40 protein-coding genes and 6 tRNA genes (1 of these 46 running past the window's edge) are annotated in these 57,671 nt (G+C 70.4%); 20 read left to right on the plus strand and 26 right to left on the minus strand.

What is annotated here, in order from left to right:
• Nucleotides 1-172, minus strand: the beginning of a protein-coding gene (gene dpgA / locus L3i22_RS46000; RefSeq protein WP_221323719.1) for a 3,5-dihydroxyphenylacetyl-CoA synthase DpgA. It extends 926 nt beyond the left edge of the window; the window shows 172 of its 1,098 coding nt (coding positions 1-172); it begins with the start codon at nt 170-172; its stop codon lies beyond the left edge, outside the window.
• A 250-nt stretch (nt 173-422) separates the two neighbouring features.
• Nucleotides 423-1,571: a glycine amidinotransferase gene (locus tag L3i22_RS46005; RefSeq protein ID WP_221323720.1), complete on the minus strand. Its 1,149-nt coding sequence runs from the start codon at nt 1,569-1,571 to the stop codon at nt 423-425.
• 515 nt (nt 1,572-2,086) lie between these two features.
• On the opposite strand from L3i22_RS46005, the gene L3i22_RS46010 reads away from it, so the two are divergent.
• From L3i22_RS46010 to dpgD, 11 genes are all read left to right on the plus strand, one after another.
• Complete coding sequence (locus tag L3i22_RS46010; protein WP_221323721.1) at nt 2,087-3,121, plus strand: methyltransferase; 1,035 nt, start codon at nt 2,087-2,089, stop codon at nt 3,119-3,121.
• 144 nt (nt 3,122-3,265) lie between these two features.
• The gene (locus tag L3i22_RS46015; protein ID WP_221323722.1) at nt 3,266-3,481 is read left to right on the plus strand and encodes an MbtH family protein; all 216 of its coding nucleotides are present in this window, start codon (nt 3,266-3,268) and stop codon (nt 3,479-3,481) included.
• Nucleotides 3,482-3,694: 213 nt separating this feature from the next.
• The gene (locus L3i22_RS46020) at nt 3,695-20,227 is read left to right on the plus strand and encodes a non-ribosomal peptide synthetase (RefSeq protein WP_221323723.1); all 16,533 of its coding nucleotides are present in this window, start codon (nt 3,695-3,697) and stop codon (nt 20,225-20,227) included.
• Nucleotides 20,228-20,400: 173 nt separating this feature from the next.
• Nucleotides 20,401-21,576: an MFS transporter gene (locus tag L3i22_RS46025; RefSeq protein ID WP_255657657.1), complete on the plus strand. Its 1,176-nt coding sequence runs from the start codon at nt 20,401-20,403 to the stop codon at nt 21,574-21,576.
• Between the two features lie 734 nt (nt 21,577-22,310).
• Nucleotides 22,311-23,567: a hypothetical protein gene (locus tag L3i22_RS46030; RefSeq protein ID WP_221323724.1), complete on the plus strand. Its 1,257-nt coding sequence runs from the start codon at nt 22,311-22,313 to the stop codon at nt 23,565-23,567.
• The gene (gene sbnA / locus L3i22_RS46035; RefSeq protein ID WP_221323725.1) at nt 23,564-24,553 is read left to right on the plus strand and encodes a 2,3-diaminopropionate biosynthesis protein SbnA; all 990 of its coding nucleotides are present in this window, start codon (nt 23,564-23,566) and stop codon (nt 24,551-24,553) included. The genes L3i22_RS46030 and sbnA overlap by 4 nt, the downstream gene beginning before the upstream one ends.
• 42 nt (nt 24,554-24,595) lie before the next feature.
• The gene (gene sbnB / locus L3i22_RS46040; RefSeq protein ID WP_221323726.1) at nt 24,596-25,594 is read left to right on the plus strand and encodes a 2,3-diaminopropionate biosynthesis protein SbnB; all 999 of its coding nucleotides are present in this window, start codon (nt 24,596-24,598) and stop codon (nt 25,592-25,594) included.
• A gap of 5 nt (nt 25,595-25,599) precedes the next feature.
• On the plus strand, nt 25,600-26,793 hold the full coding sequence (locus L3i22_RS46045; protein WP_221323727.1) for a pyridoxal-phosphate dependent enzyme: 1,194 nt from the start codon (nt 25,600-25,602) through the stop codon (nt 26,791-26,793).
• Complete coding sequence (locus tag L3i22_RS46050) at nt 26,786-27,769, plus strand: fatty acid desaturase family protein (protein ID WP_221323728.1); 984 nt, start codon at nt 26,786-26,788, stop codon at nt 27,767-27,769. The genes L3i22_RS46045 and L3i22_RS46050 overlap by 8 nt, the downstream gene beginning before the upstream one ends.
• On the plus strand, nt 27,769-28,509 hold the full coding sequence (locus L3i22_RS46055; RefSeq protein WP_221323729.1) for a B3/4 domain-containing protein: 741 nt from the start codon (nt 27,769-27,771) through the stop codon (nt 28,507-28,509). Before L3i22_RS46050 ends, L3i22_RS46055 begins: the two co-directional genes overlap by 1 nt.
• An 89-nt stretch (nt 28,510-28,598) precedes the next feature.
• Nucleotides 28,599-29,411, plus strand: coding sequence for an enoyl-CoA-hydratase DpgD (dpgD, locus tag L3i22_RS46060; protein WP_221323730.1), 813 nt, complete (start codon nt 28,599-28,601; stop codon nt 29,409-29,411).
• Nucleotides 29,412-29,562: 151 nt separating this feature from the next.
• Here dpgD and L3i22_RS46065 read toward each other — a convergent pair whose 3' ends face one another.
• The 11 genes from L3i22_RS46065 to L3i22_RS46115 all read right to left on the minus strand — a co-directional run bounded on the left by L3i22_RS46065 (nt 29,563) and on the right by L3i22_RS46115 (nt 37,380).
• Nucleotides 29,563-30,405 carry a formyltransferase family protein gene (locus L3i22_RS46065; protein ID WP_221323731.1) on the minus strand — a complete coding sequence of 281 codons (843 nt, stop codon included), beginning with the start codon at nt 30,403-30,405 and terminating at the stop codon, nt 29,563-29,565.
• Between the two features lie 215 nt (nt 30,406-30,620).
• Nucleotides 30,621-30,695 (minus strand) — tRNA-Val (locus tag L3i22_RS46070).
• A 45-nt stretch (nt 30,696-30,740) separates the two neighbouring features.
• Nucleotides 30,741-30,811 (minus strand) — tRNA-Cys (locus L3i22_RS46075).
• 40 nt (nt 30,812-30,851) lie between these two features.
• Nucleotides 30,852-30,923: transfer RNA gene (locus L3i22_RS46080), tRNA-Gly, on the minus strand.
• Nucleotides 30,924-31,051: 128 nt separating this feature from the next.
• Nucleotides 31,052-31,261, minus strand: a complete 210-nt coding sequence (locus tag L3i22_RS46085; protein WP_255657658.1) for a hypothetical protein — start codon at nt 31,259-31,261, stop codon at nt 31,052-31,054.
• An 87-nt stretch (nt 31,262-31,348) separates the two neighbouring features.
• Complete coding sequence (locus L3i22_RS46090; protein WP_221323732.1) at nt 31,349-32,533, minus strand: cytochrome P450; 1,185 nt, start codon at nt 32,531-32,533, stop codon at nt 31,349-31,351.
• Entirely contained in the window at nt 32,530-33,609 is a 1,080-nt protein-coding gene (locus L3i22_RS46095; RefSeq protein WP_221323733.1) for a VWA domain-containing protein, read from the minus strand. Before L3i22_RS46095 ends, L3i22_RS46090 begins: the two co-directional genes overlap by 4 nt.
• Nucleotides 33,609-34,484, minus strand: coding sequence for a VWA domain-containing protein (locus L3i22_RS46100; protein WP_255657659.1), 876 nt, complete (start codon nt 34,482-34,484; stop codon nt 33,609-33,611). The genes L3i22_RS46095 and L3i22_RS46100 overlap by 1 nt, the downstream gene beginning before the upstream one ends.
• An 89-nt stretch (nt 34,485-34,573) precedes the next feature.
• Nucleotides 34,574-35,500 (minus strand): DUF58 domain-containing protein, encoded by a 927-nt coding sequence (locus L3i22_RS46105; protein ID WP_221323735.1) that lies wholly within the window; start codon nt 35,498-35,500, stop codon nt 34,574-34,576.
• 3 nt (nt 35,501-35,503) lie between these two features.
• Nucleotides 35,504-36,496 (minus strand): MoxR family ATPase, encoded by a 993-nt coding sequence (locus L3i22_RS46110; RefSeq protein ID WP_221323736.1) that lies wholly within the window; start codon nt 36,494-36,496, stop codon nt 35,504-35,506.
• A 26-nt stretch (nt 36,497-36,522) separates the two neighbouring features.
• Nucleotides 36,523-37,380 carry a S1C family serine protease gene (locus tag L3i22_RS46115; protein ID WP_221323737.1) on the minus strand — a complete coding sequence of 286 codons (858 nt, stop codon included), beginning with the start codon at nt 37,378-37,380 and terminating at the stop codon, nt 36,523-36,525.
• Nucleotides 37,381-37,602: 222 nt separating this feature from the next.
• Here L3i22_RS46115 and L3i22_RS46120 point away from each other — a divergent pair, with 222 nt between their 5' ends.
• Together L3i22_RS46120 and L3i22_RS46125 are read left to right on the plus strand one after the other, a co-directional pair.
• Nucleotides 37,603-37,977, plus strand: coding sequence for a hypothetical protein (locus L3i22_RS46120; RefSeq protein ID WP_221323738.1), 375 nt, complete (start codon nt 37,603-37,605; stop codon nt 37,975-37,977).
• Nucleotides 37,978-38,205: 228 nt separating this feature from the next.
• The gene (locus L3i22_RS46125) at nt 38,206-38,949 is read left to right on the plus strand and encodes a hypothetical protein (RefSeq protein WP_221323739.1); all 744 of its coding nucleotides are present in this window, start codon (nt 38,206-38,208) and stop codon (nt 38,947-38,949) included.
• 86 nt (nt 38,950-39,035) lie between these two features.
• Here the strand turns inward: L3i22_RS46125 and L3i22_RS46130 are convergent, their stop codons facing one another.
• The 8 genes from L3i22_RS46130 to L3i22_RS46165 form a co-directional block, all read right to left on the minus strand.
• The gene (locus tag L3i22_RS46130; RefSeq protein WP_221323740.1) at nt 39,036-40,286 is read right to left on the minus strand and encodes a styrene monooxygenase/indole monooxygenase family protein; all 1,251 of its coding nucleotides are present in this window, start codon (nt 40,284-40,286) and stop codon (nt 39,036-39,038) included.
• A 19-nt stretch (nt 40,287-40,305) separates the two neighbouring features.
• Nucleotides 40,306-40,875 carry an ATP/GTP-binding protein gene (locus L3i22_RS46135; RefSeq protein WP_221330475.1) on the minus strand — a complete coding sequence of 190 codons (570 nt, stop codon included), beginning with the start codon at nt 40,873-40,875 and terminating at the stop codon, nt 40,306-40,308.
• A gap of 19 nt (nt 40,876-40,894) precedes the next feature.
• Nucleotides 40,895-41,245, minus strand: a complete 351-nt coding sequence (locus L3i22_RS46140) for a DUF742 domain-containing protein (RefSeq protein WP_221323741.1) — start codon at nt 41,243-41,245, stop codon at nt 40,895-40,897.
• Nucleotides 41,246-41,258: 13 nt separating this feature from the next.
• Entirely contained in the window at nt 41,259-41,696 is a 438-nt protein-coding gene (locus L3i22_RS46145) for a roadblock/LC7 domain-containing protein (RefSeq protein ID WP_221323742.1), read from the minus strand.
• The gene (locus L3i22_RS46150) at nt 41,689-42,753 is read right to left on the minus strand and encodes a sensor histidine kinase KdpD (protein ID WP_221323743.1); all 1,065 of its coding nucleotides are present in this window, start codon (nt 42,751-42,753) and stop codon (nt 41,689-41,691) included. Before L3i22_RS46150 ends, L3i22_RS46145 begins: the two co-directional genes overlap by 8 nt.
• 453 nt (nt 42,754-43,206) lie before the next feature.
• Nucleotides 43,207-43,278 (minus strand) — tRNA-Val (locus tag L3i22_RS46155).
• 27 nt (nt 43,279-43,305) lie between these two features.
• Nucleotides 43,306-43,376: transfer RNA gene (locus tag L3i22_RS46160), tRNA-Cys, on the minus strand.
• Between the two features lie 38 nt (nt 43,377-43,414).
• Nucleotides 43,415-43,486: transfer RNA gene (locus L3i22_RS46165), tRNA-Gly, on the minus strand.
• Between the two features lie 165 nt (nt 43,487-43,651).
• On the opposite strand from L3i22_RS46165, the gene eis reads away from it, so the two are divergent.
• Entirely contained in the window at nt 43,652-44,830 is a 1,179-nt protein-coding gene (gene eis, locus L3i22_RS46170; protein WP_221323744.1) for an enhanced intracellular survival protein Eis, read from the plus strand.
• Between the two features lie 137 nt (nt 44,831-44,967).
• On the opposite strand, the gene L3i22_RS46175 is transcribed toward eis, so the two are convergent.
• The 3 genes from L3i22_RS46175 to L3i22_RS46185 all read right to left on the minus strand — a co-directional run bounded on the left by L3i22_RS46175 (nt 44,968) and on the right by L3i22_RS46185 (nt 48,367).
• On the minus strand, nt 44,968-45,696 hold the full coding sequence (locus tag L3i22_RS46175) for an FAD:protein FMN transferase (protein WP_221330476.1): 729 nt from the start codon (nt 45,694-45,696) through the stop codon (nt 44,968-44,970).
• A gap of 250 nt (nt 45,697-45,946) precedes the next feature.
• Nucleotides 45,947-46,465, minus strand: a complete 519-nt coding sequence (locus L3i22_RS46180) for an FMN-binding protein (RefSeq protein WP_221323745.1) — start codon at nt 46,463-46,465, stop codon at nt 45,947-45,949.
• Between the two features lie 33 nt (nt 46,466-46,498).
• Nucleotides 46,499-48,367: a ferric reductase-like transmembrane domain-containing protein gene (locus L3i22_RS46185; RefSeq protein ID WP_255657660.1), complete on the minus strand. Its 1,869-nt coding sequence runs from the start codon at nt 48,365-48,367 to the stop codon at nt 46,499-46,501.
• Between the two features lie 167 nt (nt 48,368-48,534).
• On the opposite strand from L3i22_RS46185, the gene cbiE reads away from it, so the two are divergent.
• The 3 genes from cbiE to L3i22_RS46200 are packed head-to-tail and all read left to right on the plus strand — an operon-like array spanning nt 48,535 to nt 51,274.
• Complete coding sequence (gene cbiE / locus L3i22_RS46190; RefSeq protein ID WP_221323746.1) at nt 48,535-49,815, plus strand: precorrin-6y C5,15-methyltransferase (decarboxylating) subunit CbiE; 1,281 nt, start codon at nt 48,535-48,537, stop codon at nt 49,813-49,815.
• Nucleotides 49,812-50,555: a precorrin-4 C(11)-methyltransferase gene (gene cobM / locus L3i22_RS46195; RefSeq protein ID WP_221323747.1), complete on the plus strand. Its 744-nt coding sequence runs from the start codon at nt 49,812-49,814 to the stop codon at nt 50,553-50,555. Before cbiE ends, cobM begins: the two co-directional genes overlap by 4 nt.
• Entirely contained in the window at nt 50,552-51,274 is a 723-nt protein-coding gene (locus L3i22_RS46200) for a cobalt-precorrin-6A reductase (RefSeq protein WP_221323748.1), read from the plus strand. The genes cobM and L3i22_RS46200 overlap by 4 nt, the downstream gene beginning before the upstream one ends.
• On the opposite strand, the gene L3i22_RS46205 is transcribed toward L3i22_RS46200, so the two are convergent.
• A complete protein-coding gene (locus L3i22_RS46205; RefSeq protein WP_221323749.1) occupies nt 51,252-52,697 on the minus strand; it encodes a GGDEF domain-containing protein in 1,446 nt (481 codons plus the stop codon). The two genes, L3i22_RS46200 and L3i22_RS46205, sit on opposite strands and share 23 nt — an antisense overlap.
• An 89-nt stretch (nt 52,698-52,786) precedes the next feature.
• On the opposite strand from L3i22_RS46205, the gene L3i22_RS46210 reads away from it, so the two are divergent.
• Both L3i22_RS46210 and L3i22_RS46215 read left to right on the plus strand, forming a co-directional pair.
• Complete coding sequence (locus L3i22_RS46210; RefSeq protein ID WP_221323750.1) at nt 52,787-53,383, plus strand: hypothetical protein; 597 nt, start codon at nt 52,787-52,789, stop codon at nt 53,381-53,383.
• Complete coding sequence (locus L3i22_RS46215) at nt 53,380-53,949, plus strand: hypothetical protein (protein ID WP_221323751.1); 570 nt, start codon at nt 53,380-53,382, stop codon at nt 53,947-53,949. Before L3i22_RS46210 ends, L3i22_RS46215 begins: the two co-directional genes overlap by 4 nt.
• Nucleotides 53,950-53,976: 27 nt before the next feature.
• Here the strand turns inward: L3i22_RS46215 and L3i22_RS46220 are convergent, their stop codons facing one another.
• The gene (locus tag L3i22_RS46220) at nt 53,977-55,683 is read right to left on the minus strand and encodes an alpha/beta hydrolase (protein ID WP_221323752.1); all 1,707 of its coding nucleotides are present in this window, start codon (nt 55,681-55,683) and stop codon (nt 53,977-53,979) included.
• 154 nt (nt 55,684-55,837) lie between these two features.
• On the opposite strand from L3i22_RS46220, the gene L3i22_RS46225 reads away from it, so the two are divergent.
• Nucleotides 55,838-57,013, plus strand: coding sequence for a hypothetical protein (locus tag L3i22_RS46225; RefSeq protein ID WP_221323753.1), 1,176 nt, complete (start codon nt 55,838-55,840; stop codon nt 57,011-57,013).
• Nucleotides 57,014-57,671: the final 658 nt, after the last annotated feature.

Here is a 57,671-nt window from a genome sequence, read left to right on the forward strand (position 1 = left end):
TCGCGCTCTGCAGGAAGACCGACCGGATTCGGGGATCGTCGATCCGGAACTCGTCGAGCACCTCCTGCTGAGCGTACGACGTGGTCGGCACCGCGGTGCCGACCCCGGTGATCCGGGTGGAAGTGAGGAAACCAGGTGTCCCGCGTGTCTGGTCCCGTTCGTCGACCTGCATGCTGGTCCTCCGAAGTGGACAAAGTGCTGACAGTTTTTCGATGAAAGTTGGTTTGCAGCGTGATACGAACTTTCGGCGGTACTGCCGAAAGTTGGTTGCACCAAAGCCGGGTCACGCTGGCCCGGCCGACGTCCTCAACGCGATGGACCTGCGGATGTATGAGGAGTCGGCGCTCCGTCGCCGGGACAGGCGACGAAGGAGGCCGAGACGCGGGAACCGCGCCGGTGGTCCTGCTGACCGACCGTCGCCCTCAGCTCAGGTAGTCCTCGAGGCCACCCTCACGAACGGTGTCGAGGGTGAAGCAGTGGAATCCGCCGCCGAACAACCGCCGGTGGCGATGGCGAACCGGGACGACGGTGAACTTGTGGTCTTCGAGTTCGCGGATCAGCTCGGGGCAGGCTTCGTTCACGAGAACCGTGTCCGGGTCGACCGAGAGCACGTTGAGATCGATGAACTTGCTGGTGAGGACCAGGTCGTCGTCGTCGTACCGGGGGAAGTTGTTGCTCCGCGGTACCGGCGGGACGATGATGTCCCACCGCCGCAGCGCTTCCGGGAGCTTGTCCAGGACGGCCGGCGACCGCACCAGCAGCGTGCCGGGTCGCAGCGCCAGGACCATGCTGTCGATGTGGCTGTCGCTGAGCCGGTGCACCCGGTGGATGCGGAAGCGTCCCTCGAGGTGACGTTCCAGCCAGTCGCAGGCGAGCGCGTGGTTCGCGGTCGACACGTTGGCGATGATGTCCCGGCCGAGGCGCAGGCACTGCGCGGCGTCGAACATCATCTCGTGGCCCACGTCGTACGGCGACGGCCGCGGGTCGTGGATCACCTCGGTCGGTCCGCCGGCCGAGGTGTCCCGGACGTAGGACAGATCGAACGATGCGTCGGTCATCAGCGGCCGGGGCATGACCGACCACCGTGCGCCGTGGCGGAAATATTCCTGGAAGATCGGCTTGAGCAGCTGCGTCTCGAAATAGCGCGAGCGGATCATCGGCGGTGTCTCGATGATCTCGTCGCCGACGATCAGCGTGTTGTCCCGGACGTTCAGCGCGGGGACCGTCGAGGCCGCCCAGGCCGGCGTTCGCACCGTCCCGGTGGAGTCGGGCAGGTCCATCGGCCGCAGCACGGTGACCGACAGTCCGGCCAGCGCGGCGGCGATGCCATCGAGATCCTCGGCCAGCTCGTCGACGTACTGCTGCTTGATGGGCGTGGCCCGCGGTGCGGTGGCGTCACGCTGCGACAGTCGCGGGTAGTACCACTCGGTGCGGAACGCGTTGTCGTTGACGATGTTGTCGTGAAAGAACAGGTCGAACGACAACTCACGTTCATGCGAAATATAATTCCGCGCAGAGCCGACGATCACCTCGCGTAGAGGTGACCATTCGTCATAGCTATTCAGATGCATACTTCCCCCGTGTTCTGGAATAGCGCACGAGTGCCACTCGTGATTTTGGGACCGCGCCGGCAGGCGGCCCATGCTATTCGCAGCTGATCGACACTCTTCGGTGCGATGATCGACATAAAAGCACACGGGCCCAAGTCCTCGCAATGCCGGTCCGCGACTCAGAGAAGCCTGTGTGTCCCCTATGGCCTCATCGGATCAGAGGCGGCGTTCGGAGCCGACGCGTTCCAGCGAAACTCACCGCCCAGAGCCATAGCGGCAGGTCAACCCGGTTCCGTTTGCCACTGCTTTCCTAAGTGGACTTCATGGGCCCCGCGTGGGCGCCTACCTGCGCGTGCGACCTGCGACTTTCCTACAAGATTGCAAGACTTTCCTGCTGATGCTGGTAGAGACATCGACGATCAAGCATGTGACATATTTCATAGATCTGCGGCCTTGTTGCCCTTGCATTCATACGGTTGCATGCTCGTGATGCCATGCTGGCCAAAGCGGGCATTGACACGGGGAGATGGCATCTAATGGCACCATTGCGCGATGATTCAATTCTTGAGCGGTTTCATCTGCTCGTCAACGCACCAGCGCTTTTCAATGCGATGACAACTGCGGTGGAACTCAACATCTACGGCTTTCTGGCCGAACATCCGGACTCCGGATTCACCGAGATCCAGGAATACACCGGTGTGCCCGCACACCAGCTCCGGGTCCTGTTACAGGCGGTCTGTGCGACCGGGTTGCTCGAGCGCCACGACGGTTTGTATCGCAATTCGGAGGTCGCCGCCGAGTTGTTGGCGACCGACGCCGACGACAGCTGGGGTCACATTCTCGTCGGGTGGAAAGAGGTCTATTATCCCGCTTTCGCCCAGATGACGACGGCGCTGCGGGCCGGGCGGAACACGGCGCTCGAGGTGTACCCCGGCGACGAGCCGACCCTCTATCAGCGGCTCGCCCGCAATCCCGACCTGGAGCGGGTCTTCCACCGCGCGATGAGCGCGTTCACGCTGCGATCGGTCGACGCGCTGGTGGAGCGCCCCGAGTTCGCCGGCGTACGCCACCTCCTGGACATCGGCGGCGGCGACGGAACCACCTCGCTCCGGCTGGCCACCCGCCACCCGGAGTTGCGCTGCACCGTGGTTGACATGCCCAGCGTTTCTCGCCTGGGGGATGCCTCGGCATCGGCCATTCCGGACCGCGTCGCCCTCCACCCGGCCGACATCTTCGCCGACGATTTCCCGTCCGGTGCTGACGCCGTCCTGTTCAGCCACGTGCTGGAGATCTTCGACGAGGACCGGATCGTCGGGCAGCTGAAGAAGGCTTACGACGTGTTGCCGGACGGCGGCACGGTCTTCGTGTACGGCTACAACGTCTCCGACGACGAGACCACCGGCCTGTTCGGCGCCCGGCTGGGGCTGTACTTCAACGTGCTCGCCAGTGGCCAAGGCATGGCGTACCCGGCTCGTGACTACGAGAACTGGCTGCGCGGCGTCGGCTTCAAGGCCGTCAGCACAGTTGCCGGGTTGCCGTACGAGCACGGCCTCACTATCGGCGTCAAGTAACACCGCCCAAGTCTCGGCCGACCGCGGAGCCGCGCCGGCTCCGCGGTCCCCTCGCCTTCCACCTCACCTGCCGGTCTGGCCGATGAGGTATCGCCTGCTGGGTTCGGCCCGGGTGCCCCCAGTCCACGGAGTAAGGATCCTTCGATGGCCAATCCATTCGACAACTCCGACGGTCGCTTCTTCGTGCTCGTGAATGACGAGGGCCAGCACTCGCTGTGGCCCACGTTCACCGCTGTCCCGGACGGCTGGACCGTCGCGTTCGGCGAGTCCGACCGCTCCTCCTGCATGACGTACATCAACGAGAACTGGGTCGACATGCGGCCGCGGAGCCTGGTTGTCCAGATGGAAGCGGCGCGTTAGCCGCCGAGCTTCGCAAGTCTGACCGACGTGGCCGGCGGCGACGGCACGGCTGGGTTCCGGCCCGCCGGGCCGCCGGCCCGCAGTCGCCACACTTCAGTCCGCGATTCCCCCGACAGACCAAATTACGGCCCGGTCGAGTACTCCTGGGCCGTCGCCGCGGCGTGCGGTCGTCCGCCCGGTCGACAACATCTCCCTTTCTAGGAGTAGCGAGAAATGATCGTGGGTTCGGTGCAGGAGGCCTTTCAAACGCAGGTCCGGCGAACACCCGACCTGGTGGCGGTACGGGCCGACGGTCGTGGTCTCACCTATCAGGAACTGGACGAGCAGTCCGGCCGACTGGCCCGGCGCCTGGTCATCGCGGGGGCGGCTCCGGACCGTCCGGTCCTGGTCCGGACCGGCCGCGGGGTCGACCTCGCGGTGGCGCTGCTGGCCGTGCTCAAAGCCGGCTCGTTCTATGTGACGCTGCCGCCGGCACTCACCGCCGCGCAGGCGGACGTCATCGCTGCGGACAGCAAGGCTGTCGTGCTCTTGACCGATTCGACGGTCGACCCGCGGTCCCGGCCCGCTGTGCCGGTGACCCTGCTGCTCGATGAGCCGGACGAAGCCATCGACTTCGCCCTGGACACCGCGCGGACCGAGCCGGCCGGCGCCGACCGGATCGCCTACGTGCTCTACCGGGTGGATCGGGCTGACCCGGTCGGCGTCGCCTGTACGCACGGTTCGGTCACCGGTGGTCTCGGTGGGCACACGGCCGGGGTCGAACAACGCTTCGCGCTCCTCGCCCCGTACGCCGTCGGCGGCCTGTTCTGGCATCCGTTGCTGACCGGCGGCACCCTCGTCCTCGTCGGCGACGCCGATTTCAGCGCCGATCGGCTGGCGGCGTTGCTCGGATCGGAGCGGGTCACCGGCGTCGCCCTCCCGACCGACATGTTCCGTGCGCTGGCAATCGACGCACCGGGTTGCCTGGCCGGAGTCCGCGATGTCGTCACCGGGTTCGATCCCGAGGTCGCCGATATCGCGCGGCGGGTACTGCCCGAGTGCCCCGGCCTCACGGTCCGGGCCGCTTACGGCCCGGCTGAACTGGGCCGTTCGGTGGCCGAGGCGGCATGGACCGCGGCCGACCAGGTGCCCGAACACCGGCCGGCGGCTGACCTGGCCCCGGAGGTACGGGCATACCTGCTGGACAAGAAGCTGTCCGCCGTCGGTGACGGGGAGGTCGGCGAGCTCTACCTCGCCGGCGCCGGACTCGCCCGTGGATACCTCACCGGCCCGGCTGTCACCGCGGCGAATTTCGTCGCCGAACCCGGCGGTGCGGCCGGATCACGTATGTTTCGCACCGGCGACCTGGCCCGGCGTCATCCGGACGGTCGTCTCGAGGTGGTCGGGCGCGCCGACGCCGCCGGTGAACTCGCCCGTGACCTGGTTCGCTGGAACGACACCGCGATCGAACCGCCGTCCGGCGCCCGATCGGTGGCCGCGATGTTCGAGACCCAGGCGGTGGCCACCCCGGACGCGGTCGCTGTCTGGGCCGACGGTGTCTCGGTCAGCTACGCGGAGCTCAACCGGCAAGCCAACCGCCTCGCTCACCTGTTGATCGACCGGGGCGTCGGCCCCGAGCACCTGGTCGCTCTCTCGGTGCCGCGCGACGCCCATCTGGTGACCGCGGTGATGGCCGTGCTCAAAGCGGGCGCCGGTTACCTTCCGCTGGACCCCACCTATCCCGGCGATCGCCTGTCCTACATGGTGCAGCACGCCCGGCCCGCCCTCGCCATCGGCGGGGACGACGGCGGCGCAGTCGCGGCCGCCTGCCGTGCGGCCGGCGTGATCCGGCTGGATCTGGACGCTCCCGAGACCGCCGCCGAGCTGGCGGCGCGCCCGGACACCGATCCCCGGGACCGGGACCGGGTCGCCCCGCTCGACCCCCGCAACGTCGCCTACACCATTTTCACCTCGGGCTCGACCGGCCAGCCCAAGGGCGTCGCGATCACCCACGCCAACATGACCAACCTGATGCTGTGGGCGGTCCGGGAGTTCGGCCGCCGGCAGCTCGGCCACGTCCTGTTCACCACCTCGCTCAGCTTCGACGTGTCGGTCTTCGAGCTGTTCAGCCCGCTCGTCTGGGGCGGAACCGTGGAGATCCAGGAGAATCTGCTGGCCCTCGCCCAACGCCCGGACGAAGCGCCGCGGCCGACGCTGATCAGCGGCGTGCCCTCGGTGCTCGCCCAACTGGTCACCGAGGGACAGTTGCGGATCTCGACCGACACGGTGGTGCTCTGCGGCGAGGCCCTCCCGGCGCACGCCGCCCGGGTGATCAAGGCCGCGGTCTCGGCGAAGCGGCTGGTGAACATGTACGGGCCGACCGAGACGACCGTCTACGCCACCGGATGGACCGACCACGAGCCGGTGTTCGGGCCGCCGCCGATCGGTGCTCCGATGATCAACACGATGGCGTACGTCCTGGACGAGTGCCTGCGTCCGGTTCCGGTGGGTACCGTCGGTGACCTCTACATCGGCGGCGCCGGTGTGGCGCGGGGCTACCTGAATCGTGCGGACTTGACCGCCGAGCGATTCTTGGCGGATCCGTTCGGCGGTGGTGGTCAGCGGATGTATCGCACCGGAGACCGGGCGCGGTGGACATCGACGGGCCTGCTGGACTTCGTGGGTCGTGACGACGCGCAGGTGAAGATCCGTGGTTTCCGGATCGAGTTGTCGGAGATCGAGTCGGTGCTGGCCGGTTTCCCGGGTGTGCGTCAGGTGGTGGTGCTGGCGCGGGAGGACCGGCCGGGAGACAAGCGGCTGGTCAGCTATCTGGTCGCCGACGAGGATCTCGATGAGCCCGGTCTGGCGGCACACCTGCGCGCTCTCCTGCCGGAGTACATGGTGCCGGCGGCAATGGTCCGGCTGGACCGGTTGCCGCTGACCGTCAACGGGAAGCTGAACCGGAAGGCACTACCGGCTCCGGACTACTCGGCCGGCCGGGCACCCGGTTCCGGCCGCGCGCCGCGGACCGACGTCGAGGCCCGACTGTGCGACCTTTTCGCCGACGTTCTGGGCGTGCCCGAGGTTGACCCGGAGGACAACTTCTTCAACCTGGGTGGGCACTCCCTGCTTGCCACCCGGTTGGTCTATCGGATCCGCAACGCCTTCGGCGTCGAATTGCCGATGGCGACGGTCTTCCAGGCGCCGTCCGTGGAATCGCTGGCGTCGCACCTGGACCAGGGTCCGGCGGTGCGGTCGGCCGCATTGGAGGCGGTGGCTCGTTCGGGTCCGGTACCGATGTCGTACGCCCAGCAGCGGTTGTGGTTCGCGGCGCAGTTGGAGGGTCCGACTCCGGCCTACAACCTGCCGGTCGGCTTCCGGTTGGCCGGCCCACTGAACGTGGCGGCACTGGAGGCGGCGCTGTTCGACGTCGTCGGCCGGCACGAAAGCCTGCGGACGGTGCTGCAGGAGGTCGGCGGCCAACCTGTTCAGGTGGTGCTGCCGGCGGAGCCTTTGCCGCTGCACCGGGTTTCCGCGGCGGACGGCGACGTGGATCGGCTGCTGCGGGAGCTGAGCGGATATCGCTTCGACCTCGCGGCCGAACCACCGCTACGGGTGACCCTGATTGATGCCGGTCCGGACGACCATGCGCTGCTCGCGTTGTTCCATCACTCGGCGAGTGATGGTGAGTCGATGGGCCCGTTCCGCCGGGATCTGGCGCTGGCCTACCGTGCTCGCCTCGACGGCACGGCGCCCGCCTGGGTGCCGTTGCCGGTGCAGTATGCGGATTATGCGTTGTGGCAGCGGGAGCTGTTGGGCGATGAGGCTGATCCGGGCTCGTTGATCGGTACTCAGCTGAGTTTTTGGCGTTCGGCGTTGGCTGGTCTGCCGGTGGAGCTGGACTATCCGACCGATCGGGTGCGGCCCGCGGTGGCGTCGGGCCGGGGTCAGGGATTCTCGGTTGATCTGGATGCCGATCTTCATGCGGCGATGGCTGAGCTGTGCCGTGGTACAGCGACGACGTTGTTGATGCTGGCGCATGCGTCACTGGCAACGGTATTGACCCGGGTGGGTGCGGGTACGGACATTCCGATCGGTACGCCGACGGCGGGGCGCAGCGATGAGAAGCTCGACGATCTGGTCGGATTTTTCGTCAATACGTTGGTGTTGCGGACGGATACCAGTGGCGATCCGACGTTCCGGGAGCTGTTGGCTCGGGTGCGGGAGACGAGTCTGGCCGCGTACGCGAATCAGGAGGTTCCGTTCGATCGGGTGGTCGAGGCGCTCAATCCGCCCCGGTCGGCCGCCCGCAACCCGCTGTTCCAGGTCATGCTGCAGGTCGATGTCCACACGGACGACCTGCCGCTCGACCTCGGCGGTATCCGAGGCGAGGAGATCCTTGCCGAGCGTCGAAACGAGAAGTTCGACTTCTCGATGATCCTGCACGCGTCGGTCACCGCCGGGGGCGGGGCCACGCCGATCCGGGCCGACGTCGGTTTCGCCACCGACCTGTTCGACGAGTCGACGATCCGGCACCTGTTCGATCGGATGGTGCGGGTCCTTCGGGTCGCCACCGCGAATCCCGACACGCGGCTCAGCGCCATCGACATCCTCGGCGAGGCCGAGCGCACCGATCTGATCCGGCTGGGCACCGGTCGTGCCCTCGACCCGGCGAGGTTCACCGAGCCGTCTCTGCAGAAGGCGTTCCGGCAGCAGGTGACACGGACACCGGACGCGGTCGCGGTGCGCTGCGCGGGCCGCAGCCTGACCTACGCCGAGCTCGATCGGCAGGCCAACCGGCTGGCCCGGCGGCTGCTGGCGGCCGGCGCCGGCCCGGAGCAGCCGGTGGCCACGCTGCTCGACCGCACGGTCGACCTGGTGGTGGCACTGACCGCGATTCTCAAGGCGGGCTCGTACTACGTACCGCTGCATCATGCTTCCCCACTCGACCGGATGCAGTGGGTAGTAGGGGAGAGCGGCGCCCGGGTGCTGCTGACGGACCTGGCCATGCGGGAGCGGGGACTGCCGACCGCGGACGTGACGGTGCTGGTCGACGACGACACCGCCGACGTGCCGGGCTTTCCATCGACCGATCCGGACGTGCCGGGGCTGCGGGAACAGTTGGCCTACGTGATGTACACGTCCGGCTCGACCGGCCGCCCCAAGGGTGTGGCGATCACCCACCAGGATGTCTTCGAACTGGTCAGCGATTCGCTTTTCACCCCCGGCGACCACGACCGGGTGTTGCTGCTGACCCCGTACGAGTTCGACCCGTCGACCTACTCGTTCTGGTACCCGCTGCTGCACGGCGGCACCGCGATCATCGCGCCCGAGGCCGACCTCACGGTCGAGCGGCTGGGCCGGCTCATGCAGCAGGAGCGGATCACCGGCGTGGACATCACGGCCGGGCTGTTCCGGGTGATGGCCGAGGAACAGCCGGAGTGCTTCGCCGGTGTCCACGTGGTCATCACCGGTGGCGACATCGTCTCCCCCGTCGCCGTCCGCCGCGCTCTTGAGCACTGCCCCGGGCTGCTGGTACGCAGCAACTATGGCCCGACCGAGACCACCCTGTTCGCGAGTTCCGCGCCGTGGCGCCGGGCCGCCGATGTCCCGGCGCCGGTCCCGATCGGCCGGCCGTTGGACGGGATGTCGGCGTACGTCCTCGATGACGCGTTGGATCTGGTGCCGGTGGGTGTGGTCGGTGATCTGTATCTGGCTGGTTCGGGTCTGGCGCGGGGATATCTGAACCGTGCGGATCTGACCGGGGAGCGGTTCGTGGCGGATCCGTTCGGTGTCGTGGGTACGCGGATGTATCGCACGGGTGACCGGGTGCGGTGGACGTCGGCCGGGTTGCTGGATTTTGTGGGTCGTGCTGACGCGCAGGTGAAGATTCGTGGTTTCCGGATCGAGTTGTCGGAGATCGAGTCGGTGCTGGCGGGCTGCGCCGGGGTGCGTCAGGTGGCGGTGGTGGCGCGCGAGGATCGGCCGGGTGACAAACGCCTGGTGGGTTACGTGGTGGTGGACCCGGGTGTCGAGCTGGCGGAGCTGGAGTCGCATGCCCGGGAGGTCCTGCCCGACTACATGATCCCCAGCGCCATGATCCGCCTGGAGAAGCTCCCCCTCACCCCCAACAACAAGGTCGACCTGCGGGCCTTGCCCGCGCCCGAGGTCACAGCGGGCGAAGGACGCGAGCCGGCCACTCCGGTCGAGGAGATCCTCTGCGGGCTGTACGCGGAGGTGTTGGGCGTGCCGCGGGTGGGTGTGGAGGACAGCTTCTTCGACCTCGGTGGGCACTCGCTGCTGGTAACCCGCCTGGTCGCACGGATCCGCTCCGCCTTCGGCGTCGACCTGTCCGTCCGAACAGTTTTCGAGGCCCCGTCCGTCGCCCTGCTCGCGTCACGGCTGGAAACCGGCCCAGCAGTACGCTCGGTGCCGCTTGAGCCGGCGACACGTTCGGGCCCGGTCCCGATGTCATTCGCTCAACAACGGTTGTGGTTCATCGGGCAACTCGACGGCGCCACCTCGGCCTACAACATGCCGATAGCCCTGCGACTGACCGGCACGCTCGACGCGGACGCATTGCAAGAAGCACTGTCCGACGTCACCGACCGCCACGAAAGCCTGCGCACCGTCCTACGTGAGGTCGACAGCGAACCAGTACAAATCGTCCTACCCGCCACACCGATAACTCTGCACCGCACCTCAACCACCGACATTGACACGCTCCTACACGACCTGGCCGGCCACGTCTTCGACCTGTCAGCCGAACCCCCACTACGAGCCACCCTGATCCAGGAAGCCCCGGACACCCACGTCCTACTCCTCCTGTTCCACCACATCGCCAGCGACGGCGAATCGATGGGGCCGTTCCGGCGAGACCTGGCCCTCGCCTACCGCGCCCGCCTCAACGGCCACGCCCCGACCTGGACACCACTACCGGTCCAATACGCCGACTACGCCCAATGGCAACGCGAGCTGCTCGGCGACGAAGACGACCCCGAATCCCTGATCACCTCGCAACTCAACTTCTGGCGCCAAGCACTGGCCGAGCTACCCACGGAACTGACCTACCCGACGGACCGAATCCGGCCGGCGGTCGCATCCGGCCACGGTCGTGGGTTCTCGGTCGATCTGTCCGCCCGTCTTCACGCGGCGATGGACGACCTGTGCCGTCGTACCGGTACGACGATGGTGATGGTGGCGCACGCCGCCCTGGCAACCCTGCTGACCAGACTCGGCGCAGGCACCGACATCCCGATCGGCACACCAGCCGCCGGCCGCAACGACGAAAAACTCGACAACCTCGTCGGCTTCTTCGTCAACACACTCGTCCTGCGCACCGACACCAGCGGCGACCCCACCTTCCGAGACCTACTCGCCCGAGTACGCGACACAAGCCTCGCCGCCTACGCCAACCAAGAAGTCCCATTCGACCGCATCGTCGAAACCATCAACCCACCACGCTCCGCCGCCCGCAACCCACTCTTCCAGATCATGATGCAGGTCGAGGTCGGCACCGACGACACTCTCGACCTGCCGGGTGTCACGGGCCAGCTGCTGCGCGAGACCCCTCAGACCGAGATGTTCGACCTGTCGTTCGAGTTGCAGACGCGGATCGACGAGGACGGCGCTCCGGGACCGCTGCGGCTCGACACCGGCTTCGCCACCGACCTGTTCGACGAGACCACCGCCCGGCAGTTCACCACCCGCCTCGTCCGAGTGCTCCAGTCGATCACCGCGGACCCTGATCGCCGGCTCAGCGCCGTCGACCTGATGGACGACGACGAACGGCAGCGCACGCTGATCGAGTGGAACCGGACCACGGTGCCGGCCGCGTTGGACACCCCGCTGGTGCCCGAGCTTTTCGCCGCCCAGGTGCGGCGCACCCCCGGCGCCGTCGCTCTGGTCGACGAGGGCCTCGAGATCTCGTACGCCGAACTGGACGGACGGGCGAACCGCCTGGCCCGAAAGCTCGTCGCGCTCGGCGCGGGCCCCGAACAGTCGGTCGCCGTCTGCGTGCCACGCGGTCCTGACCTGATCAGCGCCCTGCTCGCGGTCCTCAAGGCGGGCGCGTCCTACCTTCCTCTGGACGCCGACTACCCGGCCGACCGGCTCACCTTCATGCTCGAGGACTGCGCCCCGATCTGCGCGGTGGCGGTCGGCGAGACAGCGGCCGGACTCGGCGACGCCGTGCCGGTCGTGGTCCTCGACGAGCCGGGCACAGCCGCCGAGCTGAGCCGCCTCTCCGGCGAACCGATCACCGACCGTGACCGGCTCGCCGCGTTGCAGCCCGGCCACCCGGCGTACGTGATCTACACGTCCGGTTCGACCGGCCGGCCCAAGGGCACGGTCATCCCGTACTCCGCCATGGTCAGCCAGGTTCTCTGGGTACGGGACTTCTTCAGCCTCGGGCCCGTCGACCGGCTGGTCCAGTTCTCGTCGGTCAGCTGGGACCCGCACGTCGAGGACATCTACCCGATCCTGGTGTCCGGCGGCTCGCTGCTGGTTCCCCGCGACCCGGCCGGGCAGCTGCCCACGCTGATGCGCCGGCCGGTCGGCGCGGCCCTGACGATGATCGGCCTGCCCACCGGTTTCTGGCACGAGCTGGTGGCGGCCGGCGAGACGATCGACTGGCCGACAGGCCTACGGGTGGTCAACGTCGCCGGTGAGGCGATGCGGCAGCACTCGGTCGCCCTCTGGCTGGAGCGCTTCGGCGACGGGGTGCGGCTGACCAACACGTACGGACCCACCGAGGTAACGGTCAACTCGACGGCGACCTTCGTGTCGACCGCCGACAGGGACGACCCACCGATCGGTCGGCCGGTCTGGAACACCCGTGCGTACGTGCTCGATGACGCGTTGCGGCCGGTCCCTGCCGGTGTTCCCGGCGAGCTCTATCTGGCCGGGACCCAGTTGGCCCGCGGCTACCGCGGCCGGCCGGACCTGTCGGCCGAGCGGTTCGTGGCCTGCCCGTTCGAGACCGGCGGCGAGCGCATGTACCGTACCGGCGACCTCGCGCGGTGGAACACCGACGGGACGCTGACCTTCCTCGGCCGGGCCGACGACCAGGTGAAGGTCCGGGGCTTCCGGATCGAGCCGGGCGAGGTCCAGTCCGCGATCGAGACCGACCCGAGGGTGGCCCAGGCCGCTGTCATCGCCCGGCAGGATCCGCCCGGCGACACCCGCCTGGTCGCCTACGTCGTCGCGGCCGACGGTGTCGGCGGGGAGGAACTGCCGGCTCGGATCCGCGATCACGCCCGGGGGCTGCTGCCGGAATACATGGTCCCGGCGGCGGTGGTGCTGATGGATCGGCTGCCGTTGACGTCGAACGGGAAGCTGGACCGCCGGGCGTTGCCGGCGCCCGACTACACCGCCGGCACGGTCGCGGGATCGGTGCCGGGCACTCCGGTCGAGGAGATCCTCTGCGGACTGTTCGCGGATGTGCTGGGTGCCGCTCAGGTGGGTGTGGACGACAGTTTCTTCGACCTCGGTGGGCACTCGCTGCTGGTAACCCGCCTGGTCGCACGGATCCGCTCCGCCTTCGGCATCGACCTGTCCGTCCGAGCCGTCTTCGAAGCACCCTCAGTACGCCTGCTCGCAACACGTCTCGACGAAGGCACACCAGCACACCGGACAACACTGGAACCGGCACCACGCACCGGCCCGATCCCGATGTCATTCGCCCAACAACGGCTGTGGTTCATCGGACAACTCGAAGGCGCCACCTCCACCTACAACATGCCGGTAAGCCTGCGCCTGACCGGCCCACTCGACATACCAGCACTACAAGCGGCACTGACCGACATCACCGACCGCCACGAAAGCCTGCGCACGGTCCTACGCGAGATCGACAGCGAACCCGTACAAATCGTCCTACCCGCCACACCGGTAACCCTGCACCACGCCTCAACCACCAACACCGACACCGACACCGTGCTGCGAGACCTCACCAACCACATCTTCGACCTCTCAGCCGAACCACCCTTCCGGGCAACCCTGATCCAGGAAAACCCGGACACCCACGTACTCCTCATCCTGTTCCACCACATCGCCAGCGACGGCGAATCAATGGGCCCATTCCGGCGAGACCTCACCCACGCCTACCACGCCCGCCTCAACGGCCACGCCCCAACCTGGACACCACTACCAGTCCAATACGCCGACTACGCCCAATGGCAACGACAACTACTCGGCGACGAAACCGACCCACACTCACTGATCAACTCGCAGCTCGCATTCTGGCGCCAGACACTGACCGACCTACCGGTAGAACTGGACTACCCGACCGACCGAACCCGACCCGCAGTCGCATCCGGACGCGGCGCAGCCTTCACCATCGACCTCGACACCTCACTGCACGACCGCCTGACCCGACTCGCCCGACTCACCAGCACCACCATGTCGATGATCGCCCACGCCGCCCTGGCAACCCTGCTCACCAGACTCGGCGCAGGCACCGACATCCCGATCGGCACACCAGCCGCCGGCCGCAACGACGAAAAACTCGACAACCTCGTCGGCTTCTTCGTCAACACACTCGTCCTGCGCACCGACACCAGCGGCGACCCCACCTTCCGAGACCTACTCGCCCGAGTCCGCGACACAAGCCTCGCCGCCTACGCCAACCAAGAAATCCCATTCGACCGCATCGTCGAAACCATCAACCCACCACGCTCCGCCGCCCGCAACCCACTCTTCCAAATCCTGCTCCAAGTCGACCTGGGCACCGACGACCATGCCCTCGACCTGCCCGGACTCCAGGTGTCCGAGACAACCGAGTTCCAGGACCTGGCCCGCTTCGACTTCACCGTCGACATCTCGGCACCGACGACCGACGACGGGCCGAGCCCTCTCCGCGCCACGATCAACTACGCCACCGACCTCTTCGACGAGGTGACGATGCGGTCGATGGTGGACCACCTCGTACGGATCCTGGAGTCCGCGGCGACAGACCCGGAACAGCACCTGAGCCGCATCGACCTCCTCGGCGAAGCCGCCCGTGCCGACCTGATCCGCCTGGGCACCGGCGGGCCCCTCACCTGTGCGGGGTCGACCGGCGTGTCTTTGCAGGAGGAGTTCCGCCGGCAGGTACGGCGTACACCGGACGCGGAGGCGGTGAGCTGCGCCGGGCACCGCCTGACCTACGCCCAGCTCGACCACTTGGCCAACCGACTCGCGCAGCGCCTGCTGGCAGCCGGTGCCGGCCCGGAGCGGCCGGTGGCCATGCTGATGGGCCGCAGCGTCCAGCTCGTCGTCGCCCTCATCGCGATCGGCAAGACCGGTTCCTTCTACCTTCCGTTGCAGGCCACGTTCCCGCTCGACCGGATGGCCGGGGTGCTCGCCGAGTCCGGCACGACGGTGCTGGTCACCGACCGCGAGATGCGCGATCGCGGCCTACCCGCGGTGCCGGTGGTGGTGGTCGCGGACGACGAGGACCAGGACGGCCCGGGCGAGGACCCCGGCGTGATCGGCGGCCGGGACCAGCTGGCGTACGTGATCTACACATCCGGCTCCACCGGGCGCCCGAAGGGCGTCGGTGTCAGCCACCAGAACGTGTTCGACCTGCTCGACGACTCGTTGTTCCGGTCCGGCACGCACGATCGGGTGCTGATGGTGACGCCGTACGAGTTCGACCCGTCGACCTACATGTTCTGGTACCCGCTGCTGCACGGCGGAACGACCGTCATCGCGCCCGACCCGAACCTGAGCGTGGAGCAGATCGCCGATCTCATCCGCACCGAGCGAATCACCGCCCTGGATGTGTCGGCCGGCCTGTTCCGGGTGATGGCCGAGGAACAGCCGGAGTGCTTCGCCGGCGTGAGCGAGGTCTTCACCGGTGGCGACATCGCCTCACCGGTCGCGATCCGCCGGGTCTTGGAGGCATGTCCCGGAATCCGGGTGCGAACCGCGTACGGCCCGACCGAGACCACGCTGTTCGCCGCCACCGCACGCTGGGATCGGCCGGACCAGGTGCCGTCCGTCGTACCCCTCGGCCAGGTGCTCGACGGGATGTCGGCGTACGTCCTCGATGACGCGTTGGATCTGGTGCCGGTGGGTGTGGTCGGTGATCTGTATCTGGCTGGTTCGGGTCTGGCGCGGGGGTATCTGAACCGTGCGGATCTGACCGGGGAGCGGTTCGTGGCGGATCCGTTCGGTGTCGTGGGTACGCGGATGTATCGCACGGGTGACCGGGTGCGGTGGACGTCGGCCGGGTTGCTGGATTTTGTGGGTCGTGCTGACGCGCAGGTGAAGATTCGTGGTTTCCGGATCGAGTTGTCGGAGATCGAGTCGGTGCTGGCGGGCTGCGCCGGGGTGCGTCAGGTGGCGGTGGTGGCGCGCGAGGATCGGCCGGGTGACAAACGCCTGGTGGGTTACGTGGTGGTGGACCCGGGTGTCGAGCTGGCGGAGCTGGAGTCGCATGCCCGGGAGGTCCTGCCCGACTACATGATCCCCAGCGCCATGATCATTCTCAACACCCTGCCGTTGACGTCGAACGGGAAGCTGGATCGCCGTGCTCTTCCCGCGCCGCAGGTCGCGGCCGGGGAAAGCGTCGAGCCGACCACCCCGGCCGAGGCGCGATTGTGCGAGTTGTTCGCGGATGTGCTGGGTGCCGCTCAGGTGGGTGTGGACGACAGTTTCTTCGACCTCGGTGGGCACTCGCTGCTGGTAACCCGCCTGGTCGCACGGATCCGCTCCGCCTTCGGCATCGACCTGTCCGTCCGAGCCGTCTTCGAAGCACCCTCAGTACGCCTGCTCGCAACACGTCTCGACGAAGGCACACCAGCACACCGGACAACACTGGAACCGGCACCACGCACCGGCCCGATCCCGATGTCATTCGCCCAACAACGGCTGTGGTTCATCGGACAACTCGAAGGCGCCACCTCCACCTACAACATGCCGGTAAGCCTGCGCCTGACCGGCCCACTCGACATACCAGCACTACAAGCGGCACTGACCGACATCACCGACCGCCACGAAAGCCTGCGCACGGTCCTACGCGAGATCGACAGCGAACCCGTACAAATCGTCCTACCCGCCACACCGGTAACCCTGCACCACGCCTCAACCACCAACACCGACACCGACACCGTGCTGCGAGACCTCACCAACCACATCTTCGACCTCTCAGCCGAACCACCCTTCCGGGCAACCCTGATCCAGGAAAACCCGGACACCCACGTACTCCTCATCCTGTTCCACCACATCGCCAGCGACGGCGAATCAATGGGCCCATTCCGGCGAGACCTCACCCACGCCTACCACGCCCGCCTCAACGGCCACGCCCCAACCTGGACACCACTACCAGTCCAATACGCCGACTACGCCCAATGGCAACGACAACTACTCGGCGACGAAACCGACCCACACTCACTGATCAACTCGCAGCTCGCATTCTGGCGCCAGACACTGACCGACCTACCGGTAGAACTGGACTACCCGACCGACCGAACCCGACCCGCAGTCGCATCCGGACGCGGCGCAGCCTTCACCATCGACCTCGACACCTCACTGCACGACCGCCTGACCCGACTCGCCCGACTCACCAGCACCACCATGTCGATGATCGCCCACGCCGCCCTGGCAACCCTGCTCACCAGACTCGGCGCAGGCACCGACATCCCGATCGGCACACCAGCCGCCGGCCGCAACGACGAAAAACTCGACAACCTCGTCGGCTTCTTCGTCAACACACTCGTCCTGCGCACCGACACCAGCGGCGACCCCACCTTCCGAGACCTACTCGCCCGAGTCCGCGACACAAGCCTCGCCGCCTACGCCAACCAAGAAATCCCATTCGACCGCATCGTCGAAACCATCAACCCACCACGCTCCGCCGCCCGCAACCCACTCTTCCAAATCCTGCTCCAGGTCGACCTGGGCACCGACGACCATGCCCTCGACCTGCCCGGAGTGGAGATCTCCGAGATCTCGACGGCCCCACAGATGGAGAAGTTCGACCTCTCGATCACCTTGCAGGGCGCCCCCGGGGGAGCGCTGCGGGCCTACGTCCGGTACGCCACGGACCTGCTCGACCAGCCGACCGTACGCCGGATGTTCGACCGGTTCGCCCGGGTCCTGGCCGCGATGGCCGCCGACCCGGACACCCGGCTCGGCGCGGTCGACATCCTCGACCCGGTCGAGCGGCAGTCGCTGCTGACCGGGTGGAGCCACACCTCCTCGCCGATCCCCGCCGAGTTGCTCGCCGACCGGTTCGGCGAGTGGGCGGAGCACACGCCGTCGGCCCGGGCGCTGATCGTGGGTGAGGAGTCCGCCACCTACGCCGAACTGGACGTGCTCACCAACCGGCTGGCCCATCATCTCGTGGCCCAGGGCATCGGGCCGGAGTCCGTGGTGGCGCTGTGTCTGCCACGCGGCGCCGACACCATTGCCGCCATCTTGGCGGTCTGGAAGGCCGGCGCGGCCTACCTGCCCGTGGATCCGGCCTTCCCGTCCGACCGGATCGCCTTCATGCTCGCCGACAGCGGAGCCGCGACCGTCCTCGGTGCACACCTTCCGGCGGACGTGCCGTGGCCGCCGGGTGTCCACCCGATTCGCCTCGACGATCCCGGCGTCTTCCAGCAGGTCCAGCGGTATCCGGCAACCCGGCCCCGGGTGCACGTCCCGGCGACCGCGCTGGCCTATGTGATGTACACGTCCGGATCGACCGGGCGCCCCAAGGGCGTCGCGGTCACCCACCATTCCTTGAGCAACTACGTGGCGTCGGCGACCGGGCGGCTCTCGTTGGGCCGGCCCGGTGGGCGGTACGCGCTGCTGCAGCCGCAGGTGACCGACCTCGGGAACACCATGCTGTTCGCCGCCCTGGCCACTGGTGGTGAACTGCACATCCTCGACGCCGAGGCGGTGACCGACCCGGACGCGGTGGCCGACTACCTGAAGGTCCACCGCATCGACTACCTCAAGGCGGTGCCGTCACATCTCGCGGCGTTGTCGGTCGACGGACTGGAGCGGGTGCTGCCGGCCCGGTCACTGGTGCTCGGTGGCGAGGCCGCGGCGCCCGGGTGGATGCGCGAACTGCTCAGGGTGGCCGGCGGCCGGCAGATCTTCAACCACTACGGACCCACCGAGACGACCATCGGCGTCCTCACCACGGCGATCACCGCCGGATCGGCACCGGACGGACAGGTACCGCTCGGCACCCCGATCGCGAACACCGGGACGTACGTGCTGGACGAGGGGCTGCGGCCGGTGCCGCCCGGCGTGGTCGGCGAGTTGTACGTCACCGGCGCCGGGCTGGCCCGGGGCTACCACGCCCGGCCCGGGCTGACCGCGGAACGCTTCGTGGCCTGTCCGTTCGAGCCGGGCGTACGGATGTACCGCACCGGCGACCTGGTGCGATGGACGGCGGACCGAACCCTGCGGTACGAGGGACGGGCCGACGACCAGGTAAAGGTCCGCGGTTTCCGGATCGAGCCCGACGAGGTGCGCGCGGCGGTGGAAGCCGTCCCCGGCGTCGCCCAGGCGGCGGTGGTGGCCCGCGCGGACGCGCACGGTGACCTGCGATTGTTCGCCTACGTGGTGCCGGCGGTGGGCACCACCGAAGCCGGGATGCCGGAAGCGGTGCGCACGTACGTCGGAGCCCGGTTGCCGGCGTTCATGGTGCCGGCCGCGGTGGTGGCGCTCGACCGGCTCCCGTTGACCGCCAACGGAAAGCTGGACCGCGCGCTGCTGCCGGCGCCGGATTTCGGCGCCACGGCGGCCGGGACCGAACCCCGCAACGCCCAGGAGCAGATGGTCTGCGACCTGTTCGCCGAGTTGCTGGACCGGCCGGCGGTCAGCGTCGACGACAACTTCTTCGACCTCGGTGGACACTCCCTGCTGGCCACCCGCCTCGTCGCCCGGGTCCGTTCGACATTCGACTGCGATATACCGGTGCGGGCGCTGTTCGAGGCGCCGACCCCGGGTGGGCTGGCCCGGTGGCTGGTCACCGGCGGCATCGGCGACGCCTTCGACGTGCTGTACCCGATGCGTACGAGCGGGTCGCAGCCGCCGCTGTTCTGTCTGCACGCGGGAAGCGGCCTGGCCTGGGTCTACAGCGGGCTGCTGCGGCACCTCAATCCGGAGATCCCGCTGTACGGCGTCCAGTCGCTCGGCCTGGCGATGACCACCCAGCGGCCGGACACCTTGGCCCTGATGGCCCGGGAATACACGGCGCGGATCCGCTCGGTTCAGCCGCACGGACCGTACCGGCTGATGGGTTGGTCGCTGGGTGGCGTCGTGGCGCACGAGGTGGCGGTGCAGTTGCAGGCGGCCGGAGAGCGGGTGACGTTCCTCAGCGTGCTCGACACCGAGATGATCTGGGACGAGGAGACGGCGGGCACGCCGGTGCCGGCCGAGTTCCTCCGTTACGTGGCCGGAGATCCCGAGCTGGTGACGGCCGAGATCGCCGAATTGGCGGCCGGTGGTCCGAACGGCGTACCGGTGCTGAACGCGCTGGAGGGCGACGAACAGAAGATGGTGGTCAGCGCACTGCGCTACCACCAGCAGATCCGGCCCCGGCACGTGCCCACGGCCTACCGCGGGGACCTGCTGTTCGTGCGCGCCACCGCTGACAAGGACGAACTCCTCACCGCCGCGAGCACCTGGGGACCGTACGTCACCGGTGTCATCGACGAATTGCACATCGACTGCACGCACTACCAACTGCTCGACATGGCGCCGCTGGCCGCCATCGGTGCATCACCGGCCGCGAAGCCGCTGCTGACGATCGCCCAGGCCCTGAACGAACGGCTCGGCTCGTCCTGACCGACGCACCTCCGATCTCGGCACCACCTTTCCAACACATATGGGAGTCACGAGTGAGTCAAGTCCCGACCACATCGACCGACACTGCGGAAGGACCTGATCCGGCCGCATCCGATAGTCGATCCTGGCTGGTCCGCAAGGGGCTGCTACCCGAGCCGGGGCCTCAGCGCTCGTTGGCCATCGGCACCTTCGTCAACAACCTCGGCACCGCCGCCTTCCTGGCAACTGTGCCGCTGTACGCGATCCGGGTCATCGACCTCTCGGTCCAGCAGACCGCCTTCGGTCTCAGCGTCGCGGCCATCCTCGGCCTGGTCGCCGGCATCCCGGTCGGGCACCTCGCCGACCGACGCGGCCCGCGGGAGATCTTCCTGTTGACACTTCTGGTCCAGGCGGCCGCGATGACCTCGCTGCTGTTCGCCCATTCGTTCCTCGCCTTCGCGCTGGCAGTGACCGTCACCGACCTGGCCGGTTCGTCGGGCGGCGCGGCACGCGGCCCGATGGTCCGTCGTTTCGGCGGCGACGAGGTGCCGAAGTTCCGGTCGTACCTGCGGTCGGTGGCGACCCTCGCCGGGACGTTCGGTGCGCTGGCGGCCGGTGTGGTGGTGCAGTTCGACACGGAAACCGCATATCACGTGGTCATCGTCGGCAACGCACTGACCTTCGTCGTCTGCGCCCTGGTGATTCTCCGGCTGCCGCACCTGGCTCCGCTGCCATCGCCGCCCGAGGTCGGCCGGTGGATCGCGCTCAAGGACAAGCCGTACGTGCTGTTCGTGATCCTCGACGGAATCATGTGGATCCAGGGCGAGGTACTGGTGTTCGCGCTGCCGTTGTGGGTCGTCCTGCGCACCGACGCGCCGCGCTGGTTCGTCGGTGCCGCGATCTTCGTGAACACGGCACTGGTGGTCCTGCTGCAGGTGCGCGCCAGCCGCGGCGTCGGCAACGCCACCGCGGCCAGCAAGGTGATCCGGCGGGCCGGCGTCGCCTTCCTGATCGGCATGGCGGTCATCGCGTCGGCCGCCGGGGTGCCGGGCTGGGTCGCCATCCTGCTCATGGTGGTCGGCGTCGGCGTGCACACGATCGGCGAGCTGTGGCACGCGGCAGGCTCGCTGGAACTGCGATTCCGGCTGGCGCCCGAGCACGCCCAGGGCCAGTATTCCGGAGTCTTCGGCATGGGGCTGGGCCTGTGTTACGTCATCGCGCCCAGCCTGCTCGGCCTACTGTGCGTGACGTGGGGTGCGCCCGGCTGGCTACTCATGGGTGGCATCTTCGTCGCAGTCGGCCTGATCATGCCGTTCGTGGTGCGATGGGCCGAACGGAACCGGCCGACGACGGCAGAACTCGCGGTCTGAGTAAGCCGGCGGGCCTCGACGGACCACCGTCCATCGAGGCCCGCCGCCATTCGCGGTATTGAGCACCACGACGTCAAGGATCAGATCGCCGTCAAGCATGGCGCATCGCCTTCCCATTGGCGCCGAATGGTGCGCCACCAAGACGATAACCGGCTATCCGGAGCATCGGGTCGTGGCCGATAGCTAAAGGGCTTGCAACGAAGAACGCTTTGCCATCGAATCGAATGAGGGCCAGGCCGGAGAGGCAAGCCTGCCAGTAAGGTCTCCAACCGATTTCCGGAACGCACCTCGCCCGACGATCAGCACGTCCCGTAAGCGCACCTCGAGCTCCCGTTCGCCACGGCGACCGCAGCCGGGCAGGGGGTCGCTTCGCCCTGCCCGGCTGCGTCGGACCGAGCCGCCGCCTGCTGTCCGACAGATCACAGCGCCTCGTAAATCCGCACGGGCGGACTTCAATAACTTCGGTAAGAATTTCTGAACGGACTGCGGAAAGTTAATAAAGAACCGCATCCGAGGGCACCGCACGAACGCTATCCGAACACCCTTATCACACAACGGCGAAAATTGTGGGGCGTCAGCAGCCGACCCATCGACAGGTATTGCACGCCGCGATCCATTGTGGTTCAGTAACTCGACGAATGCCGGGCGACCCGGCGTCGTTCAGAAACGGGGAGATCATGTCTGCACTCGATGGCACCTGTGGAGTGCGCTGCGATTAGCGTGCAATCCTGCGCTTGATTGTCCAGCGCGCACATCACCTGTCAAGCGGCCTATCAGGGCCGTGCCTCCATGTGTCCGCGGGCTGCCGCGAGCGGCCTGCTCAACATTGCATCGAGGGTGGAATGGAAAAATTGGCAACGCATTCACCAATAACTTTGCCAGAGACCGGCGGCGCGATTCTGGGCTGCCCTTTGCACCGCGACGACGTCGCACCCCTGCACCTGTTGAAGGCCGAAGACCTGCCCGCCTCGGCCGCCATGATCAGACAGCTGATCAGCCAGGAGACCGTCGCCGCTCTACGTCTCGTCGTCCGGGTCGGCCCGCATGACAGCGACGCGCACGCCCTAGCCGTCGTGGACGCGGCGCTGCGCCGGCTGCCCGTGCCGGTCGCTCCGGCCACGTATACCGACGCCGAGCGGCGCAGCGTCCCGGAGGACCTCTACGAGGAGCACGACCAGTTCTTCGGCGCGGTGCGGGTCATCGGCAACCCGGTCGAGGTGTTCACCCGCACCACGCTGGAGGCGGTACGCAGTCAGTTGCACGATGCGCTGTCGGCGGGCGTGGGCCTGCAGACCGAGGAGTGGGCCCAGCTGCGCTCGTCCTTCTGGACGACATTCCACCTGTTGTGGCGCATCGGAGCGGTGGATTCGCCATGGGTGGACCTGGGCCACGAGGAGCAGCCGCCCCCGGAACTCGACATCCGCCCGGTCAGCCTCGACCCGCTGATCCGCTGGCGCCTGGGCCACCAGGTGTTCTTCGCGCTCATCCAGGCCCTGGTGGTGACCGTCGGGTGCCTGGACGAATGTTTGGGAGAGGACCGCGGGGCCGATGGCGCCGAGGAGGCGAGCCGACTGATCGAGGACGCCACCGTCCTCATGATCGGATCCGGTGCGGCGCTGCGGTACGCGGGCGACTTCACCCGGTCCCTGTATGCCGATGTCGTACGGCCCGCGATGATGCCGCCGCACATCAATCCCAAGTTCAGCGGACTGCAGCTTCGTGATCACCGGATGCTGCTCAACCAGCTCCGGCGGGTCAAGCCGCGGCTGAATGCGGCCGCCCCGCGGGTGCACGAGTCGTACGGTCGACTCGTCGAGGCGATGTCCACCGCGTACGACGCGCACGTCGCGGTGTGCGCGCGGTTCAACGGTGACCAGGAGTCCAGCCTCCGCACGCCTGGCTCGAAGGTGCCTGCGGTCGGCGTCCTCCGGCGGTTCCAGAAACAACGGGCCGGCGCTGTTTCCCTCGATCCACGGGTAGAAGAGCCGTGATCGCCGACCACGCGTATCAGTTGGGCGACAGTCGCGCCTTTCTCCGGCTGCCGGGATTCCAGGAGCGCTTCGACACGATCCTCAAGGTCGAGGGGCTCAACACCGCCGGCTCTGTCAAGATCAAGACGGCCCGGGAGATGGTGCTGTCCGCCCTGGCCCGGGGCGAACTCCGAGCGGGCATGCACCTCATCGAGTCGACGTCGGGCAACCTCGGCGTCGCCTTGGCGTCGATCTGCGCCGCCGAGCACATCCGCCTCACCATCGTCACCGACCCCAACGTCAACGCCGCCAGTGCGCGGTGCATCGAGGCACTCGGCGCCGAGGTCGTCACGGTGACCGAGCGCGACCGCAACGGTGGGTTCCTGCAGACCCGGATCGACTACATCACCGGGCGGCTGGCCGACGACTCACGCATGGTGTGGCTCAACCAGTACGTCAATCCCGCGAACCCGCGGGCCCACCAGAGCACCACCGCCCGCGAGATCGAAAGCGAGTTCGGAGCACCCGACTGGGTCTTCGTAGGGGTCGGCTCGACGGGGACGTTGATGGGCTGCCTCGCTCATTTCCGGGCGATCGAGGCGCCGACCCGGATGGTCGGGGTGGACACCGTCGGGTCGGTCACGTTCGGCGGACTGCCGGGACCACGCTGGATCCCCGGCCTCGGCTCCAGCCGGCGACCGGAGATCTTCAGCGACGACGGCGACTTCGCCAAGTGCACTGTTCCCGAGGCCGACACCGTACGGATCTGCCGTCGCATCGCCCGCGAACACGGGCTGTTGATCGGCGGCTCGACCGGAACCGTGCTGGCCGCGGTCGCCGCGATGCAGGACCGGATCATGACCGGCAGTCAGGTCGTGGTCATCTCCCCCGACCTGGGCGAGCGGTACCTGGACACGATCTACAACGACCGATGGGTCATCGATCGCTACGGACCGGATCTGATGCACGCCATCGAGGACGACGTACGGGTCTCCGTCGATCGGTGACCGAGCGGACGAACACCGCCCAGACAGACCAGGACGCCAATTATGCCTAATCTCTCCATCGTCGGCCACGCCGCCGTCACCGACGCGCTCGATGGCGCCGAGAACGCCGTCATCGACTGTGTCCGGGACACCTACCTGCTGCACGAGTCCGGTCGCACGGTCAACCCGGACAGCTACTTCCTCCGCTTCCCCGACAAGCCGGACTCGCGGATCATCGCGTTGCCCGCTTTCGTGGACGACCACCGCCCGACCGCGGGTCTCAAATGGATTTCCAGCTTTCCGGCCAACGTCGGCCGTGGCCGGCAGCGCGCCTCGGCGGTACTGGTGCTCAACGACTACGAGACGGGCTATCCGATCGCCGTGCTGGAGAGCGCCGCGATCAGCGCCGCTCGCACGGCCGCATCGGCCGCGCTGGCCGCCGGGGTCCTGACTGCGGACCGGCCCGCCACGGTCGGAGTGATCGGCGCCGGCTACATCGCCCGCACCATCTGCCGATACCTGGACGCCACCGGGACGCCGCTGGACCGGGTTGTCTGCCACGACACCGACGACGCCTCGGCGGCCGCCCTGGCCCGGCACCTCGACGACGGTCGGCCACGGTCGGCCAGGGTCGGCCAGCTGGGCGAGGCGCTGGACGCCGACCTGGTGGTGTTCGCCACGACGGCGCTGGCCCCGTACGTACCGGCCACGCACCGGTTCCGGGCGGGCCAGCTGGTGCTGCACGTATCGCTGCGCGATCTCGCGCCGGAAACCCTGTTGGCCGCCGACAACGTCCTCGATGACATCGACCACTGCCTCAAGGCGCAGACGTCGCCACACCTGGCGGAGACGCTGACCGGCGGCCGGGAGTTCGTCACCGGCACTCTCGCCCAGGTGATCCTGGGCAAGTCCGAGCTCGACCCGGATCGGGCCACCATCTTCTCGCCCTTCGGTCTCGGCGTCCTGGACATCGCGGTCGGCCGGATGGTCCTCGATCGCGCCGTCGCGGCCGGTCGGGCGACCGCGATCGACGGATTCTTCGGTGACCAGATCCGATGGTGAGCGACATGGATGAGGCGATCGCTGCCCGGACCGCGACCGGAGACCCGACCTTCACCTTCCGGTACCGGCCGGAACTACTGCCGGAACCGGGTGGGCGGCTGGACATGTGGCGCTATCGCCGCCTGTTGCCCGGCGGCGGTGACGACGTGCGCTATCCGCTCGCCGTGGGTGGAACGCCGTTGCGCCCGGCGCCGCACCTGCGGGCGGCGGTCGGCGCGGCACGGCTGTGGCTCAAGGACGAGACGACCGGCCCGACCGCGTCCAACAAGGACCGGGCCACCGCGCTGGTGATCGAAGCCGGACTGCGTCAGGGGGCGACGGTGGTTACCACCTCGTCCACCGGCAACGCCGCCATCGCCACCGCGGTCGGCGCGGCCGCCGCCGGGATCGCAGCCGTGATCTTCGTGGCCGAGGACTGCCGGCCCGGAAAGGTCGAGCACATGGTGGCGGCCGGCGCACACGTCTTCAAAGTGCGTGGCGGCTATCGCGCGGCGTTCGACCTCTCCCGGGCCGCCGCCGCGCGATTCGGCTGGATCGACCGCAACACCGGCGTCAACCCGGTGACGATCGAGGCGAAGAAGACCGTCGCCTTCGAGGTGTGGGAGCAGTTGGGGCGGCACGCGCCGGATGTCGCGGTGGTACCGGTCGGGGACGGGCCGACCCTGGTCGGGCTGGCGAAGGGCTTCCGTGAGTTGCTGGCCTGTGGCGCCATCGGCGCTCTACCCAGGATCATCGGCGTGCAGGCTCGGGCGTGCGCCCCGCTCGCCGACCGCTGGTCCGGCGACGCCGGCGCGGACCCGGATCCGGCCGCCACGGCGGCCGACGGCATCGCGGTGCCGGTGCCGTCGATCGGCGACTGGACGCTCGCTGAGGTGCGGACGGCCAACGGCGCATTCGTGACGGTGACCGAGCCGGAGATCGACGACGCCGTCCGCTGCCTGCTCGACCTCGCGCAGGTGCGCAGCGAACCCGCCGGAGCGGCCGCCTTGGCCGGCTTCCGCAGCGGACTCGCCACCGGCCTCATCTCGCCCGAAGAGACGGCCGTCGTGCTGGTCACCGGGGCCGACCTGCCGGTCGCACCGGCCCCGGGCACGCGGCCCGGATCGGCGCACACCATCTCCGCCGATCTCGACGCGGTGGCCGCGGTCATGTCCGGCCGGCCGGGTTTGTCGGGGAAGGGGGCCGGTGGCGGTGCTTGATGTCGAATCGCACGGCGGGGCGCGGGGCAGCCGGGCCGCCGACCGGCCGTATCCGAAGGGCTACACGGCACCGGCACACCTGCGGACCGCGATCGCCGAGGCGCATCGGACCCGACTGCCGCTCACCCTGACGCTGGCTGTGCTCGACCTCGGCACGGCGGCCGGCGGCGTGCTCGCCGCCGCGTGGCTGATCAGGGTCGACGTGCTGCTGGCACCGGCCGTGATCCTCCTGCTGATCCTGGTCGGCCGCCAGATGCGGGCGCTGGAGAACATGGTGCACGAAGGCTCGCACTTCAACTGGTCGCGCCGGCGCCGAACCGTCAACGACGTCCTGGCCACGATTCTGGCCGGAGCACCGACCGGAGCCACCATCGCCGCCTACCGCACCAGCCATCTGCTGCACCACGGGCGCTTCGGCACCGCCGACGACCCGGACCGCCAGCGTTACGAGGAACTGGACATCGAACGGTTGAGCCGACGCGGCCTGGTACGCGATGTGCTGGTTCGGCTGCCCCGTTACCAGGTCGGCTGGTTCGCCACGATGAAGGCGCAGCCGGTCCGGATCGCGTTGCCGGTGGCGGCGACCACGGTGCTCGTGGCGGCCGCGGGCTACCTGGTGCTCGGCACCTTCGGTGGCGCCCTGACCGCCCTGTTCTGGCTTACCGGCTACTTCGGAACGCTGCCTGTGCTGCGACTGCTCGGCGAGGCCAGCGAGCACGTCTATTCCGGCAGCGACACCGTCTTCGACGCCACGATCACCAACCTCGGCCGATGGCAGCGTCTGCTCCTGCATCCGCACAACGACGGTTACCATACGATCCACCACATGTGGCCTGGCGTGCCGCACCATTCCATCCGCAAGCTGCACAACCTGCTGCTCGCCCGCGATCCGGACGGATACGGCCGGCGGCTGCGGTACCGGACCCGGTTGTTGGAGACGCCACGCCGCGGCGTACCTCAGAAAGGAACCGACTGATGCCCGTTCGTGTCGCCGTCGATCCCGCGGTGCTCCACGATTTCCCCGACATGCAGGTGCGCTTCGTCGTCGCCCGGGGCGTGCGCAACGACGAGGCGTGGCCGGCTGTGGCGTCCGCCGTGGAGCAGTTCGAGCGGGAGGTCGCCACCGGCGAGTGGGTGGCGCCGGGCGAGGAGTCGCCGTCGATCGCGTCGTGGCACGCCGCGTACCGCAAGTTCGGCACCAACCCGCGACGGGCGCGGCCGAGTGTGGAGGCTCTGGGCCGACGGGTGGCCAAGTCGGGGGTCCTCCCGCGGATCACACCGGCGGTGAACGCCTACAACCTGGTGTCGCTGCGCTACGGCGTACCGGCCGGGGCCTTTGATCTGGACGCCCTGCGGGCATCGGTCGAGATCCGCCCGGCCCGGGACAACGACGCCTTCACCCCGCTGGGCGAGCCGGACGAACAGGCGACGCCCAAGCCCGGCGAGATCGTCTACGCGCAGGACACCGAGGTGCTGACCAGGCACTGGAACCATCGGGACAGTGATCTGACCAAGGTCACCGCCCAGTCGCGGAACGTCGTGTTCATGGTGGAGCGGGTGTCCGCCGAGGCCACGCCGAACGAGCGTCTGGCCGCGGCGCAGGCAGCCCTCGCCGAGCTGGTGGCGCCGTTCGCGGCCGAGGTCACACTCGCCGTCATCGGTCCGGAGAATCCGGCGGCCGAGCTCGGCGCCGTCGCGGCCGGCACCGGCCGCTGACCGGGAGCTACCGGATCACCTTCTGTGCCGGGCCCGAACGGTCGCCTGCGCCGCCCGTCACGACCTGAGCGAATCATGAGCCGCGAGGAGTGGTTGTTCCCGAGATGGCGGCGTTCGTCGACTACAAGAAGGACGGCCGGGTCGCGTATGTGACCCTGAACCGGCCCGAGGTGCTGAACGCGATGAATCTCGCGATGCACGCCGAGCTGGCCGAGGTGTGGGACGACTTCGCCCGGGACGACGAGCTGTGGGTCGCCGTGCTGACCGGGGCCGGCGACCGGGCCTTCTCCGTGGGCCAGGATCTGCGGGAGCTGGCCGGGCGGATCCGAACCGGCGCGGCGACGCCGTCGAGCTTCGGCAGCCGCGGGAAGCCGGGGTGGCCGCGGCTCACCGAGCGGTTCGAGCTGGTCAAGCCGGTGATCGCCCGGGTCGCCGGATACGCCTACGGTGGCGGCTTCGAGCTGGCCCTGGCCTGCGACATCATCATCGCGGGCGCGAATGCGACGTTCGCGCTCCCCGAGGCCCGGCGCGGCCTGATCGCCGGAGCCGGCGGGGTGTTCCGGCTGACCCGGCAGCTTCCCTCGAAGGTCGCGATGGGGCATCTGCTGACCGGGCGCCCGATCACTGCTCGGCGCGGCTATGAGCTCGGGCTGGTGAACGAGGTCGCGGAGCCCGGCGAGTTGGATGCCTGCGTCGGGGGGTGGGTCGCCGACATCCTCGCCTGCGCGCCGCTGGCGACTCGTGCTGTCAAGCAAGTGGTGGCGCGGTCCGCGCATCTCTCCCTGCCGGACGCGTTCACTACGGACTACCCGGCCGAGCGGGAGCGGTCGGACAGCCAGGACGCGGAGGAGGGGCCGCTCGCGTTCGCCGAGAAGCGGGAACCGCGCTGGACCGGCCGCTAGCCACGGTGCCCTGGCCGGAGTCAGGGGTCCGGCATCGGACCTTCGTTGCTCTGCACGGCGAGGTGGGCCGAGTTCGGCCGGAGGACTCCGGCCGAACTCGGGACGTCCGGTGGACCGGGCCTGACCGGCTCCGGTTCCACCGGCGGCTGATTCACACGGGCGCTTGGGCCAGCGACTTCATCGCGAGGTATCCGGCCACGGCGGCGGCGGCCACGTCCGAGTCGAACTGGCGGCGGCGGTACTCCACGGTCCGGCTCACCGGAGCGGGTGTGAGTCCGACCGGCTCGGTCCGTCCCGATCGGATCTCCCGCGCGACCCCGATCAGCAGCTCGAACGCCAGGTGCAACGACTGAGCCTTGCAGGCCCAGATCGACGGGTAGCCGAACGGCTCGCGCAGCCGTTCGGCCCGGATGATCGGTCCCTGGTCGACGTCCTCCACCACGAAGTGGACCGTCGCCCCGGCCGAGAGCTGGAACATCTGTGCATCGCCGGTCGCGGCGATCTGCTCGATGGTGTGCATCCCTCTCGCATACGGAAGGACGGCGGTGTGCCCGTTGACGATGCGCTGCCCGAGCCGTTCGATCCACCACGGCTCGAAGATCCGATCGAGATAGACCATGAGGTACGGTTCCGCCCGCCCGGTCCACAGGCGGTCCACCAGTTCCCGCGCGGCCGGCCCGTTCAGGTCACGTCCCAGATAGATCGCCCCGGGGTCGGCGGTCACCGCCCGCTCCGGTATGCCGAAAGCGGCCACCATGGCGCGATCGCTCTCCCCGAGATCCGGATAGAGTTCGGCCAGCTCCCGCCATCCGGCGTCGGACAGCTCGGTCGCGCCGCGGTGCTCGTCGTGAAAGGCGTCCCGCGCCTTCAGCAGCTCCTGGTCCGGCCGGTTGTCCCGGATGATCAGGTGACCGCCGAGTTCCGGGCCCCAGGCGGACACCAGGTAGCCGGCGTGGAAGGTGTTCTCCGTCGCCAGATGTAGATCGGTCGTCATCAGTGCGCCTCCGTGATGTTGTCCGACCAGATTAAGGTCAACAGAGATCGGCCGCGGCCCGCCAGACCCCTCGCGGGCCGGGCGCCGATCGGTCCGGCGCCGATGGCCAGGGGCGATCGCCGTAGACAGCCACCAAAACGACGGAGGGCCGGCCCGCAGGCCAGCCCTTGATCCTCAATTACCCGATGACAGAGCGGTTTAGGCACTGTCATCCGTGGTGGGCGATACTGGGATCGAACCAGTGACCTCTTCCGTGTCAAGGAAGCGCGCTCCCGCTGCGCCAATCGCCCGCGCACTGTGCTGATCCGACCAGGTGCTGACCGAACAGCAAAGCGAGGTGGAGACGGGATTTGAACCCGTGTACACGGCTTTGCAGGCCGTTGCCTCGCCTCTCGGCCACTCCACCGAGCAGGCCGATGCCATATGTAACCGCAACAGCCCATCCGAGCGGACGACGGGATTCGAACCCGCGACCCTCACCTTGGCAAGGTGATGCGCTACCACTGCGCCACGTCCGCATTTGCCGCCCGGTCTCCCCGGCGACGAGTGAAACCTTATCCGAGCCTCCGGCCGGACGCCAAAGCGGGTCCCCTCCCACACCGGCAAGGGTGACCGGAGATTGCCCGATCACCCTTGAAACCGCTGGTCAGTGCGCCTCGCCCAGGAGGCGGCGCACCTCGGCGACCAGTTCGGCCTGGAACGCCGCCACGCTGCCGTCGACCACGCCGATCCGGTAGTCGGAGCCGGTCTCCGGGTCGTCGGCGAGCTGCGCGTCACGTCGCCCGGCCGAGCCGTCGGCGTGGCCGGCGTTGTACGCCAGAAATGCTTCTTCCATCATCGGGGCCTCCTCGAACACGCGCGCCAATCTCGCATGAGTACGGATCCCGATGGGCCATCCGTTCGACCTGGCCCGAATCATTGAACGTTGGACCAAATCAGCCGATCAGCCAGACCTGTCCGAATGCCGGACCTGACCGAAAGCCGTGAGGCGGACCTCGTGGAAGGCGCGCAGCACGAACGTCGGCCGCTGCACCGGCTCGGCGGCGAGTGTCAGCCGCGGCCACCGGTCGACGAGCGCGGCCAGGGCGGCCCGCATCTCCAGCCGGGCCAGCGGCGCGCCGAGACAGAAGTGCAGGCCGGCGCCGAAGCCCAGGTGCGGGTTCGGGTCCCGGCCGACGTCGAACATGTCCGGTTCGGCGAAGACCCGCGGATCCCGGTTCGCGGCGCCGAGCAGGGCGGCCACCTCGGCGCCGGCCGGCACGGTCACGCCGCCGACGACCACGTCGGCGGCCGCGGTCCGGGCGAACAGGTGCAGCGGGGGGTCGTACCGAAGGAATTCTTCGATCGCGACCGGGACCAGACCGCGATCGGTGACCAGCCGCCGCCATTGGTCGGGGTGGCGCATCAGCGCCACCAGGCCGCCGCCGAGCGCGTTCACCGACGCCTCGTGACCGGCGTTGAGCAGCAGGATCGCCGAGGCGACCAGTTCCGCCCCGGAGAGCGGCGACTCGACCAGGTGACTGATCAGGTCGTCCTGCGGGGCGGCGCGGCGAAGAGCGGCGAGGTGGCTGAGGTAGTCGGCGAACTCACGGCACGCCGCGATCGCGGCTTCCTCGTCCGATTCGGTACGGGACACCTCATACATCCGCACGATCGCCGCCGACCACGGCCGGAGCCGGTGCCGGTCCGCCTCGGGCACGCCGAGCAGCTCGGCGATCACGGTCACCGCGAGCGGCTCGGCCACGTCGGCGAGCAGGTCGAACTCCGGCCCGGCGGCGTCGAGCAGGCCGGCCGCCGCCGCGGCGACGGCGGGCCCGAGCCGTTCCACGTGGCCGCGCCCGAACGCGCCGGCGACCAGCCCGCGCAGCCGGGTGTGCGCCGGCGGCTCGTTCTCCATCATCTGGTTGCGGTGCAGCGTGTTGAACGGCTCCCAGACGTCGGCCGGCTCCCGGTCGACCCAGAACCGGCCGAGCCGCCGGTCGCGCAGTACCGCGTTCGCCTCGGCGTGGCCGGCCGCCAGGAACCGGCCGGTCGGCTCGTGCCAGGTCAGCGGCCCCTGGGCGCGCAGCTCGGCGAGGGCCGGGTACGGATCGGCCAGGAAGTCCGGGTCGGCGAAGTCGAGCGTCATCGACGCATTGTCGCGACCTTCGGCCCACGGTTCCACCACAACGACAGTCCCAGCCCGGTGAAGACCAGGATCGCGCCGGCCAGCACGAACCAGAAGCTGATCTCGACGTTCTCCTTGTGCAGGCCGATCTCCTTGGGCAGGTCGCCGAGCACGCCGTTCAGCTCGTCCGCGTCCTGCGCCTTGAAGTACCGGCCGCCGGTCAGGTCGGCGACCTTGGTCAGCGCGTCCTCGTCGATCTCCTGGACCCGGCCGCGGCCACCGCCGCCGAACCCGCCGCCGCCGCGGAAGCCGCCGCCGGTGAACGAGTCGCCGCTGACCTGGTCGGGGGTGCACACCATCTGGGACGGCGTGGTGGTGCCGAAGCCGATCGTGAAGACCCGGACCCGGCGGGCCGCCGCCTGCTCGGCCGCGGTGACCGGGTCGACGCCGGTGGTGTTCGAGCCGTCGGTGAGCACCACGATGGTGTCCGGCTCGTAGTCGCCGGCCGCGTTCGGGGCCACGTCACCGAGGTCCGCGCCGGTCGCCGCGACGTCCGGGTTCATCTCCGCGATCGCGTCGATCGAGGTGAGGATCGCCTGGCCGATCGCGGTGCCGCGGGCCGTCTTCAGGGTGTCGATCGCGTCGAGCAGCTGGTCCTTGTCGGTGGTCGGGGTGACCAGCAGGCCGGCGATGCCGGAGAAGGCGACCAGGCCGATCTTGGTGCCGTCGCTCTGCGCCTTCACGAACGTGCGGGCCGCGTCGACCGCCGCGGAGAGCCGGTTCGGTTCGACGTCGGTGCTGCACATCGAGCCGGAGACGTCGATGGCCAGCAGGATCGAGGTGTTGTTGGACGGCACCGAGATCCGGGCCTGCGGCCGGGCCACCGCGCCGCTGAGCGCCAGCAGGCCGAGCAGGAACAGGTAGACCGGGATCCGGCGGCGCCAAGCGGACCGGCCGGGCACCGCCGCGCGGATCAGGGCGATGCTGGAGACGGTCACCGCGGTCCGCTTGCGGCGGCGGTTCAGCAACCAGCGGACGAGCAACAGCAGCGGTACGACCAGCAGCGCCGCCAGCGCCCACGGCCAGTGGAACGACATCAGACGATCCTTCCGTGCCAGCGGGTGCCGAGCAGCCCGCCGAGCGCCAGCAGCAGCAGGGCGGCCCCGGCGAACGGGGCGGTCAGCTCCAGCGGCTCCTTCTTGGTGGTCAGCCGGAGGTCGATCGACTTGGTGGTGTCGTTGAGCGTGTCCGCGTCGCCGGCGGCGTGGTACGCCCCGCCGGTGACCTGCGCGACCGTGGTCAGGGTGGTCTCGTCCAGCGCGGTGTTCAGCTGGTAGCCGTCCACCTCGACGGTCGCGCCCTTGGCCGTGCCGACGCCGACCGTCTGGATCCGGACGCCGGCCGCGGCGGCCAGCTCGGCGGCGGCCTCGGCGTCCGGGCCGCCGGTGTTCTCGCCGTCGGAGAAGACCACGATCGTCGCCGACGGCCAGTAGCCGAGCGCGCTGGTGTCCGGAGTGGACCCGTCGGTCGGCAGGCTGACCGGTTTGCCGGTGATCGTGCCCAGCCCGACCAGGATCGCCTGGCCCAGCGAGGTGCCGCCGCTCGGCTTGACCCGGGCGATCGCGGCCGACGCGGCGCTGTGGTCGTCGGTCGGCGCCTGGGTGAGCAGCGCCTGGTCGCCGAAGACCAGCACGCCGACGTCGACGGTGGCCGGCTGCTCGTCGACGAACGTGGTCGCGGCGGCCTGCGCGGCGCCGAGCCGGGTCGGGGTGACGTCGGTGGCGGCCATGCTGTTCGAGATGTCGAAGGCGAGCAGCACGGTGCCGGACACCCGCGGGACCGCGACCTGGGCCTGCGGCCGGGCCAGGCCCACCAGCAGGATCGGCAGGGCGGCGAGCAGCAACGCGTACGGCAGATGTCGCCGTAAGCCGCCGCCGATCAGCGTGCCGAAACCCGCCGCCTGCAGCGCCACGGCGCGGCGCCGCTGCAACAAGACGTAGGCGGCGACGGCGCCGGCTGAAAGAAGAAAGGCAACAACTAGGAGGTACGGGTACAGGAAGCTCATCGCCGGCCTCGTCCCGACGCCTGGACCATCTGCACCAGCGCCGCCATCAGGTCCTGATCCGTGGTGATCCGGTGGTCGGCGACGCCCGCCCGGCGCATCGCGCCGGTGAGCTCCGCCTCCCGGGCGTCGACCTGGGTCGCCAGGCGGCCGCGCAGCAGCGGGTCGCTGGTGTCGACCAGGATCTGCTCGCCGGTCTCGGCGTCCTCGACCAGGATCAGGCCCAGGTCCGGCAGGTCCAGCTCGGCCGGGTCGACGACGCGGACGCAGACCACCTCGTGGCGGTGGGTGAGCATGCCGAGCGGGCGGTCCCAGCCGGGCTCGCCGATGAAGTCGGACATCACGAAGATCAGGCTGCGGCGCTTCGCGGTGGTCAGCGCCGCGAGGTTCAGCATCGCGGAAAGATCCGTGGTCGGCGCGGGCTGCTTGGACTTCCTGGCCGGCTTGGCCGGTTTGGCCGGTTTGGCCGCCGGCGCGGGCTTCAGCAGCTCATGCGCGATCCGGAGGATCTGGTCGCGGCCGCCGCGCGGCGGAATGACCTTGTGCGCGGCGTTGTCGAACAGGATCGCGCCGACCCGGTTGCCGCCCTTGGAGACCAGTTTGGCCAGGCTGACCGCCAGCTCGGTGGCGACCGAGTCCTTGCCGTCGTGCCCGCCGAAGCGCATCGACGCGGACTTGTCGACGACCAGCCAGGCGGTCAGCTCGCGGTCCTCCGTGTACTGCCGGACGAACGGCTCGTCCAGGCGGGCCGTCACGTTCCAGTCGATGTGCCGGACGTCGTCCTCCGGCGTGTAGGCGCGCAGGTCGGTGAAGTCGATCCCGGTGCCGTGCCAGACCGTGCGGTAGGCGCCCTGCAACCGCCCGTCGAGACGGCGGCCGAGCCGCCACTCCAGGCGCCGCAGCAGCCGGTCGGAGGGTGTCGCCATGGCTCAGCGGCCCCGGCCGGCGGGCTCCGGGAACGACAGGTTGGCAATGATCTTGGAGAGGATCAGGTCGGCGGTGACCTCGTCGGAGAGGGCCTCGTAGGAGAGCACCATCCGATGACGCATCACGTCCAGCGCCAGGTCGGCCAGGTCCTCCGGAACAACATATTCACGACCGCGGACGTACGCGAGAGCGCGCGCGGCCAGCACGAGACTGATCGAGGAGCGGGGGCTGGCGCCGTACGTCACATACCTCGCGAGGTCGGTCAAGCCGACCCGGGCCGGATCGCGCGACGCGTTGGCGAGCTGCACCGCGAACTCGATCAGCGACGGGTCGACGTACACCTGGTCGGCGGCCTGCTGCAGGGTGACCAGGGTTTCCGGGTCGATGATCCGCTGGAGCACGGCGGCCGGCGCGAGCGCCCGCTCCACCACCACGAACTCCTCGGTGGGGGTCGGGTAGCCGATCACCACCTTCATCATGAACCGGTCGACCTGGGCCTCGGGCAGCGGATAGACGCCCTCGTTCTCGATCGGGTTCTGGGTCGCCATGACCAGGAACGGGTTCGGCAGCTTGTGCGTCTCCCGGCCGATCGTGACCTGCCGCTCCTGCATCGTCTCCAGCAGCGCGCTCTGCACCTTGGCCGGCGCCCGGTTGATCTCGTCGGCCAGCAGCAGGTTGGTGAAGACCGGGCCGAGCTGCACCTGGAACTCGCCGGACGGCTGGTGATAGACCCGGGTGCCGACGATGTCCGCGGGGACCAGGTCGGGGGTGAACTGGACCCGGTGGAAGTCGCCGCCGATCGCCTCGGCCAGGGACTTCACCGCGAGCGTCTTGGCCAGCCCGGGCACGCCCTCGACCAGGATGTGGCCGCGGGCCAGCAGGGCCACGACCAGGCGCTCGAGCAGGATGTCCTGGCCGACGATGGTCTTCTTGACCTCGTACAGCACCTTCTCGATCGGTCCGGCGGAGGCCGGCGGGGCATCGGTCCAGCTCATGAATCCCGTCCTCAGGTCGCTGTCGCTTACAGGGGTGGTGCTCGTCCGTCGCCCTCGTCGCCGCCGCCGAGCGCGGCGCCGATCGGGACGGCGAACCCGATGCCGATGAAGGTGCCCGCGTCGGTCGGGTTGGCCAGGGCCACCACGATGCCGACCACCTGGCCCTGGTCGTTGACGAGCGGGCCGCCCGAGTTGCCGGGGTTGACCGCCGCGTCGAACTGGATCAGGCCGGCGATGTCGTCGTTCTTCTCCCGGGTGAGCTTGCGGTCCAACCCGGACACCACGCCGCTGCTGGTCGAGTCGACCAGGCCCAGCGGGTTGCCGATCGCCACCACCGTGTCGCCGACCTGCACGCCGCCGCCGAGCACCGCCGGGACCAGCGTCTCCGGCAGCTTCGCCGGGGTCAGCGTGGCGATGTCCAGCTCCGGGTTCGCGCTGGCGACCTTCGCCGCGGCGGAGGTGCCGTCGGCATACGTCAGCTTGATGGTCTCGGCGCCGTCGATCACGTGGTTGGCGGTCATCACGGTGCCGTCCGCGTTCGCGATCACGCCGGTGCCGGTGGCCGACTCCAGCGCCTTCTTCGCGTCGTGGCCGGTGGTCTGGATCAGCACCACCGAGGGCAGCAGCGTCTGGTAGATCGCGGAGACCGCGAGCGGGCCCTGCGACGCGGACGGGGACGGTTTGGGCGCGGCCGTCGGCGGGGTCGCCGAGCCGCCACCACGGGTGAAGGCCACCACGGTGATCACCACGGCCCACGCCCCGACCAGGGCGATCAGAGCCTTGCGGCGCCGGTCCGGAGTGTTCCACCGGGCCACTCGGCTGGGGGCCGGCTCCTCCGGCACGGGCTCCGGGGGTTCGGAGCCGTCCGGGCGGAGCACGGTCATCACGGCACGACCGCCACACTCAGCATTTCTCGACCCTAGAAGCGATTTCTAAGAATTCCCCGTGAGTCCTCTAATGGTTTCCGGTACGCAAGATCGCCCATCTACCGCCAAAGCGGGAATTTCGTTGAGCTGCCAGGTTGTGCCAAGAACCCGGACAGGCGGCGCACAGGTGGTCCGGTAACGATGCGCGCACGCGTATCGATCGCCTTTCAGGAGTAGCCGATGACCACCGGACTGCCCGCGCCGCACGACGGTCCCCCGGAGCCGTGGGCGCCACCCGCGCCCCGCGCGCCGGATGATCCGGGCGCGCCGAGCTTCAAGCGGACGCTGATCACCGCGGTGCTGGCCACCGCCGTCGTCAGCGCCGCCCTGACGGCCGGCGTGATGGCCGCCCTCACCGGCAGCGACAGCTCGTCCGGCGGCGGGCGCGGCGGCCCGCCCGGAACGAGTCAGCAGGGCGGTCCCGGCGGCGGGTTCGGCCGGGGCAACCAGAACGGTGGCGGGTTCCCCGGCGGCGGGGGCTTCCCCGGCGGCGGTCAGAACGGCGGCGTTCCCGGCGGCCAGCAGGCCAGCGCCGCGCCCGGCGTCGGCACCTGACTCCCGCGCGGCCCGGCCCGATCGCCGCCACGAACGGGCCGGGCCGCACGGGTCGAGCCGGCCCTGTCTCGCTCGACCCAGCCCTGTCTCGCTCGCGCCAGCCCTGTCCCGCTCGACCCGGTCCGCGGGTCGGGGCCAAGTTGACAGGGGACGCCTACATCGGGGACAGGGTCCACATAGTCCGGGCAGCGACGATCTCCTCACCGCGATGAACCGAGGAGTCGCCGCATGAGCGCGAACGAAGAAACCGGACTGCAGACCACCCCGACCCCGCCGCTCGCCGAGCCGGCCGGGGCCGTGAGCACCCTTCAGCCCCGGGACCCGTGGGCCGAGCCGACCGCCGAGCACGAGGACCCGGAACCCCCCACCGAGCTGGTCCCGACCTCGCCGGTGTCCGCGCTGCCCGCCGAGCCGCCGACCGGGGTGTTGCCCGCCGGGCCGCCGACCGGGGTGTTGCCCGCCGGGCCGCCGACCGGGGTGTTGCCGCCGAGCCAGCTCGCCGGCTCGCCCGCCGGCGCCCTCCCGGACCAGCCGGAGAACGCCCCGCCCGGCGTGATCCCGGGGCAGCTCGTGGGCGGTCCGCCGACCGGTGGCTGGGTCCCGCCCGGGCCCGCGGCGAAGAAGCCCCGCAACCCGAAGACGATCCTGATCGCCGCGGTGCTGGCCACCGCGGTGGCCAGTTCCGGGATCACCGCCGGGATCATGGCCGCGGTCGGCGGCTCGTCCAGCTCGACCGGCGTCACCCAGCAGGGCGGCCCGGGCGGTGGCGGCGGAATGCCCGGCGGAGGCGGCGGCTTCGGTGGCGGTGGCATGGGCGGCCAGAACGGCCAGCAGGGCACGACCGGCCAGCAGGGCACGACCGATCAGCAGGGCACGACCGATCAGCAGGGCACGACCGGACAGCAAGGGACGACCGGACAGCAGGGTCAGACCGGGACCACCCAGAGTGGGACCACCGGTACCGGGACCTGACGGGCCCGGAGACACGGTGGCCGTGTCCTCCATGCGGAGACGGCCACCGTGCTCACGTCGTACCAAATCGGATCTTGAATGTGATCCTAGGAACCACTGACCTCGGCGAGGTAGGCGGCGGACTTCTCCGGGTCGACGAACCAGTTGAGCAGGTCGTTCGGGTCGACGAAGCCGTAGGCGAAGCGGCGGGCGATCTGCTCGTTCGCGGTGGCGGCGCCGAGCAGCTGCTGGACGTGCGGCGGAAGCGGCTGGAGCATCGCGTTCGTCCAGCCGGTGACCGCCATGCCGTGCGCGGTCCAGAACGTCTCGAACGTGTCCGTCATCCACTGCTCGTCGAACGGCTGGTCGCCGCGCGCGAGAATCGCCTGCAGGTAGTGGTGGGCGGCCTTGGCCGCGGTGTTGCTGCCCTGACCGGTGATCGGGTCGTTGGCGATGACCACGTCGGCCAGTCCCAGGACCTGGCCGCCGCCGGGCAGGTGCGCGACCGGCCTGCGGACCGTCGGGGTGTACCGGCCGTGCAGGGTGGCCTTGGCGTCGGTGAGCCGGACGTTGCCGGCGCGCGCGGCGACCCACGGCAGGTGCTCGCGGATCAGGTCGAGGGTGATCTCGAGGTGCTGCCCGGGGGCCATCCGGCCGGTGTTGCCGGCCCAGCGGTCCAGCGGCCCGCCGGGGACCGCCTCCCAGAACAGGATGTCGCACGGGCCGGTGTGGGTCAGGCCGGGGATCACGAAGAGCTCGCCGAGGCCGGGCAGGGCGTGGAAGCCGACGTGCGGCTCCGGCCACTCCGGGTCCGGCTCCAGGCCGTGCACGTAGGCGACGGCCAGGCCGCGCTGCGGCTCGGCGTACGGCGACCGCTCCGGATCCCGGTCGAACATCGCCACCAGGTCGCCCTTGCCGGCCGCGACGATCGTCAGGTCGTAGCGGCCGAGCTGGGTGATCGCGTCCAGGTCCTGGGTGGTGGCCGCGTTGTAGACCACCTCGACGCCCCGCTCCTCGGCGTCCTCCAGCCAGCGGGCCATCTTCACCCGCTGGTCGGTGGACTGGGCCGGGCGGTCCAGCGGCGCGTTGAACGCCAGCGCCAACTGTCCCTTCTCGACCGAGAGCTGCGGCCGCAGCCCGTGGATCGGTGGGGACTCCTGCTCCCAGTGGTTCAGTCCGTAGGCCCGCTCGGTGCCCAGCGCCAGGTCGAACATCGCCTGGGTGGACGTGGGCCAGCCGGTGCGGATCTCGTCCGGGGTACGCGCCGACATGAGGGTGACGTCGTATCCCTCGGCGCGGAGGCTGAGGGCGAGCTGGAGGCCGGCCTGACCGGCCCCCACGATGAGTATCTTGCGCACAGTGATGCCTCCTGTGTGACTACAAGCCGACGCCTTGACCGGCGAGGGCGGTGGCGCGCTCCGTCGCGTGGTTCACCACGGCCAGCAATGCGTGCGCGACGTTGCGCGGTTCGCGGATGTCCGCGGCGATCAGCGGGACGTGCGGGGGCAGGGTGAGCGCCTCCCGTACCTCGGAGAGCTCGTGGGTCTGGAGGCCGTGGAAGAGATTGACGCAGACGATCCACGGCACGTCCGCGTCGTTCTCGAAGTAGTTGACCGCGGCGAACGAGTTCTCCAGATGGTTGGTGTCGACCAGGACCAGGGCGCCGACCGCGCCCCGGACCAGGTCGTCCCACATCGGCCAGAACCGGGGCTGGCCCGGCGTGCCGAACAGATAGAGCACAAGGGAATCGTCGACGGTCACCCGGCCGAAGTCCATCGCCACCGTGGTGGTGACCTTGTCGATGCCAGGATCGAGGCGGTCGATCTGGGCGGCGGCGGCGGTCATCCAGGACTCGGTGCGAATTGCCGGAATTTCCGAGATGGCCTCGACCGCGGTCGTCTTGCCCACGCCGAAACCCCCGGCGATCACGATCTTCGCCGAGGACATCCCGCCGTTCAGGCTCGCGTCAGGTGAGTCGGAGGAGGCCGGCACGAAGTCTCTCCAGGAGCGCTAGATCTTGCGAGGGGCGAGCGTCATGAACGACCAGCTGTCCGATCTTGAGCAGGTCGTTGATCAGCAGTCGGGTGAGCCCGAGCGGCAGCCCGCAGGACGCCGACAGCTCGGCCACCGAGCACATCCGGCGGGCCTGCTCGTAGAGCGAGCGGGTGGCCGGGGCCAGGCTGGCGGCGAGGACCGGGTCGTAGCGGTTGCCGGTGGAGACCAGGGTGTGGATCAGGAGGGGACTGCGGCTGCTGGTTCGCCCCCGCGCGGTCATGTACGGGCGCACCTTCCAGTGCAGCCCCGGCCTTCGGGCCATCAACGGCCTCCGATCAACGAGCCGGTGCGGGCAGCGTGCCTTGGTGCAGCGCGTGCCGGGTCTCCGGGGTCAGCGCGTGGCCGACCGCCTGGCTGAACGTGGTCATCGCGTACCCCAGGTGTCCGATCTGGGTCTGGGGTTGAGCGGAGACGAGCAGCGCCGCGACGAACTCGCCGTGCGGGTCGTCGATCCGCAGGAACGCCAGATGGCCGTGCGGGTAGCGGATGCTCAGGTTCTCCGGGGCGCCGAGCTGCAGCAGGCCGCCGAGCTGGCCGGTGATGCCGAGGAAGCCGGCGGCGAGCGCGGCGACGCTCTCCGCGTGCGCCTGGCTGAGATGTCCGGACGAGGCCAGTTGCAGGCCGTCGGCGGAGACCAGGACGACCGCGCTGATCGTCGGCACCTCACGGACGAGCTGGCCGATCAGCCAGGAGACATCCGGGTTGTCAGTCATGGGGGTCCTTCGAGTTCTGCTGGGGGGATTTCGCCCGGGCCGCGTCGACGCCCGCGTTGAAATCCGCGGCGTCGTCGTGCCAGGCGGTCTGGTGGACCTCGGTGGTGACCGGGGGCGGCGGCGCGCTGGTCCGGACGCTGGCCGGCACCCGGCGCGGCATCGGCTTCGGCACCGCCGGGAGCAGCATGGTCACGTCGTTCTGATGGTTCTGCTGGTTCTGCGCCGGGACCGCCGGCGGCTCCGGGGCGGTCGAGTCCGGCTCCGGGCGCGGCGCCTCGCAGAGCAGGTCCGCCCCGATCAGCAGCATCGCGACCGTGCCGCGCGGCTGGCGCGGCACCAGCCGGACCCGCAGCGAACGGTGCCGGTGGGTCAGCACCGACGCCACGGCCAGGCCCAGGTGCGCCGGCTGCAGCTCACCGGCGGCCGGCCCGTCCGCCAGCAGCGACTCGATCCACGGCTGGTGCGCCGGATTGAGGCCGATCCCGTTGTCCTCCACCCGGATCACCACGTCACCGTCGCCGGTCAGGTGCGCGGCGATGCTGACCGGCTCGGTCGGCGGCGAATAGCGGTCGGCGTTGTCGATCAACTCGGTCAGGATCCGGATCACGTCGTCGGCGGCGTTCGCGGCCACCGCGAGATCGGCGATCGGGCCGAAGTGCAGCCGCTCGTAGTGCTCGACGGCGCCGCCGGCCGCCTGGGTGATCTCGTGCAGTGAGGTGATCTGCTGGTCCGGGTCGTCGAACGGCTCACCGGTGAGGACCCGCAAGTTCTCCGCCAGCCGCCGGACCCGGGTCACCGAGTGGTCGATCCGGAACAGGATCTTGCGGCGTTCGGCGTCCTGCTCGCGGAATTCGGCTTCCCCGATGTGGTGAACGGCCTCCCACGTAAGGGTGAGCAGCCGCAGAGCGAACTCACCGGCGACCGGCCGCCAGGGGTCCGGCTTCTCCGCCGGTCGCGGTTGCTGCGGGGTCAGGACCTTCTCCGGTACGGCGTCAGGTACGCCCTGCTCGCGCCGCCGCCCGCGTAGCCAGCTCATCCAGCGGCCTGCCTCGGGCATCGATTGCTCCCCAATTCGCCTTCTGTAGTACCGGAACAGCAGAAGATCACCGCCTGCGAGGTCTGTACCGTACCCGCCCGGTTGTCGGGATGGCTATCGGCGATACCTCACACACTTGACCTTGGCCGGGCCGGGGATGTGGCCGGCTCGTCCGCGTGGACGAGCCCTGAACTGCGAACGTACGCCGGTCCATAGTGGATCATGTCGGACTGGGGGTGCGCTGCGCTCGGTGGCCGCGAAGTTACGGGGTGTCATGGGGGGTTGATTCGCATCATTCGCATCATCGATGCCGGGCGGCCCTTGATCGGCTTTGCGGCCGGCCCTTGATCGGCGATGCGAGCGACTCTTGATCGGCTTGCGGGCGGCTCTTGATCGGCTTTTGCCGGAGCGGCCGGGCAACACGAAAGCGCCCCCCGCTCGCGGAATCCGCGAACAGGGGGCGCTGTCAGTACGTGGGCGATACTGGGATCGAACCAGTGACCTCTTCCGTGTCAAGGAAGCGCGCTCCCGCTGCGCCAATCGCCCTGGCTTCGCTTCCGAAGAAGCATTGCGAGGTGGAGACGGGATTTGAACCCGTGTACACGGCTTTGCAGGCCGTTGCCTCGCCTCTCGGCCACTCCACCGAGCCAGCCCCGCACGTGTACCTGTGAAGGCCTCTCCGAGCGGACGACGGGATTCGAACCCGCGACCCTCACCTTGGCAAGGTGATGCGCTACCACTGCGCCACGTCCGCATGTCGTTTGGTCTTCCCTGGCGACGGAAGAAACGATAGCCGGTCACCTGCGACTTCGCCAAACCGGGGTCCCCAGGCGTGTCGTGAGCTGGGCGGACGCCGGGTTATCCACAGGAGGGGAATTTGGCGCGCGGGAGGCCGCCCGGTTCGGTTTGGATGTGGGGCATGGAGATCCGGCAGATCAGCGCCGAGGAGCGCCTGACCACCTCGTTCCCCCTGCAGGCCTATGCGTTCATGCCGTCGCCCTGGTCCGACGAGGAGGTCGAGCGCTATCGGAAGCGCATGCGCTTCTTCACCACCACGACCAGCCTGATCGCCGAGGAGGACGGGGCGACGCTGGCCGGCGTCGCCGCCCTGCCGATGCGGCAGAACGTGCGCGACCTGGTGCACGACATGGCCGGCGTGGCCGGGGTCGCCTCGCATCCGTCGGCGCGGCGCCGCGGGCTGGTGCGGGAGCTGCTGACCCGGCTGCTGCGCCAGATGCGCGAGCAGGGCTGCACGGTGAGCGCGCTCTATCCGTTCCGCCCCAGTTTCTACGCCCGGTTCGGTTATGTCGGCATCCCCCGGTCCCGCACGGCCAGGTTCACCCCGGAAGGGCTTTCCGAGCTGCTGCGGCGCGATCTTCCCGGTTCGGTCCAGCGCCTGCCGATCAAGGAGGGCTTCGAGGCGTACGACGTCTTGCTGCACCGTCTCCTCGCCGACCGGCACGGGTTCGCGGTCTTCGACGAGACCCGGTCCGCGGAGGTCCGGGAGGAGCCGATGTGGGTGGCGCTCGCCCGGGTCGGCGACGAGGTGGTCGGCGGCGTTCGGTACCGGGTGGACGAGCACGGCGGCGACCTCCTCGCGTCGAACCTGTTCAGCACCGGGCCGCTCGGGCGGGCCCTGCTGCTGCAGTTCTTCGCCCGGCACGTCGACCAGGTCCGGCACGTCGAGGTGCTGCTCGGGGCGGACGAGACACCCGAGCTGTGGGGCACCGACATGACCGTGACCACCACGGCGACGGTGGACAATCCGACGCACAACGCCCCGATGGCCCGCGTGCTGGACGTGCCCGGGCTGGCCGGCAGCCGGGTCGGCCACGGCGGCATCACCGTGGAGATCACCGGCGACGAGCTGATCGGCGGGGTGTGGACGCTCGGGGCCGACGACGGGCAGCTGACGGTGAAGCCGGGCGGCATCCCGGCGGCGACGTTGACGGCGGGCGGGTTCAGCGCGCTGGCGTATGGGGCGCTGGATCCGGTGGAGGTGGTCACTCGCGGGCTGGGTGATCTGGACGGCGGGGCGGTGGATCGGTTGGGCGCGCTGTTCCCGCGGCGGACGCCCTACCTGTTCGCCGAGTTCTGATCCGAACGCCACGCCCGGCGCGAGCGCGGGCACGGCACGACGCGGGCACGGCGTGGCGCGGGCACGGCGTGGCGCGGGCACCGCACGGCGCGGGTGCGGCGTGGCACGGGCACGGCGCGGCGCGGGCACGGCGCGGGTTAGCGGGCGATGGGGAGGGCTGGGGAGGTGAACGCTCGGCCGTCTTCGGTGACGGCGGCGGACTCGTAGCCGTCGGCGACGCGTTTGGCGAGCCAGGACAGGCCTGGTTCGCCCATGGCCAGGGCGGCGGTGGCGTAGGCGTCGGCCACGGCCAGGTCGGGGCCGACGACGGTGACCGAGCGGAGTCCGGTCGCCGGGGCGCCGGTGCGGGGATTCCAGACGTGGGCGCCGCGCTCGTAGGTGCCGGACGTGGCCACCGCGCCCTCCTTGACCGCGAGGACCCAGGCCAGCTTGTCGGCCTCCCACGGGTGGCGGATGCCGACCCGCCACGGGCCGCCGTCCGGGGCGGCGCCGCGCATCCGGATGTCGCCGCCGGCGTTCAGGTGGTGGCGGGTGGAGCCGGCGGCGGCGAGGCGGGCCGAGGCGACCTCGACGGACCAGCCCTTGACGTAGCCGGACGGGTCGAGCGGGCCCTTCGCGTACGCGTCGAAGTAGCCGTCGGTGTCCCGCCACAGGTCGGCGCAGCGGTCCAGGACCAGGCGCAGGTCCGCCGAGCAGTCCTCCGGGCGGATCTCCCGGCGCTGGAGGCGGGAGACCTCGCTGTCCGCCTTGTACGTGCTGAACCGGGCGTCGACCTCGTGCAGCCACGCGCAGGTGGACTCGATCAGCTCCCGCAGCCGCGATTCCGGGAGGTCGTCGGCGAGCTCGATGCTGACGACGGTCCCCATGACCTGCTCGACGTGGCGCACGAAAAGACCCTACGCGCGCGGCCCGACACCCGCGACGCCCGGCGACCGAGGTGCGAGGCGGGACGCGGGAACCGTGACGGCCGGCGACCGAGGTGCGACGCGAGACGCAAGGGCTGTGGCCCCTGGCGAGCGGGGCGAGGGATCCGTGACGGCGAGCGGGCGAGGGGTGGCGCCCGCAGCCCCGTCACGACCAGCCCCGTCACGACCAGCCCTGGCCGGGCGCATCGGGTCAGGCGCCGGCGGCGTCGAGGGCGGCCTGCAGCGACGTGACGTACGACTGGCTGGTGAACGTCGCGCCCGAGACCGTGTCGACCTTGGCGCTCTGGGCGGACAGAGTCTCCTGGTTCAGCTTGGTGACCGCGTTCGGGTTGATCGTCGCGCTGAAGCCGGTCTTCGGGTACGTCGCGTTCGCGCTGGAGATCTTGCCGCCGCTGACCTTGATGGTGACCTGGACCGTGCCGTACGGATTCTGCACGGCCTTGCCCTTGTAGGTGCCGGCCTTCAGGCCGGTCTCGTCGGCCGCCTCGGTCGGCTTCGCGGTCTCCTTCTTCTTCGAACCGGCCGACGCCGAGGCAGCCGGCTTCTTCGCGCCCGCCGAGGTCTCCGCCGGGGCGGGCTCGTCGGTCAGCTCCTGAGCGGCCGGCGCGGCTTCCGCCGGTGCCGCCGGCGGCTGCACGCTCAGGCGGACCCCGAGGATCAGGGCCGCGCCGGTGAGGGTGCCGACGGCTGCTGCGGTACTACGGCGCATGGCGAAACTCCAGGTCGTAGGGGGTAGAGGGGATCAGAATTCGAACGGGTCGAGGTGGATCTGGCTGTCCGGGACCTCGAGCTGCTTGAGCGTCCCGACGGCCGCGTTCACCAGTCCGGGCGGGCCGCACAGGTAGACGTCGCGGCGGTTCACGTCGGGGACCAGGCCGCGGAGCCCGTTCTCGGTGAACAGCCGGCGCGGGCCCGGGTCGGTGCGGGAGCCGACGATGTAGCGCACCCAGGCGTCCCGCTCCTCGGCCAGCTCCTCCAGCTCGGCGCGGAACACCAGCTCGTCCGGGCGGCTGGCCCGGTAGATCACGATCGTGTCGGCCGGCATGTCCTCGAGCAGCGCGCGGATCGGCGCGATGCCGCTGCCACCGGCGATCAGCAGGGCGCGACGCCGGGTCCGGCGCTGCGCGGTGAACGTGCCGAACGGGCCCTCGGCCCAGATCGGCGTGCCCGGCCGCAGCTGGCCCAGCTTGGAGGTGTGCCCGCCGGCGACGGTCACGGTCAGGCGCAGCCACTCCCGGTTCGGGGCGGCGGAGAGCGAGAACGGGTGCGACTGCCACCAGCCGTTGCCGTTCAGGAACCGCCAGCGCATGAACTGGCCGGCCTGCGCGGGCAGCTTGTCCAGGTTCTTCGCGGCGATGTAGATCGAGAACGTGTTGGCGCCCTCGGCGACCACCTCGGCGACGTTGAACCGGTGCCGGGCGTTCAGCCAGAGCGGCTCGACGATCCGGCCCCAGACCAGGGCGGCGATCACCAGCGCGCCCAGGCCGGGCCAGAAGTAGGAGGCGAACCGGCCGCTGAGGTCCGCGCCGGTGGCGACCTGGTGGCCGTATCCCAGGAGCAGGACCAGGTAGCCGGTGAGGTGGATCAGGTGCCAGAACTCGTACGGCAGATGGGTCCGCAGCCACCGGATCGAGGTGAACGACAGCAGGACCAGCAGCCCGGTGGCGACCGTCGCGCTGAGCATCTCCGGGAACGTCTTGACCATGGTCCACGCCTGGTCGACGACGCCGGACTGGGCGAGCAGCGCGTAGCCGTAGACGATCGTGACGATGTGCCCGATCACCGCGACCAGCAGCGACGTGCCCAGCCAGCGGTGCCAGCGGAGCAGGTCCCGGGACCCGACCCACTCCTCCAGCCAGGAGACCCGGCTCATCATCAGCAGCTGGATGAAGAGCAGGTAGCCGCCGACCAGGCCGGAGACCCGCCCGACGGCCAGCATCATGGTCGCGGTGTCGGTGATCGCGCCGGCCTGCGTGTCGAACAGCCACAGCGCGACGCTGGTGGCCAGGCCGGAGAAGAACAGCATGACCGTGAAGAGCCGGTTGCCCGAGGTGGCCTCGGCCGGCGGGCGGTCGTCCTCCGGCACCGGGACGCCGGTGCCGACCTTCCAGCCGGTCGGCGAGGTGTTCGACTCGACGACGATGTCGCCGCGGCGGTAGGGGTCGGCGGGCCGGGCCTGCGGGGTGGGCTCCTGCTCGGGCCACTCCGGCATCGAGTCCCAGGACGGCGCGGCGTGGGACGGGCCGTCCCAGGCGGGTCGCTCGGCCTGGGAGGAACGCGAACCTTGGGAAGGGGAGTCCCAGGACGGACGCTCATCCACCGAAGTCGAGGATTCGTAACGCGCCGCGGACCGGGAGGGGGAATCCCAGGACGGGCGGTCGTCGTCGTACCGAGACGGGGACTCGCGGCGGATCGGTTCGCGGCGGGACGGGGTCTCCTGCCGCGGGGTCGAGCGCGACGGGGAGTCCCAGGAGGGCCGTTCCGGGGCACGGGACCAGGAGTCCCGCTCCTCCTCCCGGGAGCCGTCACGCGGATCCGCGCGCAGGCCGGCGAAGTAACCGTCGTCGTCGTCCGGTAGTTCACGCTGGTCCTGGAAGGCCGGTATGGCCATCGTCCTCACCTGCTCACCAGTCGTCTTACGGCGTCCGCCACCCCTGCGGCCGACGTGACAGCCCGGTCTCGGTTCGAAGCCGTCAGGAATGCGTACGCACGCGGTCGCCGGATGGCTCAACCTCGGACCGAGAAATTCCGGATCCCGGGACGGGATAGGTTCACCGGATGCGTTCGGAAACCCCACCGGTGGTCACTGTCGTCGGCATCGGCGCCGGAGGCTGGCAAGACCTTTCCGGTACGGCCCGGACCCGGCTCGCCGACGCCGAACTGATCCTCGGCGGCCCCCGCCAGCTGGCCCTGCTCCCGCCGGACGCCACCAGCGCCGCGCGCCGCCCGTGGCCCACTCCCCTGCTCCCGGCGCTCCCCTGCCTGTTCGAGGCCGAGCGCGACCGCCGGATCTGCGTGCTGGCCAGTGGCGACCCGATGTTCCACGGGATCGGCGCCACACTCGCCCGGGTCCTGGGACCGGACCGCCTGCGGGTGCTCCCGCACCCGTCCTCGGTGTCGCTGGCCGCCGCCCGGCTCGGCTGGGACCTGGCCCGCGCCGACGTGGTGAGCCTGGTGACGGCCCCGGTCGCGAGCCTGGGCCGGGCGCTCAACCCGGGTCGCCGGATCCTGGTCCTGGCGGCGGGCGCGGACACGCCCGCGGCCGTCGCCGGCTACCTGACCACCCGGGGCTTTCCGAAGGCCCGGCTCACCGTGCTGGAGCAGCTCGGCGGCCCGGACGAGCGGGTGCTGACCGGCTCGGCCGGCGACTGGGCGATGCCGTCCGGCGACCCGCTCAACGTGATCGCCGTCGAGTGCGGCGACGGCCCGGCTCTGCCGGTGGTCCCGGGGCTGCCCGACGGCGCGTACGAGTCGGACGGCCAGCTCACCAAGCGCGAGGTCCGCGCCGTCACCCTGGCCGCACTCGCACCGGCCCCGGGTGAGCTGCTCTGGGACGTCGGCGCCGGCTCGGGCAGCATCGGCATCGAGTGGCTGCGGAGTCATCCGGCCTGCCGCGCGGTGGCGATCGAGTCGGACGCCGGCCGGGTCGCCACGATCACCGCGAACGCCGCCGCGCTCGGCGTGCCCGGCCTGCGGGTCGTGCACGGACCGGCCCCGGAGGCGCTCGACGGCCTGCCCGTCCCGGACACCATCTTCATCGGCGGCGGGGTGACCCGCGACGGCGTACTGGCGAAGTGTCTGGAAATGCTGCGCCCGGGCGGCCGGCTGGTGGCGAACGCGGTGACGGTCGAGTCGGAAGCCGTGCTGGCCGGGGCATACGCGAGACTGGGCGGCGAGCTGACCCGCCTGACGGTGCAGCGCGGCTCGCCGGTGGGCGGTTTCACCGGCTGGCGCTCCTTCATGCCGGTGACGATCTGGACGGTGACCCCCATGACCGCGCCCCGCCAAACGACGGTGACCCCCATGACCGCGCCCCGCGAAACGACGGTGACGCCATGACCGTGCACTTCATCGGCGCCGGGCCCGGCGCCGCCGACCTGATCACGCTGCGCGGCCACCGGCTGATCAACGAGGCCCCGATCTGCCTGTACGCGGGCAGCCTGGTCCCCGCCGAGCTGCTCGACGCCTGCCCACCCGGCGCCCGGCTGGTCGACACCGCGAACCTGACCCTCGACGAGATCGTCGCCGAGATGGTCACCGCGCACGCGGCCGGCCAGGACGTGGCCCGCCTGCACTCCGGCGACCCGTCGGTGTTCAGCGCGGTCGCCGAGCAGATGCGCCGGCTCGACGCGGCCGGCGTCCCCTACGACGTCACCCCGGGCGTGCCGGCGTTCGCCGCGGCCGCCGCCGCGCTGGGCCGCGAGTTCACCGTCCCCGGGGTCGCACAGACGGTGATCCTGACCCGGACCGCCGAGCGGGCCACCGCGATGCCGCCCGGCGAGGACCTGGCCACGCTCGGCGCGAGCCGGGCCACGATGGTCCTGCACCTGGCCGTGCAGCGGATCGACGCGGTGGTCGCCGAGCTGGTCGGCAACTACGGCGCGGACTGCCCGGTCGCGGTGGTGGCCCGGGCCAGCCGGCCGGACGAGCTGGTGGTCCGGGGCACGCTCGCCGACATCGCCGACCGGGTCAAGGCGGCCGGGATCAAGCGGACCGCGGTGATCGTGGTCGGCGCCGCGCTGACCGCCGGCCAGTTCCCGGACAGTCACCTCTACTCGGCGGACCGCTGCCGGACATGAGGGTGCTGATCCTGGGCGGCACCACCGAGGCCCGTGAGCTGGCCCGGCTGATCGCCGGCGAGCACCGGGTGATCAGCTCGCTGGCCGGCCGGACCGGCACGCCGCGGCTGCCCGACGGCGAGGTCCGGGTGGGCGGGTTCGGCGGGGTGGACGGGCTGGCCGCGTTCCTCGCCGGCGAGCGGATCGACGTCCTGGTCGACGCGACACATCCGTTCGCGGCGACGATGAGCGAGCACGCGGTCGCGGCGGGCGGGGCTGCCGCCGTACCCCTGCTGATCTTGCGAAGGCCCGGCTGGACCGCGTCGCCGGGCGATGATTGGCACCGCGTCGCGTCGGTCGCGGAAGCGGCCGCGACGCTGAACCGGGAGCGGGTCTTCCTGACCACCGGGCGGCAGACGTTGCGGGCGTTCGCCGGGCTGGACGACTGCTGGTTCCTGGCCCGGTCGGTGGAGCCGCCCGAGCCGCCGATGCCCCGGCGACTCGAGGTGCTGCTGGCGCGGGGGCCGTTCACCGTCGAGGACGAGCGGCGGCTGCTCGCCGAGCACCGGATCGACGTGCTGGTCACCAAGGACAGCGGCGGATCGGACGCGAAGCTGGTGGCGGCGCGGGAGATGGCCGTACCGGTGCTGATGATCGACCGGCCCGGCCGGCCCGCGGCACCCACCGTGCCCACCGCGGCGGCCGCGGCGGCCTGGCTCAGACGGCCACCGCGTCCTTGACCACGGCGCCGTAGCAGACCACCCGGTTCTTGCCGCCCGCCTTGGCGGCATACATCGCCTGGTCGGCGCGGCGCAGCAGGTCCGCGACGGTGACCCCGGGCTCGGCGAACGCGACCCCGATGCTGGCGCCGACCCGGACCGTGCCGGCCGTCAGCCGCACCGGCTCGCACAGCTCGGCACAGAGCCGCCGCGCCCGGTCCGCACCGGCCGGACCGGTCAGGAGCAGGGCGAACTCGTCGCCGCCGAAACGCGCCGCGACACCGTCCCGGCCGGTCGCCGCGCCGATCCGCTCGGCGACCGCGACCAGCAGCTCGTCCCCGGCCGCGTGCCCGTGCTCGTCGTTGACCCGCTTGAAGCCGTCCAGGTCGATGTTGAGCAGCGCGACCGGGTCGCCGCCGTCGATCGCGGATCCGGCCGCGCGCAGGAACTTCGCCCGGGTCGGCAGTCCGGTCAGGTGGTCGTGGTGCGCGCGGTACTCCAGCTCGACCCGGGCCTGGTGCGCCTCGTCGGCGAGGATGACCTGGTAGGAGAGGCTGCGGAAGGCGTCCAGCACCTCGACCGGGACGGCCCGGCGGCCACCGACCAGCATCAGCAGCGGCGCGGTGGCCGGCTCGCCGCCGAGCGGGTCGACGTGCCACCGATCGAAACCGGGCACCAGCGTGGTGAGCTCCGCCTCGTCCGGGACGTCGCCGGCCAGGCGGTGCCCGGCCAGGCCGTCCGGTGTGCCGGCCCCGAAGGTGACCCGGAGCCCGTCCGTGTCCCGGAAGGCGATCAGCAGCGCCACCCCGGGGTGCATCCGGACCAGCTCCTGCGAGGTCCGCTCGCCGATCCGGCGGATCTCGGCGCCGTCGGTCACCGCGAGCAGTTCGTGCCCGGCCTGGGTGAGCCTCGCGTCCCGGGCCGCGGCCCGCTCCTGGCGCTCCAGGCCCAGGTAGAACGCCCTGGTCAGGACGCCCATCAGGAAGATCTGCGGGAGCAGGCCGAGCACCGACGGGGAGTGCCAGGAGGTCGCCTGGCTGACCACGTCCGGGGAGATCGCGACCGCGGCCGGCATCGCGACGAGCGACCCGGCCATCCGGGCCAGCCAGCGCCGGTTCGTGTCGTAGAGCGAGCAGACGATCAGGGCGGCCAGCGCGATCGCGGTGCCGGCCAGCGGGTCCTTGAGCCCGGCCGCGCCGAGCGTGACCAGCACCGGGAGCACCGGCACACTCCACCAGGAGCTGCGCCGGCGCCGGTGCATCACGACGATCAGCACCACCACGGCGACGATCGAGGCGGCGGCGACCCGGTGGTAGGCCGCCGAACGCACCGCGTTGCCGACCTGCCCGAGTTGCACCAGGATCGCCAGCCCGCCGATGCAGGCCGCGGCGAGCCTGGTCCGGTCCACGGTCCGGGTCGGCAACGACAGCCAGTCTCTCTGCACGGCGGGACCAATCGGCCGCCCCGCCGGGGACCTGAGCGTTGCGGAAACCCGACAGTTCACAACCGCCACATCGGTGCGACGCTGCAAGCATGTCGCCGGTCCGCGCGCTGCCCGCCGAGCTGGGCGCCGTGCGCGCCCTGATCGCCGACGGGTCCGCCGAGATCGTCCGGGCGGCCGGCGACCTCGACCAGTTCTGGATCCGCTCGGCGTGCGACCGGCTCGCCGCGGCCGACGCGGTGCTGGCCGGCGTGCTCAACCGCCGGCCCGCCGCCCTCTCGGTGCTGGCCACGACGATCGGGACGGCCGCGGTGGCGGCGGGGTCGGCCGCGCTCGCCCGGGTGCTCGGCGGCGGCCTGCTCGTGGCGCTCGGGATCGCCGCGCTGGTGCTGATCCCGGTGTGGCTGCGGCCCCGCCGCAGTGCCACGCCCGCGCTCCCGATCGCCTCCGGCCCGCCCGGTCCGGGGCTGACCGGGGTGCCGCTCACCCTGGAACGGGCCCGGGTCCGGCTCGTCTCGGCGAGCCTGCGCCGCGCCGGTCGGGCGAACTGGCGGGCGCCGGCGCTGCGGCGGGCACTGGGCGCCGACCCGGTGCTGGCCCGGCTGGCCGAGGCGGACCTGCTGCTCTGCCAGGCGATCGACTGCCTGGACCGCTACCTCGACGATCTCTCCAAGGGCTGGTCACCGTGATCCGGGACGATCCGTTCGCCGGCGGGGTCGCGCCCCGGCTCCGACGGCTCGACCGGGAGCTGCGCGAGGCGATCACCGACGCGCAGTGCCGGGACTGGACCGCCGACCGCCCGGACCGGGTGGGGTTCGCCCGGCTCGGCCAGGTCCGGCGCGAGGTGGGCCACGCCGCCGCCCGCTACCGGGTGGCCCCGGCCGCCACGGACGGGACGACGCTGCTGGCCGCGCTCCTCGCCGGGGTCCTGGTCGCCGGGCCGCTGCTGCTCCTGGTGCCGGATCCGGCGCGACCGCTGCCGCTGGCCGGGATCGCGGTGGCCGGCGTGTGGGCGGGCTACGCGTTCCGCGCCGGGCTGCGCCGGCTGCGGATCCGCCGGGCCCGGGGTGCGCCGGACCGCGCGGCGCCGATCGACGATCCGTTCCTGTACGCCCGGGCCCGCCGCGCCGTCGAGTCGTGCGCCGCGTCGGCCCGCGCGGACCGCTCCTACCGCCGGCGCGGCGCGGCGACCGACCTGGAGTACGCCCTGGACTGGCTCGCCGCCGCCCAGGAGGAGCTGCCCCGGGTCAGCTGACGCCGCCCGGGGCCCTCCGTCGGTCGGTCAGTGGCCGCCGACCAGGATCGAGGCCGGTCGCGGCGCCACCACCGGCGGCAGTCGCTTCCCGGCCGTGGCGGCCAGCGTGGTCGCCGTCGCCGGGGTGTCACCGGTGTCGATCGGCTCGGTGAACGGCTGGTGCTCGGCGGCGCACACCGTGCCCTTGGCCGGCAGCGCGACGCGCAGCAGGTAGCTGTCGATCGCGTCGGTGGCGCAGACCCCCGTCCCGTACGCGGTGTGCCCCCAGTTGTCGCTGCTGAGCAGCCGCGAGTTGGGCAGTTGCCGGCTCATCGCGACGGACGAGTCGTAGTTGGTCGCCGGGTCCCAGAAGTTCCCGACCAGCAGCACCGGCGCGGACGTCCGCTTGTTGAACGGCCCCCGGTACGCGTCCTCGTCCCGCACCGTCCAGGTGTCCCGGGCGCAGGGCGCGTCCAGATAACCCCAGACCTTCCCGAAGTACGGCGCCTGCCGCTCCCGTGCGGTCGTCGCCGCCGGCCAGCTCGCCGCGTTCCGCGGGTGGGTCCCATCGGTGCAGACCACGCCCATCGTCGACTCGTAGCCGTTGTCGTACGGGAAGTCGTACCCGACCGCCTTGGCCGCCCGGATCCGCCCGAGCACCGCGGCCCGGGCCGCCGTCGCCGGCGAACCGCCCTTGATCAGCGCGGCCGCGTCCGCCGCCAGCTGCATCGTCTCCTCCCCCGCGTAGGGCGAGTAGAGCAGGCTGAGCTCGGCGCCGATGAAGTCCGCGTAGGTGACCTGATAGGTGCCCGAGTCGTCGGTGACCACGATCGGCTTGGCCTTCAGACTCTTGGCGATCGCCGCGAAATTCTTCTCCGGATCCCCGGCCGCGAACGCGCAGTACTTCTCCCCCGCCTTGTCGCAGCGCTTGAAGATCTCCTTCAGCGCCCGATAGGCCCCGTCCGCCGAGTGCAACCGGGCGTCCAGGATCTGGTCGCCGGCCTTCCCCGCGCCGACCCAGGCCCGCGGGTCCAGGTTGCCGTCGATGGCGAGCGCGCGGACCCGGTCCGGGAACAGGTTGGCGTAGTACTCCCCGAGCGCGGTGCCGTAGCTGAAGCCCAGGTAGGTGAGCTTCTTGTCGCCGACGGCGCGGCGCACGACGTCCATGTCCCGGGCGACCTCGGTGGTCGACATCGCGCCGGAGAGTGGTTTGCCGGTGGACGAGCAGGCCTTACCGAGCTCGCGCGCGCCCGCCGCGTACGTCGCCTCTTCCTTCTTTCCCACCGGGAAAGCGACGTTGAGCTTGTCGATCACCGCGGTCTGCGCCTTGACCGACCGGAAGCACTTGATGTTGGCGCTCGCGCCGATCCCGCGCGGGTCGACGCCGACGATGTCGAACTTCTGCAGGATCGACTCGCTGAGGAAGTACGGCGCACTCAGCGCGAAACTGGTGGCCGAGCCGCCCGGCCCACCCGGGTTGACGAACAGGCTGCCGATCCTGTGCTGCTGGTCCTTGGCCTTGACCCGCAGGACCGCGACCTCGGTGGTGGCGCCGTTCGGCCGGTCGTAGTCGAGTGGCAGGCGCACGGTCGCACACTCGGCGATCTCGTAGCACTTGTACCAGCCGAGTCTGGGGGTCGGAACCGCGTCGACCCCGGTTCTCGGAGCGGCGGCCGACGCCGGGACGGACACGCTTGCGGCCAGAGCGATGCCGGTGATCCCGGCGGCCACGAGGCGTGATCTCGAGAGGTGCATGCAGAGCCCCTTTCTCACGAGGCTCGCATCGTAGAACTCCGATGCACGTATTGTCCGTCCTATGAAGATCATCCCCCGGTGCCGCAGTCCCGTCCGGCCGGGAACCGCCCCCCGTGGGTGACGGACCACCGCCGGCATTTGGCACAGTGGACTCATGCTGACCGACGTGGACCTCCCCGCGCCCGGACTGCTCTGGACCCGCTGGGCGGCGCTGAGCGCCGCGATGACCGGGATCGACCGTGGTGAGCCGTGGTCCATCGACGAGCGCGGCGCACGGCACGACGCCCCGGACACCGGCTGGGCCCGCTTCGCTCTGCTCGACGGCCGGCGCGCGGTGCTCTACGGAGCGCATCGCGACCACCACGCGACGGTCTCCACCGACCCGGCCGCGGACCCGCTGACCGGCGCACCGGACTGGCTGCCCTGGGCCGACCTGACCCCGCTGGCCGAGAGCGATCAGCTGGGCTTCGTGATCTGGCACGAGAGCGGCCGCTGGTCCCGGGTGCGGTACCACCATCGCTACGAGGACGGCCTGGCCGAGGTGCTGGCGCCGCTGCTGACCGAGGAGCAGACCGTCACCGTGCTGCGCGGCCCGCACACCCCGACCGGCCCGCGCGCCGCCCGCAAGATCGCCGCCGACCTGCTGCACGCCGCGATCCGCGGCGAGGTCGACGCCGGGCACCTCACCGCGCTGCTCGGCGGCGACGCGGCGATCGAGGCCGCGCTCGCCGCCGCGGGCCGGGGCGGGATCACCCCGGGCACCCGGCCGCCGCGGATCGCCCCCGGGCAGCGGCCGCCGATGCGCCGGGTTCGCCGGATCAGCCAGGGCGAACACGACCGGCTGGTCTGGTCCGCCATGCACGACGCGGCCGAGCTGCGCCGGCCCGCCCCGCCGGACACCGACGAGCTCGGCACGCTGGTGAGCTGGCTGCGGGAACGCGCGCCGGCCGGGGACGGGCGGTGCTCACTGCTGGTCTACGCGGACGCGACCAGCTTCAGCGCCCAGCCCGGCGACCACCCGCCGGCCGACCGCCCGGACGAGGAGCGCTACGCGGCGTTCCGCCGGCTCACCGAGCTGGTCCGGACGCTGCGCCGGGCCGAGTCCGACCCCCGTTACGGCCGCTGGCTGTTCCTGCGCATCGAGACGTCCGCGACCGGCTACGAGATCGACCGGTCCTACGACTCGTGGCCGGCCTGGTGGCACGACGACGGCGTCTCCGGCCCGTGGCGCACCAACCTGCAGGAGGAGATGGACGGCCGCCACGCCAAGTGGCGTCCCGCATGGACTCCGCTGCTCGACCCCGAGGTCGCCTACCGCCCGATCTCCTGATCAAACCCAAGATCAAATTCTTTATTGCCTCGGCTGCGGCCAATAACTGATCGTCGCTCCCGCGGGGACCCTTCCGGGCCCCGCAGGGCGCCGGGGCGCCCAAAACGCGAGGCCCTCCAGGGCGATGTCCGAGGGTGGTTGCGCTCTACCCCAAGATCCGAACCCGCGCCCTCGTCGTGCAGCCAGTCGACGAACGTGGGAGTTATCCACACCGATGGGTTATCCACAGGCCTCAAACACGATCTTGGCGAATCGCGCGACAATTACGTCAGAGGCGGTGGCCCCCCTCAGGGAGGGCGGGACCTGCTCTTTTACGGGGCCGGGCACTTTTCCACCTATGGCGCGGCCCAGGGGCACAGCGGGGCGCGGGCCGGGGGCACAGCTGGCGTGACCCAGGACCACAACCGGCGCGACCCAGGGGCACAGCGCCCGGCACGCTCCCGGCGCTCAGTGCTGTTCGAGCACGCGGGGCAGCCTGGACCGTGAGCACGCGGGGGAAGCCCGCACGGCCGGCCAGGACCGCGAGCATCGGGCCGCGACCAGGCGGCGGCGCGCTGCGGGCCCGGGTGAGCGAAGGCCGCGGCGCGCTGCCGGCCCGGGCGAACGAGGGCGGTGGCGCACTGCTGGCCCGAGCGAACGAGGGCGATGGCGCGCTAGG

This window comes from Actinoplanes sp. L3-i22 (assembly GCF_019704555.1).
Taxonomy (GTDB): Bacteria; Actinomycetota; Actinomycetes; order Mycobacteriales; family Micromonosporaceae; genus Actinoplanes.

Bases quoted from the DNA above. Each gene is read 5' to 3' on its own strand.
- L3i22_RS46125 (WP_221323739.1), top strand. From the start codon at position 38,206: ATGAGCGCGAACGAAGAAACCGGACTGCAGACCACCCCGACCCCGCCG.
- L3i22_RS46220 (WP_221323752.1), bottom strand. From the start codon at position 55,683: ATGCACCTCTCGAGATCACGCCTCGTGGCCGCCGGGATCACCGGCATC.
- L3i22_RS46005 (WP_221323720.1), bottom strand. From the start codon at position 1,571: ATGCATCTGAATAGCTATGACGAATGGTCACCTCTACGCGAGGTGATC.
- L3i22_RS46105 (WP_221323735.1), bottom strand. From the start codon at position 35,500: ATGGCGACACCCTCCGACCGGCTGCTGCGGCGCCTGGAGTGGCGGCTC.
- L3i22_RS46020 (WP_221323723.1), top strand. From the start codon at position 3,695: ATGATCGTGGGTTCGGTGCAGGAGGCCTTTCAAACGCAGGTCCGGCGA.
- L3i22_RS46150 (WP_221323743.1), bottom strand. From the start codon at position 42,753: ATGCCCGAGGCAGGCCGCTGGATGAGCTGGCTACGCGGGCGGCGGCGC.
- L3i22_RS46010 (WP_221323721.1), top strand. From the start codon at position 2,087: ATGGCACCATTGCGCGATGATTCAATTCTTGAGCGGTTTCATCTGCTC.
- sbnB (WP_221323726.1), top strand. From the start codon at position 24,596: ATGCCTAATCTCTCCATCGTCGGCCACGCCGCCGTCACCGACGCGCTC.
- L3i22_RS46225 (WP_221323753.1), top strand. From the start codon at position 55,838: ATGCTGACCGACGTGGACCTCCCCGCGCCCGGACTGCTCTGGACCCGC.
- L3i22_RS46110 (WP_221323736.1), bottom strand. From the start codon at position 36,496: ATGAGCTGGACCGATGCCCCGCCGGCCTCCGCCGGACCGATCGAGAAG.
- L3i22_RS46175 (WP_221330476.1), bottom strand. From the start codon at position 45,696: ATGGGGACCGTCGTCAGCATCGAGCTCGCCGACGACCTCCCGGAATCG.
- L3i22_RS46015 (WP_221323722.1), top strand. From the start codon at position 3,266: ATGGCCAATCCATTCGACAACTCCGACGGTCGCTTCTTCGTGCTCGTG.
- L3i22_RS46210 (WP_221323750.1), top strand. From the start codon at position 52,787: ATGTCGCCGGTCCGCGCGCTGCCCGCCGAGCTGGGCGCCGTGCGCGCC.
- L3i22_RS46065 (WP_221323731.1), bottom strand. From the start codon at position 30,405: ATGACGACCGATCTACATCTGGCGACGGAGAACACCTTCCACGCCGGC.
- L3i22_RS46120 (WP_221323738.1), top strand. From the start codon at position 37,603: ATGACCACCGGACTGCCCGCGCCGCACGACGGTCCCCCGGAGCCGTGG.
- L3i22_RS46045 (WP_221323727.1), top strand. From the start codon at position 25,600: ATGGATGAGGCGATCGCTGCCCGGACCGCGACCGGAGACCCGACCTTC.
- L3i22_RS46135 (WP_221330475.1), bottom strand. From the start codon at position 40,875: ATGTCCTCGGCGAAGATCGTGATCGCCGGGGGTTTCGGCGTGGGCAAG.
- L3i22_RS46200 (WP_221323748.1), top strand. From the start codon at position 50,552: ATGAGGGTGCTGATCCTGGGCGGCACCACCGAGGCCCGTGAGCTGGCC.
- eis (WP_221323744.1), top strand. From the start codon at position 43,652: ATGGAGATCCGGCAGATCAGCGCCGAGGAGCGCCTGACCACCTCGTTC.
- cobM (WP_221323747.1), top strand. From the start codon at position 49,812: ATGACCGTGCACTTCATCGGCGCCGGGCCCGGCGCCGCCGACCTGATC.
- L3i22_RS46090 (WP_221323732.1), bottom strand. From the start codon at position 32,533: ATGACGCTCGACTTCGCCGACCCGGACTTCCTGGCCGATCCGTACCCG.
- L3i22_RS46180 (WP_221323745.1), bottom strand. From the start codon at position 46,465: ATGCGCCGTAGTACCGCAGCAGCCGTCGGCACCCTCACCGGCGCGGCC.
- L3i22_RS46185 (WP_255657660.1), bottom strand. From the start codon at position 48,367: ATGGCCATACCGGCCTTCCAGGACCAGCGTGAACTACCGGACGACGAC.
- L3i22_RS46140 (WP_221323741.1), bottom strand. From the start codon at position 41,245: ATGGCCCGAAGGCCGGGGCTGCACTGGAAGGTGCGCCCGTACATGACC.
- cbiE (WP_221323746.1), top strand. From the start codon at position 48,535: ATGCGTTCGGAAACCCCACCGGTGGTCACTGTCGTCGGCATCGGCGCC.
- L3i22_RS46115 (WP_221323737.1), bottom strand. From the start codon at position 37,380: ATGACCGTGCTCCGCCCGGACGGCTCCGAACCCCCGGAGCCCGTGCCG.
- L3i22_RS46095 (WP_221323733.1), bottom strand. From the start codon at position 33,609: ATGTCGTTCCACTGGCCGTGGGCGCTGGCGGCGCTGCTGGTCGTACCG.
- L3i22_RS46145 (WP_221323742.1), bottom strand. From the start codon at position 41,696: ATGACTGACAACCCGGATGTCTCCTGGCTGATCGGCCAGCTCGTCCGT.
- L3i22_RS46055 (WP_221323729.1), top strand. From the start codon at position 27,769: ATGCCCGTTCGTGTCGCCGTCGATCCCGCGGTGCTCCACGATTTCCCC.